At 41.3% G+C, this 57671-nt stretch carries 43 protein-coding genes (1 of these 43 running past the window's edge); 16 read left to right on the top strand and 27 right to left on the bottom strand.

From position 1 onward, the window contains the following. The first annotated feature begins 135 nt into the window (after window positions 1-135). The 5 genes from tssF (AAC854_RS04840) to AAC854_RS04860 are packed head-to-tail and all read left to right on the top strand — an operon-like array spanning window position 136 to window position 5495. A complete protein-coding gene (gene tssF / locus AAC854_RS04840; RefSeq protein ID WP_340616112.1) occupies window positions 136-1899 on the top strand; it encodes a type VI secretion system baseplate subunit TssF in 1764 nt (587 codons plus the stop codon). Next, entirely contained in the window at window positions 1863-3056 is a 1194-nt protein-coding gene (gene tssG / locus AAC854_RS04845; protein ID WP_340616113.1) for a type VI secretion system baseplate subunit TssG, read from the top strand. Before tssF (AAC854_RS04840) ends, tssG (AAC854_RS04845) begins: the two co-directional genes overlap by 37 nt. Before the next feature lie 19 nt (window positions 3057-3075). Further along, window positions 3076-3636, top strand: a complete 561-nt coding sequence (tssJ, locus tag AAC854_RS04850) for a type VI secretion system lipoprotein TssJ (protein WP_422824048.1) — start codon at window positions 3076-3078, stop codon at window positions 3634-3636. Window positions 3637-3640: 4 nt separating this feature from the next. Further along, on the top strand, window positions 3641-4084 hold the full coding sequence (tssE, locus tag AAC854_RS04855; RefSeq protein ID WP_340616114.1) for a type VI secretion system baseplate subunit TssE: 444 nt from the start codon (window positions 3641-3643) through the stop codon (window positions 4082-4084). Window positions 4085-4112: 28 nt separating this feature from the next. Continuing rightward, window positions 4113-5495: a VasL domain-containing protein gene (locus AAC854_RS04860; RefSeq protein WP_340616115.1), complete on the top strand. Its 1383-nt coding sequence runs from the start codon at window positions 4113-4115 to the stop codon at window positions 5493-5495. Window positions 5496-5617: 122 nt separating this feature from the next. On the opposite strand, the gene fabI is transcribed toward AAC854_RS04860, so the two are convergent. The 7 genes from fabI to pspF all read right to left on the bottom strand — a co-directional run bounded on the left by fabI (window position 5618) and on the right by pspF (window position 13299). After that, entirely contained in the window at window positions 5618-6406 is a 789-nt protein-coding gene (fabI, locus tag AAC854_RS04865; protein WP_340616116.1) for an enoyl-ACP reductase FabI, read from the bottom strand. 200 nt (window positions 6407-6606) lie between these two features. Next, on the bottom strand, window positions 6607-7416 hold the full coding sequence (gene sapF / locus AAC854_RS04870) for a putrescine export ABC transporter ATP-binding protein SapF (RefSeq protein WP_340616117.1): 810 nt from the start codon (window positions 7414-7416) through the stop codon (window positions 6607-6609). 3 nt (window positions 7417-7419) lie between these two features. Next, entirely contained in the window at window positions 7420-8409 is a 990-nt protein-coding gene (sapD, locus tag AAC854_RS04875) for a putrescine export ABC transporter ATP-binding protein SapD (protein WP_273547968.1), read from the bottom strand. Further along, the gene (gene sapC, locus AAC854_RS04880) at window positions 8409-9296 is read right to left on the bottom strand and encodes a putrescine export ABC transporter permease SapC (RefSeq protein ID WP_340616118.1); all 888 of its coding nucleotides are present in this window, start codon (window positions 9294-9296) and stop codon (window positions 8409-8411) included. The genes sapD and sapC overlap by 1 nt, the downstream gene beginning before the upstream one ends. Next, complete coding sequence (gene sapB, locus AAC854_RS04885; RefSeq protein ID WP_340616119.1) at window positions 9283-10248, bottom strand: putrescine export ABC transporter permease SapB; 966 nt, start codon at window positions 10246-10248, stop codon at window positions 9283-9285. Before sapB ends, sapC begins: the two co-directional genes overlap by 14 nt. After that, window positions 10245-11861, bottom strand: coding sequence for an ABC transporter substrate-binding protein SapA (gene sapA / locus AAC854_RS04890; protein WP_340616159.1), 1617 nt, complete (start codon window positions 11859-11861; stop codon window positions 10245-10247). The genes sapB and sapA overlap by 4 nt, the downstream gene beginning before the upstream one ends. Window positions 11862-12279: 418 nt before the next feature. Then, on the bottom strand, window positions 12280-13299 hold the full coding sequence (gene pspF, locus AAC854_RS04895) for a phage shock protein operon transcriptional activator (protein ID WP_340616120.1): 1020 nt from the start codon (window positions 13297-13299) through the stop codon (window positions 12280-12282). Window positions 13300-13573: 274 nt separating this feature from the next. Here pspF and pspA point away from each other — a divergent pair, with 274 nt between their 5' ends. The 6 genes from pspA to tyrR all read left to right on the top strand — a co-directional run bounded on the left by pspA (window position 13574) and on the right by tyrR (window position 19272). Next, the gene (gene pspA / locus AAC854_RS04900; RefSeq protein ID WP_340616160.1) at window positions 13574-14245 is read left to right on the top strand and encodes a phage shock protein PspA; all 672 of its coding nucleotides are present in this window, start codon (window positions 13574-13576) and stop codon (window positions 14243-14245) included. A 48-nt stretch (window positions 14246-14293) separates the two neighbouring features. Beyond that, window positions 14294-14515 carry an envelope stress response membrane protein PspB gene (pspB, locus tag AAC854_RS04905; RefSeq protein ID WP_099115198.1) on the top strand — a complete coding sequence of 74 codons (222 nt, stop codon included), beginning with the start codon at window positions 14294-14296 and terminating at the stop codon, window positions 14513-14515. Continuing rightward, entirely contained in the window at window positions 14515-14877 is a 363-nt protein-coding gene (gene pspC, locus AAC854_RS04910; RefSeq protein ID WP_340616121.1) for an envelope stress response membrane protein PspC, read from the top strand. The genes pspB and pspC overlap by 1 nt, the downstream gene beginning before the upstream one ends. Window positions 14878-15063: 186 nt before the next feature. Beyond that, window positions 15064-16461 (top strand): YcjX family GTP-binding protein, encoded by a 1398-nt coding sequence (locus AAC854_RS04915; protein ID WP_340616122.1) that lies wholly within the window; start codon window positions 15064-15066, stop codon window positions 16459-16461. Next, window positions 16458-17543, top strand: coding sequence for a YcjF family protein (locus AAC854_RS04920; RefSeq protein ID WP_340616123.1), 1086 nt, complete (start codon window positions 16458-16460; stop codon window positions 17541-17543). The genes AAC854_RS04915 and AAC854_RS04920 overlap by 4 nt, the downstream gene beginning before the upstream one ends. Before the next feature lie 136 nt (window positions 17544-17679). Beyond that, window positions 17680-19272 carry a transcriptional regulator TyrR gene (gene tyrR / locus AAC854_RS04925; protein WP_340616124.1) on the top strand — a complete coding sequence of 531 codons (1593 nt, stop codon included), beginning with the start codon at window positions 17680-17682 and terminating at the stop codon, window positions 19270-19272. A 68-nt stretch (window positions 19273-19340) separates the two neighbouring features. Here the strand turns inward: tyrR and AAC854_RS04930 are convergent, their stop codons facing one another. The 20 genes from AAC854_RS04930 to AAC854_RS05025 form a co-directional block, all read right to left on the bottom strand. Beyond that, window positions 19341-20300, bottom strand: coding sequence for a serine/threonine protein kinase (locus AAC854_RS04930; protein WP_340616125.1), 960 nt, complete (start codon window positions 20298-20300; stop codon window positions 19341-19343). Between the two features lie 25 nt (window positions 20301-20325). After that, complete coding sequence (gene tssH / locus AAC854_RS04935) at window positions 20326-22950, bottom strand: type VI secretion system ATPase TssH (protein WP_340616126.1); 2625 nt, start codon at window positions 22948-22950, stop codon at window positions 20326-20328. Between the two features lie 76 nt (window positions 22951-23026). Beyond that, window positions 23027-24121 (bottom strand): type VI secretion system baseplate subunit TssG, encoded by a 1095-nt coding sequence (gene tssG, locus AAC854_RS04940; RefSeq protein WP_340616162.1) that lies wholly within the window; start codon window positions 24119-24121, stop codon window positions 23027-23029. Between the two features lie 2 nt (window positions 24122-24123). Continuing rightward, a complete protein-coding gene (gene tssF, locus AAC854_RS04945; protein WP_340616127.1) occupies window positions 24124-25998 on the bottom strand; it encodes a type VI secretion system baseplate subunit TssF in 1875 nt (624 codons plus the stop codon). 3 nt (window positions 25999-26001) lie between these two features. Further along, window positions 26002-26553: a type VI secretion system baseplate subunit TssE gene (locus AAC854_RS04950; RefSeq protein ID WP_340616128.1), complete on the bottom strand. Its 552-nt coding sequence runs from the start codon at window positions 26551-26553 to the stop codon at window positions 26002-26004. A 103-nt stretch (window positions 26554-26656) separates the two neighbouring features. Then, window positions 26657-28309, bottom strand: coding sequence for a type VI secretion system-associated FHA domain protein (locus AAC854_RS04955; protein WP_340616129.1), 1653 nt, complete (start codon window positions 28307-28309; stop codon window positions 26657-26659). A gap of 55 nt (window positions 28310-28364) precedes the next feature. Next, the gene (locus tag AAC854_RS04960) at window positions 28365-28859 is read right to left on the bottom strand and encodes an Hcp family type VI secretion system effector (RefSeq protein ID WP_340616130.1); all 495 of its coding nucleotides are present in this window, start codon (window positions 28857-28859) and stop codon (window positions 28365-28367) included. Window positions 28860-28881: 22 nt separating this feature from the next. Beyond that, entirely contained in the window at window positions 28882-29367 is a 486-nt protein-coding gene (locus tag AAC854_RS04965; RefSeq protein ID WP_340616131.1) for a type VI secretion system tube protein Hcp, read from the bottom strand. A gap of 101 nt (window positions 29368-29468) precedes the next feature. Further along, entirely contained in the window at window positions 29469-30977 is a 1509-nt protein-coding gene (tssC, locus tag AAC854_RS04970; protein ID WP_340616132.1) for a type VI secretion system contractile sheath large subunit, read from the bottom strand. Then, on the bottom strand, window positions 30978-31529 hold the full coding sequence (gene tssB / locus AAC854_RS04975; RefSeq protein ID WP_340616133.1) for a type VI secretion system contractile sheath small subunit: 552 nt from the start codon (window positions 31527-31529) through the stop codon (window positions 30978-30980). An 84-nt stretch (window positions 31530-31613) separates the two neighbouring features. After that, a complete protein-coding gene (tssA, locus tag AAC854_RS04980; protein ID WP_340616134.1) occupies window positions 31614-32675 on the bottom strand; it encodes a type VI secretion system protein TssA in 1062 nt (353 codons plus the stop codon). A gap of 38 nt (window positions 32676-32713) precedes the next feature. Beyond that, window positions 32714-36355, bottom strand: coding sequence for a type VI secretion system membrane subunit TssM (gene tssM / locus AAC854_RS04985; RefSeq protein ID WP_340616135.1), 3642 nt, complete (start codon window positions 36353-36355; stop codon window positions 32714-32716). 12 nt (window positions 36356-36367) lie between these two features. After that, window positions 36368-37600: a DotU family type VI secretion system protein gene (locus AAC854_RS04990; protein WP_340616136.1), complete on the bottom strand. Its 1233-nt coding sequence runs from the start codon at window positions 37598-37600 to the stop codon at window positions 36368-36370. A 44-nt stretch (window positions 37601-37644) separates the two neighbouring features. Then, window positions 37645-38985 (bottom strand): type VI secretion system baseplate subunit TssK, encoded by a 1341-nt coding sequence (gene tssK, locus AAC854_RS04995; RefSeq protein ID WP_340616138.1) that lies wholly within the window; start codon window positions 38983-38985, stop codon window positions 37645-37647. A gap of 25 nt (window positions 38986-39010) precedes the next feature. Then, window positions 39011-39601: a type VI secretion system lipoprotein TssJ gene (gene tssJ, locus AAC854_RS05000; protein WP_340616139.1), complete on the bottom strand. Its 591-nt coding sequence runs from the start codon at window positions 39599-39601 to the stop codon at window positions 39011-39013. Between the two features lie 28 nt (window positions 39602-39629). Then, window positions 39630-40034, bottom strand: coding sequence for a DUF4150 domain-containing protein (locus tag AAC854_RS05005; RefSeq protein ID WP_340616140.1), 405 nt, complete (start codon window positions 40032-40034; stop codon window positions 39630-39632). A 27-nt stretch (window positions 40035-40061) separates the two neighbouring features. Continuing rightward, window positions 40062-40682, bottom strand: coding sequence for a DUF3540 domain-containing protein (locus AAC854_RS05010; protein ID WP_340616141.1), 621 nt, complete (start codon window positions 40680-40682; stop codon window positions 40062-40064). 14 nt (window positions 40683-40696) lie between these two features. Then, window positions 40697-41770: a pentapeptide repeat-containing protein gene (locus tag AAC854_RS05015; RefSeq protein ID WP_340616142.1), complete on the bottom strand. Its 1074-nt coding sequence runs from the start codon at window positions 41768-41770 to the stop codon at window positions 40697-40699. Next, on the bottom strand, window positions 41767-44328 hold the full coding sequence (locus tag AAC854_RS05020; protein ID WP_340616143.1) for a DUF2169 family type VI secretion system accessory protein: 2562 nt from the start codon (window positions 44326-44328) through the stop codon (window positions 41767-41769). Before AAC854_RS05020 ends, AAC854_RS05015 begins: the two co-directional genes overlap by 4 nt. A gap of 82 nt (window positions 44329-44410) precedes the next feature. After that, a complete protein-coding gene (locus AAC854_RS05025; RefSeq protein ID WP_340616144.1) occupies window positions 44411-46381 on the bottom strand; it encodes a type VI secretion system Vgr family protein in 1971 nt (656 codons plus the stop codon). A gap of 800 nt (window positions 46382-47181) precedes the next feature. Here AAC854_RS05025 and AAC854_RS05030 point away from each other — a divergent pair. From AAC854_RS05030 to AAC854_RS05050, 5 genes are all read left to right on the top strand, one after another. Then, window positions 47182-50775 (top strand): inverse autotransporter beta domain-containing protein, encoded by a 3594-nt coding sequence (locus AAC854_RS05030; protein WP_340616145.1) that lies wholly within the window; start codon window positions 47182-47184, stop codon window positions 50773-50775. A 266-nt stretch (window positions 50776-51041) separates the two neighbouring features. Then, window positions 51042-53678 (top strand): COG1361 family protein, encoded by a 2637-nt coding sequence (locus AAC854_RS05035; protein WP_340616147.1) that lies wholly within the window; start codon window positions 51042-51044, stop codon window positions 53676-53678. A gap of 100 nt (window positions 53679-53778) precedes the next feature. Then, window positions 53779-55347 (top strand): hypothetical protein, encoded by a 1569-nt coding sequence (locus AAC854_RS05040; protein WP_340616149.1) that lies wholly within the window; start codon window positions 53779-53781, stop codon window positions 55345-55347. A 523-nt stretch (window positions 55348-55870) separates the two neighbouring features. Continuing rightward, window positions 55871-57373, top strand: a complete 1503-nt coding sequence (locus AAC854_RS05045) for a hypothetical protein (protein WP_340616150.1) — start codon at window positions 55871-55873, stop codon at window positions 57371-57373. A 63-nt stretch (window positions 57374-57436) separates the two neighbouring features. Continuing rightward, on the top strand, window positions 57437-57671 hold the 5' end (the start) of the coding sequence (locus AAC854_RS05050) for a hypothetical protein (RefSeq protein ID WP_340616151.1). It continues 1136 nt past the right edge of the window; 235 of the gene's 1371 nt are visible here — the first part of the coding sequence; it begins with the start codon at window positions 57437-57439; its stop codon lies beyond the right edge, outside the window.

Raw genomic sequence — 57671 nt, forward strand, 5'->3', positions numbered from 1 at the left:
TCTTGCTGTGACATAGCCTTTTGTTCCTTTATTTCTCTATTTTTGACGACTTAAAGTTATAAAGGAGCGGCTATGTCATTTCAACTCATCATAAAAGTCGAGCATCGCGTTTATTTATGGTAAGGATTCCTCCTAATGGATGATTTAACACTCCGTTATTTCGATGCTGAAATGCGCTATTTGCGGGAAGCCGCACGAGAATTTGCTCAGGCTCACCCCGATCGCGCTGCCTTGTTAGATTTGGATAAGGCGGGTACTCCAGACCCTTTTGTAGAACGCCTGTTCGAAGGCTTTGCTTTCTCTATGGGACGGCTGCGTCAGAAAATAGATGATGATTTACCTGAATTGACCGAAGGGTTGGTCAGCTTATTGTGGCCGCATTATTTGCGCACGATCCCTTCTCTGGCGATCGCCGAGATTTCTCCAGATATCAGCCAGATGAAAATGGAAGAAATTGTACCTGAAGGGTTCGAAGTCCTGTCCCAACCCATTGGGCCAAAACAAACGGTTTGTCGCTACAGAACGACGCAAGAAGTGCGTTTACACCCTTTTACCATCTCTAAAATGCAAATGGCGACAGAACCGGATGGTCGATCCGTTCTCCGAATCCGCTTTAATTGTGGGGAACAGGCTGAATGGTCACAGGTGGATCTGTCCCGATTGCGTTTTTATCTGAGTGGAGATGCTCAAATCAGTGCAGCTCTGCATTTGGCGCTGACCAAACGTCAATCAGCCATTTATTTACGTTTGCCAGAGGTGATTGATCGGATTCGCTTTGATGGCTACTTTGCCCCCGGTGGTTTTACTGACAATGATCGGTTATGGCCGAAAGGGGATACCGCATTCAGCGGCTATCAGCTCTTACTGGAATATTTCACTTTCCGGGAAAAATTCATGTTTGTCGAACTAAATGGGTTGGAAGGTGTTAGGTTCCCTGACAAAACCCGATGGTTCGAATTGGATATTGTTCTGAATGAACTTTGGGATTCTGACTTATTGGTGAAGACAGAGCATATCCGGTTGCACTGCGTCTCTGTCATCAATTTATTCACTTTGGAGGCAGACCCTCTGACTGTGAATGGCCTGGAAAATGAATATCTACTGCGCCCACGTCGTTTGCAGGACGGCTATACGGAAATTTACTCTGTAGATGGCGTGAATAGTTCCCAAGATACTGAAGAGGGGGCTTATGTGCCATTTACCAGTTTCCGCCATCGGGGAGGAATGTTGCGTCGCACTGCACCAGAACGCTATTACCATACTCGCGTCAGGCGGGGTGTCACTGGCTTGCATGATACGTGGCTGATACTGGGCGGGCAGGTCTGGGAAGATGGCCGGCATATCACACCGGAAACGCTCTCTTTGCAAATTACTGGCACTAACGGCCAGCTACCTCGTAAGGCACTCCAGAGTTCTCTGCTGAATCGCTGTGAGCAAACCTTACAGCTTCCTGTTCAGGTGCAGAACTTATGCAAGCCAACTTTACCCGCTTATCCTCCGGCAGAAGATCGTTTCCACTGGCGGGTACTGAGCCACTTAGGATCGAGTTTTCTCAATATGATGGCAAATGCAGAAGTTTTGCGTGGCACATTGGCGCTATATAACTGGCAAGATAATGAAATGAACAATCGTAAATTGGATGCGATTGTGGCTGTCCGCCACGAACATTTACAACGATTTGAAAAAGGTTTCTTGTTACGCGGTATCGATATTGAAGTCATGCTGGACAGTAATGGCTTTACGGGAGAAGGCGATATTCATCTGTTTGGTGAGATGCTCAATCGATTTTTCTCTTTATATGCCGATATTCATCTTTTTAACCAACTGACTTTGATTGTTCAGCCGAGTGGAAAATGTATCCGATGGACAGAGAATCACAACCAGAGCTTGCCGCGCTGATTACGCAGCTCAAAGATAAGCTGCCATTGATCAACTTTTACCGTTTTTGTCAGTTGATTGAGGGTCTGAAGCCAGAGCAATCGGGCTTAGGTAGTACAACGCATCCTCATGATGATCCCGTGCGTTTTCGTCCTCATCCGGGTATGGGGTTTCCTGTCAGCGAACTGAAAGCGGTAGAAACTGTTCATGGGGACAAACCCAGTATCAGAACCACTTTTTTAGGGTTGTATGGGGTTGAATCGCCGCTGCCATCTGCTTATATCGATGACATTGCCCAGCAGCGGGAGGGAACGGAAGCTGTCACTGATTTTCTCGATTTGTTTAATCATCGCCTGACAACTCAGTTTTATCGCATCTGGCGTAAATATTCCTACCCTGCGACTTTTCAGGCCGGAGGGAATGATGAAACATCGCAATACCTGCTTGGCTTAATTGGATTAGGTATTCCGGGATGTGCGAGTCATATTGGTACGCCTGTCTCTCGTTTTTTGGCCTTGCTGGGGACTATGCGTTTACCTACCCGAACGGCAGAAGGTATCTGTTCTCTGATAAGGCTGTTGGCACCTAATACGGAAGTGACGGTTGTTCGCCATGATCGACGTCGGATACCGCTGGATAATCCGGTCAGGATGAGTTGCCGTTCACCTGTCAGCCTGTCTCATAAACCCGTGTTGGGCCGGAGGGGTATTGATGTAAATAGCCAGATACTACTGGTATTGAAAACTAAGGACCCAGAAGAGATCAGGCAATGGTTACCACCTGACGGACAGTTACATGCAGACTTGATGGCCTTGCTCCATGCGTATCTGGGGTCGAGAGTTCATGCCCGCCTGCAACTGCGTATACCGCGTGAATTGTTGCCTGAAGCCCGCTTGAGTGTCATAACCGGGCAGGGAATGAAACTGGGGCAAACTGCGGTGATGAGGCGGCAGTCACCCGTTGAAGTTAACGATACGATTATTGATAAGACAATAACCAATAGAATAATTGTGGGTAATGTAATAATCGGTAATGCAAGTACAGGCAAAACGGCGAACAATAAAGCAGTTGCTGATAAAAAAATAAATGAGATCACTATTGGATTGGGGCGCTATCAGGCCGCGCCCGAACAGCTTTATCGAAAGGAAACGGATGAATATGGCAACTATCGATTCTAAAAACTATGCCACTGAATGTATGGCTAAAAGCAATGAAGGCAACAAGACAAAAAGAGTTATATCAGGGATCACTCCGGCAGTAATGTTGTTTGCGGCGATGTGCATGACTGGATGTGGATTAACCCAGACCATCAGCGATGGCACAGTCGAAATGACGAAGTCAATTTTTTATAAGAAAGTCAAAAATGTTCATCTGGATCTTCAGGTTCGTGATGGCACTAACCTCAATGATAATGGTATCGCGTTGTCTACGATGGTTCGCATCTATCAATTAAAAGATCGCAAGGCTTTTGATGTTATTGAATATCAGAACATATTCACCGATGACATTAACGCTATTCAACCGGATGTATTGAGTGAAAAAGACTTGCAGCTTCGCCCGGGAGAAAGTTATTCCCTTGATATGCCTTTGGAAACCGAAGCCCAATACGTAGCGGTTGTTGCGATGTTCCATTCTCCTGATCTGACAAAAAATAACTGGCAGATTGTCATCCCTAAAACGGAACTCGAGCCGGATAAAGCCCGCCAAATTGAGTTGAAAGATCAAGCAATCCGTCTGTTGCCACTGAAAAAGGATTGAGGTGATGTCACAACCTTCACTTTATGAAATGTTGACAGGCAATTTTTCAGGGGGATTGGATATACATCAAGTCTCTGAAGAAAATCAGGTTATCCTTTCCGTACTGGACAATATCCAGCGGATTATCAATACCCGTGCCGGAACGCTGGCTCATTTGCCGGATTATGGCTTGCCGGATATGAGCCGGATCATGCAAGGCTTGCCGGGAACAGCCCATAGTCTGATGAATGTGCTTTCCTCGACACTATTGAAATATGAACCGCGTATTAAACGCATCTCGTTGACTTTGCTGCCGGAACATGAATTTGGAACACTTCGTTACGCATTGGAGGCGGAAGTGTATGAAATCGGCTTGGTTCGCTATGGTACTGAATTCATACCCGGAGGAAGGGTGCTGATTAGGCACTTGAAGAAACAAAATTTCCTCGAACAAAAATATCAATCGTAACCGCTTTAAGGAATGATAAAGGAATACCATGAATACAGGATCGGAAAAATATCTGAAGACAGGGGGGGACCCTCGTACCTTGCCAGATTTCGTTGCCTTGCGGGATGAATTGAATAAATTGCACCATCCAGCCCGCCCTGATGTGAATTGGGAACAGGCCGAACGTCTCTGTTTGTCACTGTTCAGCCAGAACGGTGTCGAACTACAGACTGCTGCATGGTATACGCTGATACGTACAACTCGAGCAGGATTGGCGGGATTGAATGAAGGGCTGGCGATTATTCATGGTTTAGTAACACATCAATGGCAATCTATTTGGCCTCAGCAGGTTCATGCCCGGGTAGAAATTCTGGCAGGGTTGAGCCAGCGTTTGATTAATGCCTTGCGTATCCAGACCTTCGTATATGCTGATCTATCCCAGCTTTACCAAACGGAACAATATCTCTCTCAGCTTTGCCAGACATTGCAACAGCTGGAGTTAAAACATGTCAGCCAGTTGGAAAGACTCGGGACATTTATTCACAATGCGGCGATCCGTCTGGAAAGTCTGGAAGGGGCAAATATGGATGTTTCCCTGAAACCGCATCCGCAAGCAACGATGGAATTTGAACAGCAACCGCTACCATCACCTAATACTCCTCAGCAAACATGGGTATATGTCGTAAAACCGGAAGGAGATCCTAAACCTAATATTGTGGTGATGCCGCCGGAAAAACCGGGCTTTCAATGGAAGGCGTTCATGATAGGTATGTTGGCAGCTTTGGTGCTCAGTGGTGGTGGATTTGGGGCATGGCAGTACGCAGCGCAGGATAAAATTGCTCCTCGCTTACAAGCAACAGTGACCCCGTTACCGAAAGTATTACCGGATGATGTGCTGTACTCTTTGGCTGCCCTGTCGGATAAAGAGCGTGAAGAAAATAGCGTGATACTGGATAAGGCCAAATTACAGTTAAAAATGTTGGGGACTTTATCACCTGTTTGGCAGCAGGACTATGGTTTTGCTTTAATTCATCAGGCGAAGACATTGTGGCCACAGGCTCCATTGACTGCGGCGTTGTCAGAGCAATGGCAGAAACAGATAACAATGAATGCGGCTCCGATTGATAGCTTAGGTCATTGGAATTCTGGTATGGATCAATTGGCGGATCTGACCCGCAGATTGAATTGGTTGGATGAAAAACGCGGGCGTTATATGACAGGATCTGAATTAAAATCCGCTGTATTTACTTTGACTCAGACTTTCAATAAGAATCCACCATTGGAAGAAAAGCTAAGACAACTTGAGGAAGCGACTGCAAAAGGTGAGTTACCGCCAGCACTGCTTCAGCAGACGGATACGCATTTTATCCAGTTACTTAATCGGTATGTATTGATTAAGCAGAGTGGGGATTATTCAGGGGCTGCTAAATAATAATGTCCCCCATTTCTGTGAATGGGGGGACACTTATTTAATATCCTTTTTATCTTTCAGGTTGCTGTTTTGTTGATGACAACTTGAAATCTATTGAGGATACGAACAATCAGTTATTGAGCTTATTTCAATTCCAATTCGTTCATAGCAGCGATGCTGAAACCACCGTCAACGTGCAGAATTTCACCTGTCACACCACCAGCCAGATCAGAACACAGGAATGCAGCAGCATTACCAACATCTTCTGTTGTTACAGTACGGCGAATCGGTGTAACTGCTTCACAATGAGCCAGCATTTTACGGAAATCTTTGATACCGGAAGCTGCCAGTGTACGGATTGGGCCAGCAGAGATGCCGTTAACACGAATGCCTTCAACACCCATTGCATTTGCCATATAACGTACGTTGGCTTCCAGAGAGGCTTTCGCCAGACCCATTACGTTATAGTTAGGAATTGCACGTTCTGCACCCAGATAGCTCAGGGTAAGCAGGGCTGAGTTAGGATTCAGCATTTCACGACATGCTTTCGCCATTGCAACGAAGCTGTATGCACTGATGTCATGTGCAATTTTGAAACCTTCACGGCTGACGGCATTAACATAGTCGCCATCAAGCTGGTCAGCCGGAGCATAACCGATAGAGTGAACGAATCCGTCGAATTTAGGCCATACTTTGCCTAATTCGGCGAACAATGTATCGATACTTTCGTCTTCAGCCACGTCACACGGCAGAACGATATTAGAATTCAGTGATGCAGCGAATTCTTCGACACGAGGTTTCAACTTGTCATTTTGGTAGGTAAAAGCCAGCTCTGCACCTTGTTCGTGCATTGCTTTAGCAATCCCATAAGCGATAGACAGTTTGCTGGCGACGCCAGTAATGAGAATGCGCTTGCCGGTCATGAAACCCATAGCAGTATCCTTATTGTTCTTTGTGATCAAAATAGTTCTTTGTGATCAAACACTAATAGTCATTAGTAACAAAATGATATACCAACATGACCATAGTGTTTATTGTTAATAAACGGGGACAATTCTATCACGCCGGAGAAAAATGTGGTGAGTTTCCCACGCTGTTCCGATCAGTGAATAAAATGCACCCAATTAAAATATTAGGTGAGATCCTGACGCCATGCTTCAGCAGACAAAGCTTCACCAAAATGACTGGCTATCAATTTGCGTGTAATATCATGCAATGGAGAAGCCAGTACCTCCGCTGTATTGCCACGCTCTACAACTTCACCTTGATGCATTACCAGTACTTGATCACTGATATGTTTCATCATACCGAGATGTTGAGTGACATAGATATAAGAAATACCGTGTTTCTCTTGTAATTCCAGCATCAGGTTGATGATTTGAGAACGCATCGACATATCAAGAGAAGCCAATGCTTCGTCTGCGACAATAATTTGTGGCTGCAATATCAAAGCCCGGGCCAGAGCCACACGCTGTTTCTGCCCTGATGCCAGCATATGTGGATAATAATTAGCGTGGTCTGGTAATAAACCCACTTGGCGCAATGTCTGATTGATTCGTTTCTCCCGTTCGGAAGGGGATAGCTCTGTATTCAGGATTAATGGCATATCCAGAATCTGGCCGATGCGCTGGCGGGGATTCAATGAAGTGCTGGGGTCCTGAAAAATCATGCGGATGCGCTGGCTACGGTAACTGTAATCACCATAAGCCAGCTTATGGTTGTTAATCAGAATTTCGCCTGAAGTCGGTTCAATAACCCCTGATAGCATTCTCGCTAAAGTGGATTTGCCAGAGCCATTTGCACCAATAATGGCCAGTGTTTTTTTAGACTGCAAAGTAAAGCTCACGGGTTTTACCGCATCAAGATGATGACGGCGAAATAGCCCGGTGCGATAACGGAATGTTTTAGCCAGGTTTTTGACTTCCAATAATGTGTCAACCACTTACTATTCTTCCATATTCAAAGGGAAATGGCAGGCGAACGCATGATTCTTAATTACCCGTAACCGAGGGGTTGCTATGCAGGTTTTCTGTGCATAGGGACAACGTGGCCCCAAACGGCATCCTATCGGCAGGTGTTCCAGTGACGGGATAGCTCCGGGTAATGTATTCAAGCGGCTCTTATGCGGTAGTGGGCTGCCAAAATCAGGAATTGAACGGATCAGCGCTTGTGTATAGGGATGATAAGGTCTTATCAGCAACTCATCCGGCGTGGCACTTTCTACTGTTTGACCGCAATAAAGTACATTGATGCGTTTCACCAGTTTGCTCATCATTTGCAGATCATGGCTGATTAACAGAATTGTCATGTTGTTATTCTGGTTTAAGCTCGATAGCAAACGGAATATCTGAGCCTGTGTGGTTGGTTCCATTGCATTGGTTGGCTCATCTGCAATCAGCAAGCGTGGTTGATTGGCAAGGGCAATGGCAATCATCACTTTTTGGCATTCACCTTCCGTTAATTCATAAGGATAACTGTGCATGATGTCATAGTGGTCTTTGATGCCAACGCGATGCAGCAGTTCAATTGCACGGCGTTTTCTCCAGTTAAATCTCTGCCACCAACGGCCCTTAAACGTCCATCCGGGAATAGCTTGAATAAGCTGCTTACCCACATTTTCTGATGGATCGAGACATGATTGCGGTTCTTGAAAAATCATTGAGATATTGTGACCAATCACTTTACGGCGCTGCCGTGGTGTCAGGCGTAACAAGTCAATATCATTGAAACGAAAGCGATCAGCGGTAACTTTAAGATTGTCTTTTGTAACGCCACATATCGCTTTGGCAATCAAACTCTTACCTGATCCTGATTCGCCAGCCAAACCGAGAATTTCACCTTCTGTCAGTGAAATACTCATGCGCTCAACCGCTTTGACGGGGCCTTCTGCCGTCATAAACTCGATGGTGAGGTTTCGAATATCAAGCAATGGCATTATTCGGCTCCTGCGTTAATGGCCCGGTGGAGTCCGTCACCCAGTAAGTTAACCAATAGAACGCTGAGCATAATTGCGCCTCCCGGCAACATCACAGTCCATGGCGCAGCATAGATCAACTCCAATGAATCTCCCAGCATCGCACCCCATTCAGGTGATGGCAGCTGTGCACCAAGATCGAGGAATCCCAAGGCTGCAATATCAAGGATAGCGATGGAAAGTGTACGCGTTAGCTCAGTGACTATTACCGCAGTGATATTAGGAAAAACGGCATAGCGTAAAATATGGTAGTTTGATGCGCCATCCAAACGTGCTGCAATAATATATTCCTTATCCAATTCGTCATGTACAGCCGTATAAATAGTGCGCACTATTCTTGGCAGTAACGCCAGCCAGACAGCTATCATGGCATGATGCAGACTGGCTCCAACGAAAGCAACAACAATAATTGCCAGCAATAAAGAAGGAATAGAAAGTAAGGTATCAAGGATATGGTTCAGGACCGCAGACTTAAATCCGTGGGTCATTCCTGCGAGGCTGCCGATGATTAGTCCCACAATGGCTGCCGCTGCGGTTACAACCAGTGCAGATCCGAATGTGGAAGATGTACCAATCAGCAGGCGGCTGAAAATATCACGACCGAGATCATCGGTTCCGAGAAAGAAGGCGACATTACCGTGATGCGACCATGAAGGCGGCATCAGTTGATCCAGAAATTGCTGATCAAGCCGATAAGGGGCGAGATGGTTTCCCAACAGGCTCAATACAATTAAAACCAGTACCCCATAGAAACCCGCCATCGCTAATATGTCAGCATAGAAAAACCGCCAAATAACTTTCAACGGCGACGGCATTTTCTTTTCTTGGTAAAAGTTATCTAAGGGCATACCATTCCTTATTCTTCAGAGGATTAGCCATCGCTCCGATGATATCTGTCAACACATTAACTGAAATAACCAACGTGCCTATCACCATAACTCCTGCTGAAATGACGGAATAATCCTGTTGGCGAATAGCACTGATAAGCCAGCGCCCTAAACCAGGCCAGTTAAATACCTGTTCTGTCACCATCGCCAATGTGAGCATGGTTGAAAATTGCAATCCCAGTTTGGGAATAATGGGTGGTAAAGCGTTATGCAGCAGATGGCGGCGAATAATGGTCAACCGTGATAAGCCACGTGTTGCTGCTGATTTAATATAGTTTGCGGTTGATACTTCCTCAGTGCTATTACGCATCAAACGAATGACTTCCGTTGTGGGGGCAACTGCCAGTGTGATAACGGGCAGAATCATGTGAAGGATAACACTCATGATCATCTCATTACGATGAGGTGATTCCGACAACCAGGCATCAATCAATGCAGAACCAGTCACGGGTTCCATCCGATAGAGCAAATCAAACCGCCCTGAAACGGGTAGCCATCCTAGGTAAAGTGAAAAGAGCAGAGTCAGCAAAAGCGCTAACCAGAAAACCGGGATGGAAAAACCACAGAGGGCAAATGTGCTGATAATGACATCGATTTTTTTATTGCGCCAGACACCCGCGATAATTCCCAGAGGAATACCGACTAACAACGCCATGGAAAAAGCAAGAATACACAGTTCCATTGTTGCGGGGAGAACATCATACAGTTGTTCAATAATTCGCTCCCCATTAATGCTGGAAATGCCAAAATTCCATTGGAACAATCCACTGAAATAGTGAATGAAAGCATCTGTCAGTGATGCACCGCTCAAGGGGCCATGCGGTGTGAAATACACCAGACTGAAACTGATTAATGAAAGAAAAAACAACGTCACAACCAGAAGCAGCAAACGACGTAAGATATAAATAATCATTTGCTTTCCTCTTTATTTTCATTAGTTGTGGTGGTTATTTGTTCGCGGTACACACTGCCAAAGGGGCTATTGCCGAACGGGCTTAGCACCAGCCCTTTGATGTTATGACGAAATATTTGCAGACGCATCGCATAAGCCAGTGGCAGTACAGGTAATTGCTGTGCCAGAATTTCTTGCGCCACATGATAATTTTTGATGCGTGAAGCAAGTTGTTGATTTAATAAGGCCTGATGAAGTGCATTATCGAAATCAGCATTACACCAACGGCTTAGGTTAGTCTGGGAGGCAATAGCCGCACAACTCAGTAAAGGACGGAAAAAACTATCGGGATCGTTGCTGTCCGTAGACCATCCAGCCAATGTCATATCATGGGTTTTGTCCATCAGTTGATTTTCTTGGTAACGTCCTTCGACGGGGCGGATGGACATTTTAATCCCGACCTGAGCTAAATCCGCCTGAATAAGCTCCGCCATTTTCAGGGGGCTTGGATTATAGGATTGTGACGCAGTTGGCACCCATAATGTTAACTCCAAGCCATGTAATCCCAATTCATCTAACATTTTGCGGGATTTTTCAGGATCGTATTCGGTAATCTCGGCACGATTATCATACGCCCAAGATGCACGTGGCAAGATCGACGCCGCTGTTTCAGCAGTACCGTAATAGATGGATTTCATCAGGCGTTGATTATTAATGGCATAAGCAATAGCTTGACGAACTTCTAATTTATCCAACGGGGGTTTGCTGGTATTAAATGCAAGATAGGCGATGTTCATGCCTGAACGTAATGTCTGGCGCAGGTTTGGGTCATCATGCAGAATATTCCACTGGTTGGCATCGGGATAGGCCAGTACATCGCATTCACCCGTGAGCAGTTTTGATATTCTGCCTGTACCACCGGCTCCGGTATCTATAACAACCTGTTCCATGTGTGGCTTACCTCTCCAATACTTATCATGACGAACAAGGCGGATAAATTGTTCCATCTGATAATCCTCCAGCATGAATGGCCCCGTTCCTACAGGTTTCCAGTCAATCTCTCCCTGTTGGTTTATGTGCTGCAATTTTTGAGCATATTCCTGAGACAGGATAGGAGCATAGTATGTTGCCAGATGCCAAATGAAGGAAGCATCGGGCGCTTTAAGGCGAAATTCGACGGTATACTTATCGATTTTCCGAATATCCTGTATTGAATCACCAAATTTCAGGCTGTCAAAATAGGGATAATGACCACCATTAACATTATGATAATAATGTGTTTTATCGAAGACGCGGCGAAAGCTGAATACCACATCATCAGCGTTCATTGTGCGGGTTGGTGTAAACCAATCCGTTGTTTGGAAAGCAACATTATGGCGCAGGTGAAAGCGATAAGTTGCTCCATTGTCGCTTACTTCCCAGTCAGAAGCCAGCTCAGGAATTAAACGATAGGTAAGGGGATCAACGCCCAGCAGGCGATTGTAGATTTGTGCTGCAAGAGTATCCACAGTCAAGCCACTGATGCTCAACTGTGGATTAAATGTATTCAGGTTGCCGTTAACACAATAGATAAAACCATTCTGTCTTAATCTGCCTGAAATGTAAGACAAATTTTCTGAGGTGTTGCTGGGCATGGAGACAGGGAATGATTTAATCGATTCTGAAATGGCTTGCACTGGTGTAGTTTGTACAGATATAGTTTTCACGGATTCTGGAATAGCGTTCTCGGCTGCAAGGGCAGGGGCCGCAAGCAATAATATAATCCAGTAAATCAAATAGCGCATATAAAACGTCATTCATAGAAAAGAGTGCGGCCATTGTAACTTAATTAACGCTTTTTGCTCAAAAACAACGATCAGATCACGTCAATGAGAAAAATTCTCAATAAAGTGCTTTACAAATAGAATTGAGACGTATTATCATTCGTATCGTACTTTCGGGAATACATCCTTGCAATACTCAGGATGTAATCTTCAGGAAAGGCACGACATTGCTCACATTGCTTCCAGTATTTTATTAGCCGGCTCGGGTGCCGGCTATTTTTTTATCCGGTTATTCACTGGTGTGAATATTGATATCGTGTTTTTTGATCAATCCACGTAGCTGGTGATAAGTCAGACTGAGCTTATCAGCCGCTTTTTTCTGATTGAATTGACTTTCTGCCAATGCCTGCATGATCAAAATCCTTTCACTATCATTTTGCCATTGTCTTAAATTAAGGGGTAATTGAGGAAGGGCGTAATTAGTCGGCTCACCGGCAATAGATTGCGCATTAACAGACTTTTCAACAACTCCTTGTGATGATGAAAATGGGTTGATAATGATAGTATTTAATTCATTCTGATTATCGCCGTGTCGGTAAATGGAGCGTTCTATCACGTTCTTTAATTCTCGGACGTTGCCGGGCCAATGATAAGAAAGTAGCTGCTGTTTGGCTTCGTCAGTAAATCCGGGGAAAAAGGTCAGGTTTAATTCCCGACACATCTGAATCGCAAAATTCTGTGCCAGTAACATAATATCCTGTTGTCGTTGACGTAGCGGTGGAATCTGAACCACATCGAACGCAAGCCTGTCAAGCAAATCAGCCCTGAACTTTCCACGGGCAGCCATGGCAGGTAAATCTTCGTTGGTTGCACAGATCAGACGTACATCGACTTGTAAGGATTTATTGCCACCTACGCGTTCCAAATGACCATATTCAATGACACGCAGCAATTTTTCCTGTACCTGCATGGGGGCGGTAGCCAGTTCGTCAAGAAACAGCGTTCCACCGTCTGCCCGTTCAAAGCGTCCCTGATGTTTTGCATGAGCGCCTGTAAATGCGCCGGCTTCATGACCGAAAAGCTCAGAATCAAGCAGGTTTTCATTGAGTGCAGCACAGTTCAGAGAAATGAAAGGGCCTTGCCAACGCGGAGAAAGATAATGCAAACGACGGGCGATTAACTCTTTGCCTGTTCCCCGTTCGCCGAGAACCAAAACAGGTTTATTCAACTTTGCCAGTGCAGAGACTTGCTCCAAAATTTCAATAAAACAGTTTGCTTCACCTAATAGGTTATCAATAAACTGAGACATGGTATTTTTCGCCACTAGTTAGTCAATTTAACCACATTAAATTATTGCAATAAAAAGTCAAAGAAAAATTATTTTATCTATTTCAATAAGATATCAAAGATATAAAGTTGGCATGTATCTTGTATTTATACCTAAGTAATCTGCACCTAAGTAATTTGCACCTAAGTAATTTGTATTCAAGTAATTAAATAAACGCCTTACCGTGTATCTTGTATCCGCTTTAACAGTACACAGGCATAACATACATACATTCTAATGAAAGAGGTTTATGACTATGGGTATTTTTTCTCGCTTTGCTGATATCGTTAATGCCAACATTTCTTCTCTGCTGGATAAAGCGGAAGATCCACAAAAAATGATCCGCTTGATGATTCAGGAAATGGAAGACACGCTGGTGGAAATTCGTTCAACTTCAGCGCGTACACTGGCAGAGAAAAAACAGCTTTTGCGCCGTATCAGCAATGGTGAAAACCAAATTGAGGGCTGGCAGGAAAAAGCCGAACTGGCGCTGAGTAAAGGTAAAGAAGATCTGGCTCGTGCAGCGTTGATTGAAAAACAGAAAGTTAGCAGCCTGGTTGAAGTATTAACAAACGAACTGTCTATTTTGGATGAAACGCTTGAACGCATTAAGGGTGAAGTGACGGAGCTGGAAAATAAATTGACAGAAGCGCGTGCAAGACAACAGTCATTAACTTTGCGTCATCAGGCAGCGGCATCTTCCCGCGAAGTACGCCGTCAGCTGGATAGTGGTAAAATAGATGAGGCAATGGCGCGATTCGAGCAGTTTGAGCGCCGGATAGATCACATGGAAGCCGAAGCGGAATCCGTTGGGTTGGGCAAACAAAAATCACTCGAACAGCAATTTGCAGAATTGAAAGCAGATGATGAAATCAGTGCGCAACTTGCGGCCCTGAAGGCTAAAATGAATCTCAAAGATCCACAATGATGACATATGTCATGCACAACTTATGTTATGCACAACTAAGGAAAGATAATGGGCTATATATTTCTGGGGATCCCACTGATCATCTTCGTGCTTTTTGTTTTACCCATTTGGTTGTGGCTGCATTATAGCAACCAGAATCGAGGTCAGTTAGGGAGCAGCGAGGTTCAGCGTTTAGAGCAATTGACAGAGAACGCCCGGCGTATGCAGGAGCGGATAAAAACGCTGGAAGATATCCTTGATGCCGAGCATCCAAACTGGAGACAGTCATAATGTCGAATACATATCGCCGGAAACTCTATCGCTTGCCAGATCAGGGGATGGTAAAAGGGGTTTGTGCCGGGCTGGCAGATTATTTTAACTTGCCTGCTCCGCTTATCCGTACCATCACAGTACTATCGCTGTTTTTTGGGTTATTTGGCATAACTGTATTGGCTTATATTATCTTAACCTTTGTAATGGATCCCGCGCCTGCGGGATATTCGGCGGAGGAAAAAGATAGGGGGCCATCAGCACAGAAAATGTTGGATGAAGTAGATTACCAACTGAGGGCAAGTGAATCTCGCTTGCGTCAGATGGAACGTTATATTACTTCAGATACTTACAGTGTACGCAGTCGTTTTCGCCAACTTTAGACCGTGAACAATGTTAGGCTATAAATTTAGAATACTAAATTTAAATACCCTAAAATTTTATATAGAAAAATATGGGTTCTGGTCAGTAACATCGGAAATAGTATCAATCTATTGATAATAATTGTCATTGTGCCGATGTTACTGACCGGATGAAACAGAATCACGGTACCCCCCATTAGGAGAAACATGAAACGGTTGCAAAACGAACTATCAGCGCTTGTTAATCGTGGAATGGACCGCCATTTGCGACTGGCGGTAACAGGATTAAGTCGCAGTGGAAAAACCGCCTTTATTACTTCTTTAGTAAACCAGTTACTGCATGTTCATAGCGGAGCCAGATTGCCGCTGTTTTCTGCTGTGCGTGACGGGCGTTTACTGGGAGTAAAGCGGGTACCACAGCGAGATTTTGGAATTCCCCGCTTTGCCTATGATGAAAACATTGCCGCATTACACGATACACCACCGTATTGGCCGATACCAACGCGTGGCGTGAGCGAAATTCGCTTGGCTCTGCGTTATCGCTCTGAAGATTCTCTCTTTCGTTATCTAAAGGAAACCTCCACCCTTTATCTGGAAATTGTCGATTATCCGGGAGAGTGGTTACTCGATTTACCCATGCTGGAACAAAATTATCTGGCATGGTCACGGCATATGAATGGATTGCTCAAAGGGGAAAGAGCGAATTGGGCTAAACCGTGGTTGGAATTATGCAAACAATGTGACCCATTGGCTCCGGCTGATGAAAATTTGCTCGCCAGAATCGCTCAGGTTTATACCGATTATCTTCATCAATGCAAACAACAGGGACTGCATTTTATCCAGCCCGGGCGGTTTATCTTACCGGGGGATTTAGCGGGAGCGCCAGCGCTGCAATTTTTCCCATGGCCGGATATCGACAGAATTGGAGAACCTCAATTAGCCAGGGCGGATAGGCATACTAACATTGGCATGTTGCGGGAACGCTTTGCTTATTATTGTGATCATATCGTCAAGGGTTTCTATAAAGAGCATTTCCTCCGCTTTGATCGGCAAATTGTTCTGGTGGATTGTTTACAGCCGTTGAACAGTGGCCCACAAGCCTTTAACGATATGCGGCTTGCATTGACACAGCTTATGCAGAGCTTCCATTATGGTAAACGAACCTTGTTTCGTCGCTTATTCTCCCCTTGTATCGATAAATTGATGTTTGCAGCCAGCAAAGCTGATCATATTACAGCGGATCAACATGCCAACCTTGTTTCTCTTTTACAGCAATTGGTTCAGGAAGCCTGGCAAAACGCGGCGTTTGAAGGGATCAGTATGGATTGTGTGGGGCTTGCATCCGTTCAGGCAACAGAAAGTGGTATTGTCATTCATGATGGTGAAAAAATTCCGGCCATTAAAGGCAACCGCTTGTCAGATGATAAACCAATGACATTCTTTCCGGGAGAAGTGCCACAGCGTTTGCCGACCAGCGATTTTTGGCAAAAACAGGGGTTCAATTTTGAATCATTCAGACCAAAACAAGTCAATGTTGATACGCCGTTACCCCATATTCGCATGGACAGCGCAATGGAATTTTTACTGGGAGACAAATTAACATGACCGAACCTTTGAAACCGAGAATGGATTTTGGCGATCTTGCACCAACGTCGTCAGAGCCGTCGCTGAAATCAAAAAAAGAATTCAACGGGCAGGAAAAGGAATTCTATCCGGTTATGCCTGAACTGGACGCAGAGGAACAAGAAGGGGAATTTGAAGGTGCAGTCAATCAGGCACTGAAACCAAAACGGAGTTTGTGGCGAAAAATTTTTTCCGGCGCAATATTGTTGTTAGGTGTCAGTGTGATTGCACAGTTTATTCAGTGGATATATCAATCATGGCAGCAGAATGATTGGATTGCACTGGGTGTTGCAGCAGCGGGCGGGCTGATTATTTTTGCGGGAATAGGCACAGTGATAAGAGAGTGGCGGCGTCTCTATCACTTACGCCTTCGTACCGAAGAGCGGGATACGGCGAAGGGGCTGTTGCAAAGTCATGGTATTGGCAAAGGGCGTCAGTTTTGCGAAAAACTGGCAGAGCAAGCCGGAATTGGGCAACAGCACCCGGCATTGCAGCGTTGGCAGGCGGCCGTACATGAAACACACAATGACCGTGAAATAGTCATGTTATACAGCAAATTGGTTCAGCCCGTTTTAGATGTGCAAGCAAAGAAAGAGATCAGTCGTTCGGCGGCAGAATCTGCCTTAATGATTGCTGTCAGCCCGTTGGCTATTGTTGATATGGCCTTTATTGCGTGGCGAAATATTCGTTTGATTAATCGCATAGCGGCGTTGTATGGGATCGAATTAGGTTACTTCAGCCGCATTCGTCTGTTCCGGTTAGTTTTGCTGAATATTGCCTTTGCGGGTGCGTCAGAATTAGTGAGAGAAGTGGGCATGGACTGGTTATCTCAAGACATTGCTGCCCGTCTTTCAGCGCGTGCTGCTCAGGGAATTGGCGCGGGGCTGCTGACTGCACGTCTGGGTATCAAAGCAATGGAACTGTGTCGTCCTTTGCCGTGGATTGATGGCGACAAGCCGAAACTGGGGGATTTTCGTCACCAATTACTGACCCAGCTTAAAAGTACATTACCGACGACAAAAACCAAAAAGACCGAAAACAATACAGTCACCAAAACACAGTAGCCAAATAGTGGCTACTGTTATTCCAGGTTGACAGCTTATTTTATCGTAAACTTTTGCTGACAAAGGCTTCATCTATTGCACAGTAACGGGTAACATTTCAGATGGTTATGAACATCGTGTAAATAAGGTCAGAATAATGCGATTAGAAGTTACTTGTCAGGATCGGATTGGGTTAACTCGTGAGTTACTTGATTTACTGGTTTTAAAAAATATTGACCTGAAAGGAATTGAGATTTCTCCTGCTCGTCGTATTTACCTTAATTTTACTCAGATTGATTTCAACACCTTTCGCTTATTGATGGCGGAAATTCGCCACATCAGCGGGGTCATTGATGTTCGGACGGTCGCCTTTATGCCGTCAGAAAAAGAGCATAGGGCAATGTGGACATTGTTGGAATCGGTTCCTGAACCTATCTTTTCTATTGATATGAAAGGAAACATCGAACTGGCTAACCCCGCTTCATTGGTATTATTTGGCCTCAGCAAAGAAAAGATAAGCCAGAAAAACATCAGTCATCTGATTAACAATTATAATTTCCTCCGCTGGCTCGAAAGTGAGCACCATCAACCTCATTCGGCACATCTATCCATCAAAGGGCAGAACTATGAGATGGATATTGTTCCTATGCAGTTAACAGATGAAAATCAGGTCGTCAGGTGTGTAGGCGCTGTAATTATGTTGCGTGCTGAAACACGTCACTCAGAAAGAAATATTGAATCATCGCTCAAACGATTAACGGTGAATGATGATTGTGCCTTTGAACAAATTATTGCCGTCAGTCCTAAAATGGTTCATGTCGTTGAGCAGGCACGTAAAATGGCAATGCTTGATGCCCCATTGTTGCTTATTGGAGAAACAGGAACCGGAAAAGATGAATTTGCTAAAGCCTGTCATTTGCGGAGTGCCAGAGGAAAACAGCCTTTTCTTGGGTTAAATTGTGCTTCCATGCCAGACGATGTTGTTGAAAGTGAGCTGTTTGGTTATGCGGCGGGAGCTTACCCAAATGCGATGGAAGGCAAAAAAGGTTTCTTTGAGCAGGCTAATGGCGGTACGGTTTTGTTGGATGAGATCGGTGAAATGTCGTCACAAATGCAGAATAAATTGCTGCGTTTCTTGAACGATGGCACATTCCGCCGTGTTGGTGAAGACAATGAAGTTAAAGTTAATGTTCGGATTATATGCGCGACTCAGAAGAATTTGGTTGAGTTAGTGCAAAAAGGGATGTTTCGTGAAGATCTCTATTACCGGCTGAATGTATTAACTATTACATTGCCCCCCTTACGGGAGCATCGGGCGGATATTATGCCGCTGACAGATTACTTTGTTACGCGTTTTGCACAAGAGCAGGGTTTAACCAAGCCTAAATTTTCTTCTGATCTAGAGCCATTTTTGTCTGGTTATCACTGGCCGGGGAACGTCAGGCAACTGCGGAATGTTATCTATCATGCGTTGACTCAGCTTGAGACGAATAAACTATGCCCGCAGGATATTCAGTTGCCCGAATTAGAATCAGAGATGGCATTTAATGAAGATGTGTTGGTGGGGTCTCTGGACGAAATCAGCAAGCGTTTCGAACGTTCCGTATTAACGCGCCTTTATCGTCATTATCCCAGTACGCGCAAATTGGCAAAACGGCTTGGCGTTTCTCATACTGCGATAGCGAATAAACTACGTGAATATGAATTGAGTGGAAAGAAACGTGCCTCTGAACATGAAGAAGATGAATAATTATTGATTTTAATACTCCGCCAGAGATAATCTCTGGCGGAGGTGTTTTTATATCTGCATATTGAAACCTATTGTAATGTCAGGGACAAGGATGGTTCTACAGCAGATGATTGTATCAGCGCGGTTAATTCAGACGTGGTCATTGGTCGTTCAGAAGGTTTAATGGCTAAAGCGCGATCGATAGCATGTAGAAATGAGAGTGAGTAGCCAGCAGGTTTCCGTTCGGCCAGAGGCTGATAATTATCTTCAAGATTACGCACAATACTGACTGGCGGGGGAGTTCCTACAATTAAAGTATGGAGTACTGCCCCTATCGCGTAGATATCTGTCCAGGGGCCTTGCTGTCCTTCTTCATTAGCTGTGTATTGTTCGACAGGCGTAAAACCTGATCTTATGGTGACTTCAAATTCATCAGACAGCCGTTCGTTTAGTTTTCTGGTTGAACCTAAATCAAGTAGCACCGGCTCCCCATTTTCTTGAATCAAGATATTATCCAAGGAGATATCACAGTGCAAATAACCCGTTTGGTGAAGCGTATTAAGTGCATCAAGCAAAGGGTATAACATGTTGCAGAGCCAGCGTTGGTTGATAATTTCTGGTTGTGTTGCCTGCAATGTCTTTAACGTCTTTCCATTGTAAAATGGCGTTGCAATGTAAGCGGTGTTGTTTTTTTGCCAGAAATGAAGAAACAATGGTAAGCATGAGTGGTTGAAGCAACTCATAAAATGCGCTTCACGCATAAAATTAGTCAGCCCAAATTGAAATCTTTTTCTGAGATCTCCTCTGCGTAGCTTTAACGTTAAATTTTGCTCACGTATTGCCAAAGAAGAAGGCATATATTCTTTGATTGCAATGCTTCGTTTTAGTCGGTGATCCCAGGCACGATACACAATCCCGAATCCGCCACTGCCAATAACTTTTTCGATCTCAAATTCGTTCAGGCAGTATCCAACAGGTAGTGCGTGTGAGGATGGATGATTACCACTGGGGTGGTTATTGTAAGGATAGTTATTATAAAAGTTCAGCATAGTAAATAGTCTCCTGCTCACAAGCCTAATTCGTGAATAGACATTGAAACTCACCTTGTTCGAGAGATACTTGTAGCTGATGATATTGTTGATCATTAGCAGTGGCAGAAAGAATATGCTGACTAATTTGTGGTAGCAAGGTGTTGGTCAGAATGGCATCCACCATGCGGCCTCCTGATTCGATTTCTGTACATCGTTCGACGATATGTTTAACCAGAGCATTGTCGAATGTGGCTATAATGCCGTGATTTTCCAGTAAGCGTTTTTTAATACGATTCAATTGCAGATGGACGATATCTGACATCACTTCATCACTCAATGGGTAGTAAGGTATAACCATTAAGCGTCCCAGCAAAGCGGCAGGAAATACTTGTAGTAGCGATTTTCGCAATGCTGTGCTGAGTTTTTCCGGGTCTGGAATGGTGACTGATTGTAAACACAGTGAGCTAACTAAATCAGCTCCCACATTGGATGTCAGGATAATGATGGTATTGCGAAAATCAATGTGGCGACCTTCACCATCCTCCATCCAACCTTTATCAAAGACCTGAAAGAAAATTTCGTGAACATCGGGGTGGGCTTTTTCAATCTCATCTAACAATACCACGCTGTAGGGACGGCGGCGAACTGCTTCGGTCAACACGCCACCTTCACCATAACCTACGTAACCGGGAGGAGCACCTTTCAATGTGGATACGGTGTGTGCCTCCTGAAATTCACTCATATTGATGGTGATTAGATTCTGCTCGCCACCATATAATGTTTCTGCCAGTGCCAACGCGGTTTCGGTCTTGCCGACTCCGGATGGGCCACATAACATGAATACACCAACCGGTTTATTGGGATCATCTAATCTGGCTCGTGAAGTACGCACCCGTTTTGCGATTAATTCTAAGGCGTGGTACTGACCAATGACACGTTGGTTGAGTGTATCAGCTAAATGTAATACAGCCTCGATTTCGTCTTTTACCATACGGCTGAGCGGGATGCCCGTCCAATCTGATACAACGGCAGAAACAACATTACTGTCTACGGTAGCGAAGATAAGCGGGATATCCCCTTGCAAAATTTTCAATTGCTGCTGTAGTTCCGTCAGCTCAGTATGGCGGATATCAATATCATCACTGTGCTGCTGTTCATGAAGCTGAATTTGTAGGTGAATGATTTTATCAATCAGGTCAAGTTCTTGTTGCCAGCGATTTTCCAACTGGCCCTGTTTTTCTTCCAGTACAGAGAGTTTTTCGCGGATAGTTTCTGACCGTTGTTGATCCCCGACGCCGACTTTTGATTCCCGTTCAGCGATTTCCCGTTCAATTTTCAAGGCATCAATTTGATGGCGGCAGTTTTCTAACTGAGGGGGTTCAGCATGCTGGCTGATTGCAACTCTGGCACAAGCGGTATCCAACAAAGCTATCGCTTTATCAGGCAACTGGCGGGCAGGAATATAGCGATGAGAGAGACGTACCGCTGCCTCAACAGCTTCATCCAATAAAAGGACATGATGATGTTTCTCCAGTGTATTCACCAGGCTGCGTAGCATCAGCAATGCTTTGGTTTCATCCGGCTCATGAACCTGGACAACTTGAAAACGGCGCGTAAGGGCGGGATCTTTTTCGATATATTTTTTATATTCTGACCATGTGGTCGCGCCGAGAGTCCGTAATTGTCCCCGTGCCAATGCGGGTTTTAACAAATTGGCAGCATCACCGGTTCCTTGTTGTCCGCCTGCACCGATCAGCGTATGAATTTCATCAATAAACAGAATAATGGGAACTGGGCTGGATTGTACTTCTTCAATCACTTTGCGCAAGCGGGACTCGAACTCACCTCTGACCCCTGCACCGGCCTGCAACATACCAATATCTAATAGCCAAAGTCGCACGTTTTGTAGAGGAGGGGGGACTTCATTTGTTGTAATCCGCAATGCCAATCCCTCAATGACAGCCGTCTTGCCAACACCTGCTTCTCCTGTCAGTAGGGGATTATTCTGACGTCGCCGCATCAGGATATCGATAATTTGACGGATCTCTTCATCGCGCCCTGATACAGGGTCAATATCACCGTTACGGGCGCGAGCAGTCAGTTCCTGCCCGTATTTTTGTAACGCGCTGTCAGGCGATGGCTGTACCGTTGCTTGCGTATTATTGGGGGATAATTCGGTACTCTCTTGTGCTTCATTACTGCTACCGCAGATAGCGTTGAAATTATCCACCAAAGTATCTGTATTAATACGATCGAACTGTGGGGAAATAGCTTTCAACGTATTGCGCAGATTGAACGTTTTTAACATACCAATGAGCCAATGCGCACTGCGGATTTTGTCAACACCAAATTTCAGTGAACCGTATACCCAAGCGCGTTCTACAGCGCTGTCAATGTGTTCGGAGAGATCAGAAATCGTGCTGGCACCGCGTGGCAAGCGATCCAGTGCCGCAATGATATCCTTTGTCAGGCTGGGTTCATCCAGTGCAAAGTAACGGATAATGAGTTGCAGGTCACTGTTTTGCAGTTGCATGAGTTGATGTAGCCAATGCACCAGTTCAACATAAGGATTACTGCGTAGTTTGCAAAATGTTGTGGCATTTTCCAGCGAAGTGAATAACAAACGATTAAGTTTACCAAAGAGAACAGAGCGACTGATTTCTGACATAAATATAACCCGCAGTAATAGTTGTTGCTTATGGAAGAAGTTAACCAGAGATAAAAGTTAACCAAAGGCAAATAAATTAGAATTCACTCTGGGGGGATTCTGGGTTATAGATTAAATCATCATAGTGAGCTGATTGGGTAACCTGTCCAACCCAGCTATTCAGGCCCAATTTTATTGTTTTTGACAGACGCATTTCTGTTATGGCTGATTTATCAAGTACTAGCCTGATATCCCATACATATTCAATACCCAGATATTGATATACCCAATTACGTAATTGCTGTGCTTTAGGTTGCCCGGGCAGAAACATGTCATATTCTGATTTGGTTAATGGCCCCAGCTCAATGCGGAATTTATGTTGAATATCGTATGCTGCGATGCCAAGGAAGGCAGATTTGCCTAAGCTGGGCATATGACGTCCCGCTTTCAATCGGGCCTGATCCTGAGTTTCTATTTTCAGCCATTGTGGAATATTTTGGATGATTCTGACGGGGACTTTGAAATAAAAAAGCAGAATTTTTTCCAACCCTTCCGCACTATGCCCTTGGCGGGAAAGATGACCCGCTAGCGAGTAACGAGCGTGGCTTTTGATGGTGTCATCGATAGTGTTACTACAGAGAGTATCAAGATCCTGCTGGGCGGGTAATCCCGTACCTATCAGGCAGGCCAGATAACGGCAGAATCTCTGATTGTCCTGCCTGTCCAGAGATGAAACCGGTTGTGCGTTAGCCCAGGCCCGGTAGAACAGGAGCGTTAGGCGATGATGGAATAAATTGGCAAAGGAGCTTAACGTTGAGTCGTGATAAGTATACTCCCGTGAATAGGCATATTCGGTTAAATGCAGGGGTAATGGCCCATTGGGGCCAAATAACCCGAAACTGTAAATGAGAATATCATACAATTTCGAATTTTCCCGTTGTTGAACTTCTGAAATCGTCGAAGGAGCGAATACCATTGAGGCTTTTTGCCCCAGGCGTAGAGGTTCATAGCGTGGTAACGGAGCCGTTCCCAGCCGATAATATTCCCCTGATTGGGCATCTATTCGACGCAGCGTCTGGAATAAATCGAATTTCCACGGTGCTTGAGTCAGTTGTAGCCAAAAAGTATTTGGTAAGCGACATATACGATGAATGGTAATGATATCCGTCTTCATGTTTTTTATATGTATCATGCTCATAACAATTTCTTGCTGCCTATACGGGCAGGCCAGAACCCGATCTGCCCGCGTTGCTGGCTATGCAGTGTCATTTCTATAAATGAGTTCATGGTTACCAGACGCGAAAATAATTTTTCCAGCACACTGGCCAGAAGCCATGGGCTGGTTCCGGCAAACTCCTGTTCATCCACTTCAAGCTTAATGCTGACACCCCGGGCAAAGGCAATGGAACCCGGCTCGGTCGTCCGACGATAAATTTCTTTTAGCGAACAATGGCGTATTCCACTGATTTGACGTGTTACTGCGGGTTCAGCAAGAGTGGAATATAGGCTTAATAATTGCTGTATTACCTGAGTACTTTCCTTTTTGTCCTTATCCATAAAATTGAAATAATTGATTTGAAGTTGGCTAATTAAACTCCATGATATAGAGCCTTCTGCCAGAGCGGGATGTGGAATGGTTGGCCTCTTAAGAAACACGATTTGATTAATAGGTATGGATTCCAGCATAGCAAAACTGCCGATATCTTGTTGTCGCAACATTGCAGGTAAATCACGGTTGGTGCACATAACATCAGCACTTAAATATTTTAGTGCGCTAGGCCATGGAGAATGGTGTTCATCGACAATTGAGATAAATGTTTCTGTACCGATATAACTGGTACGGGTTCCGTAGTGATGAGCCTGTTCAGACAAAATACGGGGATCGCGGCGCAGGGTGAAATAGGCACCATAATTACTTTTATCATCACTGTTCGTTGACCAAAAAGGGCGAAATATGCGTTCTTCGTTGTGGTTTTCATCAACGCCGTATAAACGTTGTACAGAAAAAATTTCGTAATCCAGTGGACGGATATTATCCACAACCAGATGATACTCATTGGTACTTTCATCGACAGTAACCCGTTCAGTCACTTTCGGAAAAAGATTAATCACGGGAGTACAGTTCAGTGCCAAATAAGAGGCATCGACCAGGCTTTCTAAGTCACTATCGATTTTGTCCAGAAGCAGAATGAGTTCAAATTCGCTTTCTTTCTCTGTTTGTCCCAGCAAAGATTGCATTCCACGGATACTGAAGAAACGGAAACGTGCAGGAAAAGCAAAATATTCCTGAACCTGACGATACCCACTAAAATTACGAGGGTCATTAGGCAACATTGCCTGATTATCTTCAAATCCTTCGTGATGCGGTGAAATGTCAGGTAATACCTGATACTGCGGCGTTTCACCCAGCGTCTGACATACCATGCCAATAGAGTGTTCCATAATCAATTCCAGCAATCTCTGGGACTGAATATCGGGTCCTGAAAGAAAAAAAGTCAGCGTATTTAGATCCAGTTCGTTAAGGAAAAATTTCCCCTGACAGGCCAAGCGGATACGCAGTGCACTGACAGCACTATACTGATGAAGATTTAATCCCATAAGAGGAATGTTGGCCGGGATCTTGCCAAGCTCCACTTTTTGTAAACTCAGTGGTTGTAAAACGACGTCTTGAGTCGTGACATATTGAAAAGTAATTCCCTCTTTCTTCAATGTCTGGCAGAGCATGATAGTTCCGCGGGGAACCGGGAATCCGTGGCTGACATCCCCTTTACTCATATCAGGTTTGAGTTCGGTGATAGCCATTGAGGGAGTGGGGGCCAAATAGTTGGGATACAGCATTTCCAATAAATGCTGGGAAAAATGTTGAAATTCCGCATCCATTTTCAACTGGATGCGGGCGGTGAGGAAAGCGAAGCCTTCTAACAAGCGCTCAACATAGGGATCAGCGATATCAATGCCATGCATTCCCAGGCGGTTAGCCACTTTGGGATAGCGTTCAGCAAATTCTTTTCCCATTTCACGCAAATACACCAGCTCTCGGTTATAATATTCCAGTAACTTGCTATCCATGATTTATCCTGTTTCTTTCATAATGAAATAACCATTTTCCAGATCGATATCACTGCGGAATAAAAACTCAAGTGGCCAGGGAATACACCACAAAAATCCTTTTATTTCGATGGATAATACATTGTATAGCGACAGTGAATTTATATCGGAAATGCAGTTTACCTGAAGATTATCGGGAATGATGCGTGGTTCAAAAATACGAATGGCATTAATAATCTTATTTTGAATATCGCACCATTCGATATCAGACATATTTCTACCGGCCAGTGGTCCCATGCCGAAGTTATAAACAGAGTGTTGTATTTCTGGGAAAAAGGAAAGATTTTGATTAGGTTCTCGATTGATGCTGTTGAGTAGCCACTGCAAATCCCGTAGGACATTTTGCCGCAGGGCTTTGTGTGATAATAGGTAATTGCTGACAGTTTCTTTTTTCTTGGCAGTGTCGTTATCTGTGAGCCTGTCAAGTAAAGAAGGCAGCATTTTATCTCTGGCTGTTATGCGCGGAGGTTTTCTCGCATGATAACCGCCATATAACAAAGTAATATTGTCATTCATTAGTCACCTATTAGGTATTATGGTTATGGATGATATTGATTGAGGTGACGAAAAAATTATAGAAGAGAAATATTAATTATTTTTTATTTATTTGTTTATTTATTTATTTATTTGATTTATTTTGAGAACATTTATATCGATGTATTTCTGCCCCATAGGCTTGCCGAAAATTTTTCCCTAATAAAGCATAATCCTGATCAAGCTTATGTGCTATTTCCTGATACTGTTTAGTGAAATAGTCCCATAAAGCGGCTTTATAAGTTGATGTTAATGATAAACGAGGAAATCCACCTTCTTTGTGTGCTTTTTGTTCAATAACGTTAGGGTCGAATAACTGTAAGATATCTGCTGTGATGGTACGTAACCCTGCGATCATACCTAATTGATGGGCTTGGAGTTCGAGTAAAATATCCCGCGTAGCTTGTTCTGGTGACAGAAAGCCGGGCATATAGTTACCAAACATCTGAACCAACACAGCCTGGCCTGAAGGTAAAAGTTTAAACGGGTTGTTGGCATCGGCCAAGACTTGGGTCATGTCTGCATCTGTCTTGTGTTTTAACAAGGTTCTTGAAGCGTTAAGAGCCATAATGCCTTGGGATAGCTGACTGACCAATTTCCCCAATTGATACATTTTATGTTCATCAAACTGGGGTTGTTGAATATGATTGAGTCCCATACCGTTTAATAAAGCTTCCAGAGACTTACCCTCTAATTTAACTTCATCCGTTTGGTGTGGATGTGGGGGATGGGGTTTATAGGTAACGGGATCAATATTAAGACGTTCGCCGACACTTTCGTCATACTTACTGTTATTTTCATGACGAAAAGAATGCTCTTGATAATTAACAGGTTCTTGATAATCGTTTTGATTATGAAGTTCAGTGTCTGCTGGGTTTTTTACTGAGTTCTGGGTTGTTTCTTCTGTTGCGTTATCCAAAGGCGCCAGTGGTTCGGCATTATTTATCATTAAGTTTAAGGGATCGTCATTTTTAATATTCCCCTGAGTATGCTTATTGGCAAATAGTACCAGAGGGTCAATTTCCTGTTTATTATTCTGATTACCATATTGATTATTTTGCTGTAATAACGTGCTGAGCGTGGTGTCGTTCAGAATATTTTCTTGTTGGAAATCGGTATCAGGATTAAACATTGTAATAGGATCAGTGGCACGGAATTGCAGGCTATCAAGGTCGATTCTTGTCTCCATTTGTTCCAGTGGATCAATAGGATTGCGTTCCTGATATTGTTGGGGCTTTATCAGCGGATTGTCATCACTCAATGGCGCCGTTTGCGTTAGTGCACTATCTGTTGGAGTAAAAACTGTTGGAGTGAAAATATTTTCCAATCCATCCCAGACCTCATTAGAAATATCCGCTGGTTTATTGTCGGAAGGTTCAGCCGTATTAAGAGTCCGCGTTGTAGCCGAAGGTGGCGCACTTTGTTTGATATTAACAACCTGAATTTGGTAATCACCAATATTCAGCATATCACCATCACAAACTTCAATCTGGCGATCGGGTGCCATTGGGATTGTGTTCAATGAAATCTCAGAAGCAACACCACGATTAATCATGCGGCATTCGCCATCGGAAGAAACAGAAACAATCGCCTGCAAACGGGCTATGGCCTGTTCTTCATCGGGTAAAACCCAGTTATTGTCCGTGCTACGACCAATAGTACCGCCAGGTGGTGTGAAATCATAACTGAATTGTGGCGGTCGGTTTGTACCGATGTTTTTAACAATGGTAAATCGCATAATTATGGATGCCTATTATTGAAATGACTGACAGACATTATTTACTATTTCTTTATTAAGAGATTTTCTTAGTAGCAATATTATAACCACAAGAAACAGCAGCGTCTGGAGTACCGTCGAATTTCTGCCCAATATAATTTTCTGTATACTCTTCAAAAGCTAACTTAATAAAAGTATCATTATTACTCCCATATGAATCGTAAGAGGTATTACATAATGTAATAAAAACTTTTTTCATATCGAATATATAGTATGCTTCTTCTTCATCTCCACTGGATGATCTTAACATCTCGATTTTAGCCGATTCAGCATGTTTTCCCTTAAATAAATAACCACGTAAAGTCGTACTGGATTTATCATACAATACTTGAGCTGTTAACTCACCGATAAAAGGTGTTCCTGCGCACAAACCTTTTTTCTGAGTAATACTAGCTTGATTGGTTATAGTATGTTCCATGGTTAAAACAGCTATCCAACCAATATATTTGGTGTGTTTAGATTCACCTTTAATACCCTTTATTTCTAAATATCCACCGATTAATTCGCTCATAATTAATTTCTCTTTAAATTAATCAAATAACTTTGTTAGCATAACGATCATAACCATGATGAGTTGCCGCATCAGCTGTACCATCCGGTTTTTGCCCTGTGTATGTTTCTTCATATTGCTGGTAGTCTATTCCAATCTGACAATAACCACTATTACGACTCAGGGACACAGTACTATGAACAATAAGAGATTGTGATAGCAGAATTTTTTGCCACACTATATCGATTGCTTCTCCCCTTTTCATTATTTCTATTGTCACTGTTTTTATATGCTTTCCCTGTAACAGATGCTTACGCATCGCAATATGCGCTTTCTCGAGTTCGAATGCGATAAAGATTAAATCTATTACTGGTGTACCGGCAGTAAGACCTGAAACACCATCGATACTAGCTGGATTTGCAGTTTGAATACCAATATTGCCAAAACCAGTCCAATTTTTATGTTTGTCATCTCCGGATTCACCATCAATACCTTCAAGCTTAATGTATCCATAATTAATCTCAGACATAATTTACTCCGATTAAATGGCTAATATATATTTTGCAATTATGCACGATTGATATTACAAAGAGTGTTTAAAACAAATATTACTATAGGATTTATTTGACTTTAACCTCCTTCCAATGAAGGAAGTTTTGATACTAAGCGCAGAGAAACCGTTAATCCTTCTAATTGATAATGAGGTCGCAAGAAGAACTTCGCATGATAATAGCCCGGGTTTCCCTCCACTTCTTCTACTTGTACCTCTGCATTAGCCAGCGGTTTTTTAGATTTAACGGTTTGTGAAGAATTAATAGGATCACCATCAACATAATTTATAATCCAGCGATTAAGCCAACGTTCCATATCTTCGCGCTTTTGAAAAGTCCCTATTTTATCGCGCACAATACATTTCAGATAATGGGCGAAACGACAACAGGCAAATAAATAAGGCAAACGAGCCGAAAGATTTGCATTGGCAGTCGCATCAGGATCGTAATATTCAGCAGGTTTTTGAAGTGATTGCGCACCAATAAATGCTGCCATGTCCGTGTTCTTACGATGTAATAGAGGAATAAAACCATTCTTTGCCAATTCTGCCTCACGGCGATCGCTAATTGCAATTTCGGTGGGGCATTTCATATCAATACCCCCATCATCAGATGGGAACGTATAACAAGGCAAATTTTCCACCAGTCCGCCGGATTCTACGCCACGGATAGAAGTACACCAGCCATACTGTTTAAATGAACGATTGATATTAACAGCCATGGCATAAGCAGAATTAGCCCAAGTGTAATTACCGTGTGTGGGGCCTTCCGTATCCTCTTCAAAATTAAAAGTATCTACGGGATTGGTCTTGTTGCCATAAGGCAGGCGAGCGAGGAAACGCGGCAACACCAATCCCAGATAACGAATATCCTCAGAATCACGCAAGCTGCTCCAAGGAGCATATTCCGTATTCTGGAAAACTTTGGTCAGATCTCGTGGATTAGAGAGCTCTTGCCAGGATTCCATTTGCAACACACTTGGCGCGGCACCGGCAATAAATGGGCAGTGGGCTGCTGCACTAATCTGTGCTATTTCACGCAAAAGCTCAACATCGGGTGCGGTATGGTCAAAATAGTAATCACCAACCAGACACCCGTATGGTTCACCACCAAACTGACCATACTCTGCTTCATAGATCTTTTTAAAGATAGGGCTTTGATCCCAACTGACACCTTTAAAACGTTTTAGCGTGCTACCCAACTCTTTTTTGGAAATGCACATCACACGGATTTTCAGCATTTCGTCAGTTTCAGTATTATTGACCAGATGATGCAGGCCGCGCCAGGCACCTTCCAGAGTCTGGAATTCGTCATGGTGAAGAATATGATTAATTTGTTGTGATAATTTATTATCGATTTCGGCAATGAGGGCCTGAATGGTACGGTAGGTATCACCGGAAACCGTGACAGTATTTTCCAGCGCCTGCTGAGCTAATGTTTTCACCGCATTTTCAACGGCATTGCGAGTCTGATCACTCTGGGGGCGAAATTCTTTATTCAGGAGTACACTCAGTTCATCAGGCGTATACTCTTTCGATACCTGTTCCTGCTCTTGCTGAAGTTCGGTTTCTTGTTCAGTTGTGCTCATTTATGACTCCTTATTTTCAGTATCTTCTTCAGGGGTATTTTCTGTTTCATTAGCACGTTCTGAAGGGTTTGGCGCTTCGGCCAGAGATTTCATCAGAGCGGGGTTTTGCAGAATTTCGGCGATCAGCTGTTCTGCGCCGTTTTTACCGTCCATATAGGATAATAAGTTTGCCAGTTGGGTTCGTGCCTCCAGCAGCTTAGCCAGCGGCTCCACTTTTTTAGCAATGGCATCAGGTTGAAAGTCTTCCATTTTTTCAAAATCTAGTACGACATTCAGCTTTCCGTCACTTGTCAATGTATTGTCCACTTGAAAAGCAACACGGGGTTTTATTGATTTCATGCGCTCATCAAAGTTATCAACATCAATTTCCAAAAAGCTGCGTTCACTGACCTCAGGCAAGGCTTCGATCGGTTTTCCGGCTAAATCGGCTATTACCCCCATAACAAAGGGTAATTGAATTGTCTGTTCTGAACCGTAAAGTTCAACATCATATTCAATCTGTACACGTGGGGGACGATTTCGCCCGATAAATTTTTGTCCACTGGATTTCATAGCAAATTCTCCATTACTGGCTAATTAATTTGACAGCTTAATAAGTTAATAAGAAATGAGTCGCTAATAATTTTAATCTGTGTCTCAGTTATCCGGACGACCAAAAATGATTTCGAGTTGATTTAGTCCATCTGGGGCAAGATCATGAACAATATCAATAAAATCACGATCAATTAACCGCTGAATGCGGGCAATCATTATCGGAGCAGGATGGCTGGGTTCATACTTAAGAAAATAGTGTTTGGCTTTCTCTAATAACATGCGTGCTTCATCACGGTTATTGGCTTCCACTTCGTTCCAATACGTTGATGTCTTATTTTCCGTATTTTCTGTTAATAGGGAATTTGTCTGTTCTGCAAAGGGGGATATTGGTGTCAGGGCATCCGGCGTTTTTCCTTTGTCAGAAATATTGGTTGCTGATTGAAGTACTGGTGAAGGACAAAATTCAATCACCTTATTTAAATTCTTTAAAAGACCAGATAATTCAGGTACATACATTGCTGATAATTTATTGCCAATAATATTCAGTATTGCGATAAGGTGATCGCGAATATTTATTACGGCTGTAATTTCGGGGCCATTACTTAGTTGTTTTAATTCTTCCACCAATCGCGTGCGCCCACCTGTATAGCCACTAATTTCAGTTATTGTTCCATCAAGTAATGAAAAGACTTCCTGTAATGACAATTCTTTTGAAATACTTCTCAGCAGAATGGAACGCTTCACCTGCAAGGTGAGAGGTGAATTATCCTCAATCGCTGCGAGTATATTAAGGCGAAACAATGGATCATATTCTCCCTCAAATTCCAGTGTCGGCCAGACCTCTTCCCAATAGCACTCCAGTGTTTGCCTGAGCAAATCCATACCATCGGCATAACCACATAATCCCCGCATTTCTAACCATGATTGTGCCAGCGCTATGATGACACGCAAATCTTTAGTACGGCTCAATAATTTTATAGATTGCTTTTCTACTTCTGCCCAGTTGGGCTGTTCTGCGGGAATAGTAATATCACCGAATTGCTGTTCTACTTTTCCGAACAAGGATTGTTCTAACTCCATAAATTCGGCATCGTATTCCAAATCTTCTCCACAGGGCGATTCGGTGCTGACTGGCTTAAGTAAGGCATCAATATTCATAGTCATTTTCTGCTTATTCTGATGATTAAATACGCTACCGATTTTTATGAATTTGTTAAGTTGGGGCAGGTGAAATGGGGTAGCTTAAATGGGCTAAAAATACTGTTTGGGATAAATTTCAATGAAATATGATGACCATTGATATTGAATGTTGCTGACAGGCTCATATCACTACTGGTGCTTTTTTGTTGTGGAAAAGGTTTGGCATAATCGAGCAGGCGGTTTAAAGCCCACGGACCAGAAGTCATTAAGCTGGCTGTTGTTCCATCTGCTAAATTCAATTGGATGCGAACCTGATTTGTTTTACCGGGGCCGGGCCAGTTGAACTGCTGTAAAACGGGAGGGCCGTGACTATATTGTAATTGCTTACCGTCTACATCCAATATCATGCTCAATATGTTGTAATCCATATCAACCGTGCGCACGATGATTTGGAATGAAGGCGCGGTGGCTTCACCGGTAAAAAAGGTATTGCGGATAATCTCGGCTTGTTTAAATGGCTTAAGTAATTCTTTATTTTCCGGCGATACCTTACCATCCACTACTGAGATAAAACGCCAGTCTGGTTGGCTGGTATCCACTTTTCCCACCAGATTCTTCTGGAAAAAGCTGTCCATGATGCCTGAGCCGGGAGCAAACATTCGCGCCATATCATCGGGCTTTATATCATTACGGGCGCTATGTGACAGCGGGTAGCGGTTGGCAATCGCCTGATTGCAGAAACTGCTGACTTCTGCATTAAGATGCTTACCGATATTCTTTATATCACTGAGCTGCGTATCACTGTTGGCACCCATCGCCAATGAAGAAATCATATTTCTGAACGGGATGGGCAGAAGTTCAGCCGTTGCCTGTAGCTGCATAATGATTTTATTTGATGGTGCAGGCATACCTATATTCGCTGCATCTTGTACAGAATTTAGGTATTCATATAATTCATTGATTTTTTTCAGTATGTTATCAAAAGGAATTTTTTTGGTTTTGCCGTCAGAGATTTTTGCCAATGCAGTGATTTGTGCAAAATGCTCTCTTAGTGTTTGTTCTGGCGTAGGTTGTTCGTCTTCTGTTCGCAGTTGATTGGGGACGAGTTTTGTTAATGATTTAGCGTTATTGTTGACGAGATTACCTATTTTATCTGCCTTGCCATTGCTCAGCCCTTCATCCAAGGTGACATTTTTACTGATATTAATCAGAAGATGGCGCATGGGAGAAAGATTTGAAGCTAATAAGCGGGCCATATTGGCGCGTTGTTCCATATTGGTGATATTGTTCAGGCGAATATCAGACAGAAATTGATCCCACTGATAAATATAATCATTGATATAAAACTGGCGGACAAAAAATGCGATCTCTTTAGGAGGTTGTTTTCTTTCATACTTTTCCAGTATCCAGCTATCCTGGCTGTACAGCGTATCGATAAGCGCGTTGAGATCCTTGCCAAAACCTGTTTTATAACCTGCTGGAGTAAACATTCCGGGTATACCCTGAGTTATCGGTGTACCACTGATACGTGAAAAAACAAGTTCAGTTTGAGGGCCGGCAAGAGTTATCAGGCTTACTGGCAGTAAGTTAGCGTTATTCAACAAGTTATACTTCAAGTGAGTATAAATGCGTTGTGCTGGTGGAATGCTGCTGAGCTGGGCCTGTTTTTGTTCTACCAGTTGGTTATCACGGACATAGGGCGATGTGACAATTTGATTGTCCGGCAATTGTTTAAGGTGTTCGTCAATTTGAGACAACTGTTCCCGGGGAATATTGGGTTGCAAATGTGTTTGCAAATATTGCATTACCCAATTACGTGAGAACTTACTGTCATAATACTTGGGCTGATATAACATTTGATACGCTTTCAGCGTATTGTATGTGCTATCTACATCCACATTATTGCCTTTGTCCTGACGCATCTCAGAGATTATTAACTGTGCAATCTGTGGCAACAATAATGAGTTTAATGTCTTTGTGTACAGAGTCCTGCTTGCATCACTAATCTGTTCACCACAATACAATCCCATCCGGTAGGATAAAGGGGGATCATCAAGTGAAAATTTCTCACTCTTCGCCAAATTAGCCAGATTATTCAAAACAGGTAGCAGGGAATAAATATCGGTATTATTGTTTTCTTTTTTTAATTCAGCACACTGGCGAAGAATAGGGGGGATCTTAGCCTGTACTTCCATGAGGTAATTTTTGTTGTTGCTATAACTGGTAAAAAATAAGGTGATAATAAACACCAAAGTTGTCACCAGAATCGTATAACCCAGTCCATTCAGCAGATAACTGCGGTATACCCACCAGCGGTTGTAACTGGCTAATCCCGCTTCCTGAAAAATACTGACCAATAAGTTTTTCAGAAAATAAGGCTGATGCAAAAAGTCCTCATTATTCTGCCATGCCTGATGATTGTTCCATGATAGTGAACTGCTATTATTATCTGTTGGTAATTGGAGATGACGGTTAAGTCTTTCCATGATGTTATCAAATGGCACGTCTTTTTGTATTCCACTGGTGAAATAAAGCCCCCGTGGAGAATAAGGAATTTCGAATCCAGATTCAGCGAATACAAGTTCAAGGTATTGCCCAATTAATGGACGTAACGCGGCGAATTCTTGTGGAAATAAATAACTTTCGGCACAGTGCCGGGGCGTATTCTGTTGCAGTAAAATATTGGGTAATTCTGCATCTAATCTTTTTTGTAACAGATCATATTGCTGTTCAAATAAATCGCTTATATTCCAGTCAGTTTTATTCCACGGGAAAGTAAACCCCCAGATTTGATTATGTTGCGTCTTGTCAAAATGAGCAAAGTAAGCATTAAATCCTTTCAATAAATCTGTTTTCGTGACGATGACATAAATCGGAAACCGGATTTTAAGCTGTTCATGTAATTCTGCTAAGCGCCTGTGTAACATATAAGCTTGCTGTTCGCGGGCTTCCTTGGGTAAATTCAGCAAATCTTCTACACTAACAGTAATAATGACGCCATTAAGAGGCTGGCGTGTGCGATATTGTTTTAACAGCTTAATGAAACACTTCCACTCACTGGCGTCTTGTATTGGCTGGGTATCCTGTGTGGTATATCGTCCCGCCGTATCCAGCAGGACTGCGTCACTAGTGAACCACCAGTTACAGTCATTAATTCCTTTCATGCTGTACAGTGCCGGTTTTTCAAAATGGTCTGATAATGGAAAATGCAGACCGGAATTTGCCAGTGCGGTAGATTTCCCTGAATGAGGTGCTCCGATAACGACATACCATGGTAATTGATATAAGTATTGTCGATTGAAGAAATGCCTCCAATTTGGTTTGTATTTGGTATTCAGGCCATAAAAATAGGCATTTTTCAGGAGCCGTGAAGCATGAGAAAAGCGTTCTGACAGTGTTGTTGTATATTGAACCTGTTCACTTTCGTCATTCTCCTTGTTTTCCTTACCGTCTTTATTTAATTGACTGGATGCTTTTTTTTTATCTAACCATGCCCGATAAAGGCGGGGCACTAACTGAATTAAAATCCAAATAAGGAATAATGAGGTGATGGTAATTATGCGTACCAAATTTGATTCAAAAGGTACCATGCTGCCAATGGAAATAATCGGCCCAATAAACCAGATAATGGAAGAGATGGCGGTTATTCCAAATAAACTCCACATTAACCGGCTGGTAATGATGGAAAGAATGGCGTTCAACATGTTTCAGTTTTCTCACTCCGTCTGATTTACAGGAGAAACTAACAAGATGATTTCTACTCGTCTGTTTTTAGCTCGATGACTTGGCGTATCATTTGGAACTAAAGGGTTACTGTCTCCTCTTCCTTCTGTCTTGACACGTGCGGGTTGATCCAGATATTTCTGAAGCTCTCTTTTTACTGCCTTGGCTCTGGCGAGTGATAGTGCATAGTTGGATGAAAAACTCGCGCTATACATGGGAACGTCATCGGTATAACCAATAACCAGAATCTCACCTTTGAAACGGTTTATTGTCTCAGCAATGTTCTTGATAATATTCAAGTAATGGCTGTTAATGTGTGTGGAACCCGTTTTGAACAATCCATCACCTTGCAAGGTGATGATACTTCTATCAAACGAATCGACCACATTCAGTAATCTTGTGGGATTTTCATTCCTTAGCATCTCTTGCAGATTCAACGTCGGTGGTACGGCTGGTACAGCAGGTGTAGCAGGTAATATCCGATCATCAACTGACACATTAGGCAAATTGGTTTGATAGATTGTGGCTAATACAGGACTGGCGAGACCACCTAATTGCCAGTTCAACCCAATATACAAAATACAAACGAAAAAACTGACCACCGCGACACCAGCCCATATCGGGAAAGGGGATTGCCAGAGTTTGTTCGGTGCTGTGGTGTTCCTGAGCGTCGGTGATAATTCAGGGGGATGTTTTCCACGGACTGAATAAATTAACTGGAATAGGCGTTGTTTCACGGTTTCCAATTGGGAGCGCCCATTATCCATAATGCGGTAACGTCCCTCAAATCCAAGTTGTAGGCAAAAATTAATGAGTTCCAGCAGAAACAAATTTTCTTTTGGTTTCTGTGATAATGTCGCTAATAGCTGGAAAAACTTTTCACCTCCCCACGTTTCATTGTGAAAGGTAACCAGTAGCCCACTGCCGGACCAGACACTACTAACTCCCCAGGGTGTTAATGCAGCCGCTTCATCCAGTGCGGTACACAGGCAATAACGTGCTCCGATGATCACTTCGTAAGGAAGTTTGGCTTGTTGGCATTTCACTTCAAAGCTCCGGATTTCATCGATCAACTTTTGCCGTAAACCTATTGGGTCTGGATGCTCTGTGGAGTGGCGGATCTGCGGGATACTATTCAACAGAGGGTTTGCGGCATGAACGAGGGGATTATCACGAGAGTCACCAGAAGGCACGGTATAATCGTGTGTATTTTTGCTTTGCATCATATGAAACGTTCCCTCTATTTATTCTTATTTTCAGACTGATTACGTTATTTGGACTGATTACGAATAGCCCAGAATTCCATGTTCAGGCCAGGAAATTCACCCGCCAGATGTAACGCAAAACCGCCGGATTTCTCCATTTGGTTCCATAATTCCCCTTCTTTTTCTAATTCGAAGTATAAATAGCCTGAATGCCAGGGGATTTGTCTGGGGACTGATGGCATTGCACATACTGAAATACCGGGTAATTGCAACTGAACCAGTTCACGTATACGACCAACAGGGGCAATTTTCATCTGGGAGGGAAAACGGTTCATCAACGTTTCTTTGGGAACATCAGCACAAACGGCCAATACAAAACTGAATGTGTTCAGCATGTTGACGTTTGGTAAGGTAGCCACATTCAATCCATGAGAATATTCGGTCAGAGGTAACAGGATCGCATGTTCTTCTAAAATGATTGACAACCCTTGACGCAATTCAAACATCAGATGATCGAAACACATTGCCAAATTGTCATGATCATAAATCGGGAGCTTTTCTTCCGGCATTCGTGTTTGAGAAAAACTGGCTAATTCGGTAGCAAATTGTAGCCACTCACTGAACAGGCGTTCTGGGTGCAGTAATGGCAAATTTCGTATGTGGCTCACTTGGCCGCTATAACGGTTTATCAATGACAGCAGAAGAAAGTCCATGACTTCTGAATCATTGCGTCGCCCCAATTGTAACAAACGCTGGCTTATTTGCTGTCGGCGCTGTTCCAGCAAACCCTGCAAATCTGCAATGAAACTGACCACTTGCGGGTGTGCATGACAATTGAGTAGGGGAGGAATAAATTGTGGATTGATAAGTAGCTTATTATCGCGGCTTCTGTTCATGACATGCACAATACTCAATGAAGTCCATTCTGGTGTCAGGTCTGATTTCAGCATTAACCGCAGACGCATTTTCCCAAATTGCACTGTGGCACTTCCGACTGACATCGCATTAAAGTCATTGACTTCAGACTCAATACTGACAAAACGTGCCATGGAATCGTTTCTCTCACGAAAAATGATCTCTTCTTTTCCTCCCCGGAAAATTGGCAATGCCAATACAACATTTTCTCCTGTTTGATTTTCTGCAAGTTGCAAGGGCGTCGGTGCCTGGGCTTCAGTAAAACGAAATGGCGTTCCATCAGGAAAAATGCCGCTGGCTGATGAAACCATCACCTTGCCTTGCTCAAGAAATGACTGATCCAATTCCAGAGTCAAAAAGCCCCAATAATATGAATTTTGTGCCATTCCCCAATCTCGGACATAAGCTTCCAGATAATTTTCAGATTGTTGAAAGTGATGGGGACGTAAAAACATGCCTTCTGTCCAGATAACTTTTTCTGATCTATTCATCCAGTTCCTTCCCTTGCGGCATACATTAATTGTCTTTATTGATAAGATTCAAACCGTTGTCTGTGACTTGAATGTATATGTCTAATTCGTCTGGCGATGAGGCCCAAAATTGGTAAAAAGCAGGTTTTTCAGGTTCGGGGACGGGGAATGAGATACGCCATCTTTTCCCATTCAATTGCTTATATTCAGCGAAAATTCCTATGTAGCTGGCTTCAGGCATATTTTTTTCAAACCAGAATCTTTTTTTTTGGGCTGGCAGTAAAAAAAACTGATCGGCATTCACCAGTTTATTGCCCAATACAGCTTCTGCTTTTTCTTGTAGTGAAAAGAAATCAGCAGACATAAGCTCTACATTTGATTTCAACAAGATAGCGTGTATTTTCAGTGGGGCTGAGCTATTTGCATTAATTGGGATATCGAAAATCAGTTTATAGGCCGGCAATTTTTTCTGTTCTGGTGATGAAGAACATCCTGTTAATGTCATCAAAATAAGAGAGAATAATATCATCCTTATCCATTTGATATTTAAACTTAATCTATTCGCCAAAACTCTTCTTGTTTTATCATTATCAGAAAAAGGTCGTTTTTCATGGGTAATATTCCCTGCATTGTCCATGACTTCCCCCATTTTCCATTTAGGTGAATCAGACACCGGAAATATCGACTTTTATCTGGCTGGGGATGGTACGTGATCCTGTGGTATTGGTTGAGTTCTGCATGGTCAGGCTTGATAAGCGGGTTGCCGGTGAACCTTTGATCAACACACTATTAGCGCCCATCGTATGACGGGATGGTCCCATTACCGTACCTGAAGCAACTCCAAGATTGATCCCCGCATTATCTCCATTCGTCATAGCAATGGTTGTTGCCATGTTATGGGCAGGACTCCCCATAAAAAGAATATTGGTGGTACTGGCACTGATACCAGTCGTACCTTGCGCAAAATTAGGATAAGTCACCGGCGCTGGTGGTCCCGGGGGTACTGGTGTCAGGCAAACATCGGGTATTGTTGCCACATCGGTGCCACCAGCCTGGGTATTAGCGTACATCGCTTTTCCTCCTTAAGTTAATGTGGATCAGCCAATGTGGATCTGTTCAGCATCTATTTTGGTAATTGCTTTGGCGGAAACAACCGTATTTTGGGCATGTAATCGCATATAGTTTTCAGCCTGCATATCCAATTGCCCTGCGTGCACTTGCTCTGTTTGTGTTGTATGGCGGAATAGCCGGTTACTCAACTGTGTTACGACCTGCCAAACGGATTCAAGTTGATTGCCTATGATTCTGGTGACAGAAACCCAGGCGGACAGAGACTCGCCACTGTATTGCATTTTATTGATATGGCAGTTCCCGCTATCTGCTGTGATATTCAGCCCATTGCTGTATAAGCTCAAATTCCCCTGAGAAGTTATGGATAAGTCACCCGGAATGTTTATTTCAGCCGGGTTCTGTTGTTCAATCCGCTCCAATATAGCCAGTATCCATAACTGTTCATGGACCTTTGTGACCAATACGGTATCGCCCATTCTCGGGGTTAAAAGACAACTGGCAGCCTGTCGGCAACGCCAACCCCGATTTTTGCTTTCGACCATCAAACTGCCGTCTTGAAGAATATTCACGACCTGACCCGCAATCTGTTGTAGTGGTTCCGTAGCAAGAGAAGAATATGAAGAGAGAGTATAAGAGGATTCCGTCATTTCGATTCTCCAAATTAAATCTTACGTTGGCGTTGTTGCGTACTCCACTCTTCCGCAGCAAATAGCTCAGGATCATTTTCCAATATGCCCTGACGGTCAGAAAACAATGTCCCAACTTGTTGAGTACGGTGAAAAAGAGTTCTCATAAACCGTGCTGCGCGAAAATCACTTTTGCTGATATTGGCATAGGAAAGATCTGCGTAGGTCATATTGCAGCCAGTAAACTGTGTATTAACCGCATGGACTTTATGCATGATGGCCTGTTGCAATTGGCTGTGTCGGAAATCAGCGAGCTTAAGACAAGAGCCGATGAAAATAGCCTCATTAAACAAACTGTTACAACAACGTGCATTTGTCAAATCAGCGTCAATGAATAGCGCTTGAGTAGCATTGGCATTTGATAATTGGGCGTTTTGTAATCCGGCTCCTTTGAAATTGCAATTAGTCAATTCTGCATGGTTGAAATTAACTGCTTCGAGTTGATTGTCTGTAAACAGGCATCCTTGAAATTGTTGTCCCTGATAATTTTGACCACATTGGTCACATGCAAAGAAAATGGTTTTGATGAATTCACAGCTATAAAAATCTGTTTTTCGTAAATCCTGACGAAAAAAAGTAACCACAAAAAGATAACAATTATGTAACATTGTGTAATCCAATGAGGAGTCGGTAAATGTTACTCGATCAAGCTGACTACCATTAAAATCAGCATATTGCAGATCACAGGATGAAAACTGGCTACTATTTTGTTTGGTTGTTTTAAACTGTGTTTTTTTCAAAGCACATTGAGTGAATGAACAATTGTTCAGTATGCTCTTGCTGAATATGGCGCGAATCATATCACACTGTTCAAATAGACTTTGGTCACATATAACTGAATTAAAGTGGGTTTCTTCAAGCTGGCACTCAGTAAAGACGGATTCTTTTAGAATGGAATGGGAGAAATCGGCTTCTGAAAAATCGACTGACCTGAATCTGCCGCCTGATAAATTTTGGCCAATTAATGAGATTCCCTGCAAATTGACTTTTTCAATGACATCACCCTGCCTGATTTTAGTAATGAGTTCATCCGCTGTCAGTGTACTCATATTATTTCCTGATCGCGTTTGGGCAAGGTTTTAGTACGTTGTGTATATGCCTGATCAATCAACGTTGAATTGTCAATGACTGATTGGGACATATCAGTGCGGAACAGATTGGTTTCCCGTAAATCAGTTCCATCGAAGCTGCATTTTTGCATAAGGGCGCCTATCAGATTGGCGTTGTTTAATTGGGCACCCCGAAAATCTGTTCTGATGAATATGCTCTGAGCCGTATTTAAATACTGCATATTGGTTAATTGGCAGTTTGCTTCACTAAAGTCACTATTATTCAGTGTTGCCGAATGGAATGTAGACTGAACCAGAAGAAGCTGCCGCAAATTACACTCTGTAAGTGTGGCACTGCTGAAATCGGCCTGATTAAAATTACTGCCCATCACAAATGAGCAGGTCAGTAATTTGGCAGAACGAAAATGGATTGATTCTGCTTTTGTCTCCGCCCATGAACAGCCGTCAAGCGTGGCATGATCAAAAACGGCTTTCTCCAACTGGCACTTGATAAAGGAAACTTTGTTAAGGCTGGCATAGTTGAACTTGAGTGAAGGCAGCATCATTTCCAGAAAGGTACAGTTTTGCCATTGTGAATGTTGAAAACGACATTGAGTGATAAAAGCCCCTTGCAGGAATAAATCGGCGAAGAGGGTATTATTAAACCGACAATGATCAAGCAGCGTTTCCTGCAATTGAGTTTCTTTAAAACTGGCGGCAGAAAAATCACTCTGCTTACACTTTGCTTGTGACAAATTGGTATTATCCAGTTTTACGCCATACAGAGAGGCATTGCATATTTCTGTTCTGACCAGTATTGCTTCACTGAAATCCGCATCATCCAACTGACAGTTATTGAAACAGGTGCTTTCTAATAAGGTGCGGGAAAAATTGGCACCGCGCAGATCCATGCCGGAAAAATCGACGCCTGTGAAATCCATCCCACAGAAATTACCGCCTTTCTGCATGATTCGCTGAACACGTTTGCGAATAATTTGTGACAGATCACCCGATAAACGCAGGGCAGGGCCTTGTGACTGCACTGAGGCCAGATACATTTTATACAACGCCAGTTCAGCCTGCGTTAGCTTTTCACTGTTAAGTCCGGGCTGTTGTTGGCACAATATATCCCGTACCTGAAAGTAATTTTGTGGCCCCCTGAGTTGATTTTCCATAGCACTCTGATCGACATTAATGCCCCGTATTATGGCTCTTGCACGGATTTTTTCTCGTTGTTGTTCAGCTTCCGCGTATTTTTGAGCGGCATCTTGCTCTGTCTGGTTCACAAACTCTGGCAATTCATCAGGTTTGGGATTAGAAACTGGTTCAGAAAGGGGAATTAACATATTGATATCTCTGCCATATCTCTTCATCCGCTCTCGTTGTTGCTCACGCAGGCGTTTTTCCCGATTTTGCAGATTTTCTCTCAAAGGGCTGCCACCATCCGGTTGTTCTGTGTCCACCCATGGGCCAATAATTTCTTCAGGAATCAGGTCCTTTTCCCGAAAGGCGTACAGTGCTCCTTTCTCTTTATCCATTCGTTGATTAAGGATTTGAAGGTAGTGACTTTCAGCCCGAGATTCCCCGCGGAGTTCCATTGTGGCAAGCATTTGTAAGACATCAGCGGCATCATCTTCATTAATGTGTGCACAGCCATGCCAGATCAGGATCATTTGTTCCAGGTGAGGAAAAAACCATACTGTTGTATTGCGCATGATAATTTCTTCGAAAACCTCTTCATCAACACGCAATCGCTTGATAAAACAACGAGCCTGCCATGGCGGAAGAATCCCTTCCTGTACCGGTTTTTCAGGGTGCATATTCCAAATCCGCCACGCTGCCTTTTCAGGTAACGCTTCATATTGTTCCCACCACTGATCACGGGGAGCTGCATTGAACAGTCGCCAGTCAATATCACTGGAAAAACCGGGAAATTCATTTTCGAGCCACTGTTTGTCATATTTTTTACCTATGCGGGTAAAACGGCGGGGACATATTAAATCCAATGGACAAAAGCTGGCGGGGTTGGGTTTATCCCGTGGCGATAATAATTGCCTGTGCAGAGTTTCAATGTTAGGCAGACGATGGATCTCTACACCATTCTCCTGCATTTCGGGCGTGAAACCGATACCGTGTGGGTTTTCTTCATAATCTTTTCCGCCGAAAGCCCGGCTCCAGTCCAGCCGCATTTGTTCAAATTCCTGAGGCTTTGATGGGGTATTGTTAACCCAATTGCGGTTGCCGAAAACAACTAATGTTTTATCTAATTGCTCCATTTGGATACGTACAGAACAAGATGTTTTATCTGTCTGATGGTGCGTATAGGCATAACCCGTAGCGAGGAATTCTGAGTAGGATTTGGGCATGGCAAGATCGATAACCCCATTGCAGGTTTTCAATTCAGCCTCTGCAAGTTGCCAAAGTTCCGGCTCTGGTCGTAGGCGGGGGGATGTACTCATATCGGTCAGAGCCATGATGGATACCCCGAGATAATTCTTTTGCTGCCAGCGATAAGGGCGATAAAGCATACTTAAACGCAGAGGTTTAATGATTTTCATTGAAACGCCCCAAATGAGTCTTTTTGTATTAAATATTCATTCCCGCCAATGCTGAGAATGTATGAGGAAAATGTTCAGCAGATTAACCCAATTTGATCAGTGCAGCGCTTATAGTACATATGGATATCCCTTTAATATCGCATGATGTACCTTTAATATCGCAGGTGGAACTGGATTGTATTTTCATGCTACTCCCCTTGATTTCGACAGACCCTGTTACGGAGTCTTTTTTACTGCCGGTAACCTTGAGTTCGTAGTTTCCGCTCACCTTTTGTGTAAAATTGCCGCCGACCTTTGATTGATAATTTTCACTAATTTTTTCTGATTTATCGCCAGTGATATCTGCTTTATACCCATCAGAAACAGTATATTTAATCCCGCCACCCGTGACTTCGATTTCTTTGCCTTTGGCAACCGTGGTCTTTTGTTTATCCTTGAAGTTGGCAGTTTCTGCTTTTTCCACCGTTGTTTCGCGCGTCCCATCAATTTTTACGGTTTGGTTCTTCTCTATAGTGACTTTCATATCCTTCTCAGCGTGTATTTCGAAGGATTCTTTACCTTGGGCATCATCAATAAATAAATAGCTGGCATTATCTTTTCCTCCCTCAAGACTGCGCGACATTATGCCTATTTTTGTAGCTTCTTTAGGTAACGTCCAGGGAGGCATATTATTTTTGTTAAAACTACGTCCCACTATAAGAGGTTCGTCCGGATTGCCGTGAATAAAACTGACGATGACTTCTTCTCCAACCCGGGGAATTTGTATCATGCCAAATTTAGCGCCTGCCCAATTATTAGAAACGCGCACCCAGCAGGAACTTTTATCGTCTTTTGTATCGCTCCGATCCCAGTGAAACTTCAATTTGACGCGACCATGTTCATCTGTCCAAATAGTTTTGCCACTGGCACCCACAACAGTAGCCCGTTCTGTATTTGCTACTGGCCATGGCGTGGTGCGGGGAGCGCGCCAATTTACTTTGGATGGAATGGCTGTAAAATCAGTAATTATAATATGTTCGATCTTATTTGAATCCGGATCAAAGTGACTCACTCCCATAATGTATGGGTCTTCGTGGAATTCATAATTTGCACTGACAATAAGATATTCACCGTTATCTTTATCCCGTAATGCTTTTGATAACGTGAAGGTATAACCCGGAGCAATACCGGGCTCTTGACTTTTTGCCTTTATATATTGGCTATGTGCGGTACTGGATTGTTGCAGAACACGAACATAGAACTGTCCTTGTGAACTTTCGCCATAATTTCCCGGCCATTCAAACAGTTCTGTTTTTGGTACAGTGGAGTCCGGATTTTGCTGTGTTTCTTTTAGCTGTGCATTTGGTTTCAGAAAATTATAATCACTCATCGTATAAAGTTTGGGCGTAATTGAATAACTTACCGTCCAATCATATAAATAATGTTTGTCTTTTGTCCGGGGAGGATAATGGTTAGGATAATATTCGATGGAGGAATATTCAGGCAGAGCAGAGTGAGATTGAGGTGAATCAGCTAATATAAGCGTATGCTCATTCTTACTGTGTTGAAAATAATAATAAATTCCTTCGCGCTCCATTATCCGGCTCAGAAAATCGAAATCAGTTTCTTTGTATTGAGTGCAATATTCTAATGATTGATATTTTGCATTGAGGCTATTCTTGAATTTTATTTTATGTTTATCAAGAATATCTTTAATAATCTCAGGAGCCGTTTTCTTTTGCCAGATTTTGAAATCTTTGTTCAGGGTTAACGTAAACAGAGCGGGTTGAATGATGAGTTTATACAAATAAAAATTGTTATCATAATAATCACAAATAATAGCTTCACGAACCAGCCCGCTCAAATAGCGTGGTTTTGCTGAAGTGTTTGCCGGATTCTTTATCTCAACAGAGAACGGCTTGTTTCGTAATGCTTTGATATCAATGTCTTTATTATCACTAAAGAGTTCCACTTCAAAACTATAAATAGTCGACAGTTTCTCTTCTCCTTTTAATGACTTAAAAAGAAAAGTGCCATCACCTAGCGAAGAGTGAGCAATAATGAATCTTCCCATCGAACGCTCCTTTTAGAACCAAAGCTACCGCATGAACCTTTATATAGAGGGCCTGAATATAAATAGAGATACATAATATTCGTTGGTTACTTATACTAAGAAAACTATTTCTATTATAATTGATTCATCGACTAATATTTCACACGATAAACTGTATTGCAACAAAATTATAACCATTGTTTCTTTTTTGTGACGGAATGTTAAATTTTGAATAATGCGATACGTCGGATGATGTTGTATTTGGAGGAAAAATACGTGGTGTATGAAGTCCAATTGTACGGAAACGCACATCAAGTGCGTTTTTTGAACAATTCACTGAGTTACTGTCTTATCTCCTCATGATCTTCATGATTATCCTGCCTGTTCTTCTGGTGGTTTCAACAATCTACTTGAGTTCTGGGTGAGTATGCACATCACCAGTTATTGAGCAAGCTAACGGTTTGGGTTGAATTTTCCTCACAAACACACCAGGGCAACCGCATGAATGCTCAAATATCACCCCGATTAGCAAGTCCCGCTTGTAATACTTGTTCCAGAAATTGCGTTTTCATCCAGACTCGCATGCGTTTCTTTCTTGTACTTAATTTGCCCTTCGGTATAGTTATCAAGGCACATGGTCTGGTTTTTTTACTCTCAAACATTCGTGATCTTTCCCTGATATGCCCTGCTGATGATGTGATAACTATTTTGAATGATGCTAATTTGAATTTTCTTGACTAGAGTTAATAGCGGGAAGTTGTAGGATTATTTAAGAGATAGTGAAAATATCATCTGATATAAAATTTTTGAGGTACTTATCTATGTCATCATATGCTAGAAAGATTATTGGCTTTTTTATTTTTTTCTATGCATTATTTATGCCTTCTACAGTTATTAACGCTTTAGCGGAAGCTAATGTAAAGGCTGATGATAAGTTGTATGCTCATTTACAAAAAACGAATGATACCTCAGTGCTTAGCGCCCCACATAATATTGTTAGTAATGCCCAAACAATCAGCCATATCTTATCTTCTTCCCCTTCAGAACTCGCGGAACAAGCAACATCCTATGCTTTGGGTAAAATTAATAACACCTTATCCTCAGAAACTCAAAAATGGTTATCTCAGTTTGGTACTGCCAGAATTAACTTTGGGTTAGATAGAAAATGGACGCTGAAAAATAACTCACTCGATATACTATTACCGCTTTATGATAACAAAGCAGATTGGCTGTTCTTTTCCCAATTAGGTTATCGTAACCAAGATAGTCGAAATACCATGAATCTGGGTTTAGGTGGCCGCTATTTTTATCAGAACTGGATGTATGGCTTAAATACTTTTTATGATCATGACTTTACTGGAAAAAACCAACGTTTGGGACTAGGGGGAGAAATTTGGGGTGACTATATTAAATTTTCCGCTAATACCTATTATCGTTTAAGTGACTGGCAAAAATCACGAAACTTTCAGGATTATTATGAACGCCCTGCTAACGGTTATGACATTAATGGGGAGTTTTTCTTGCCTGCTTACCCTAACTTGGGAATGAAACTGACATATGAACAATATTTTGGTGATAAAGTCACTTTATTTAATCGTGATACTAAACAGAAAAATCCCAGCTTGGCTAAGTTAGGCCTGACATATACTCCAATCCCACTAGTTACCATGGGCGTGGACTATAAGCAGGGGGAAAGTGGTCATACTGAAACGCAGTTTTTGGCAAACTTAATTTATAGATTTGGGGTTCCCTTTACTACTCAATTTTCACCGGCTAATGTGGCTTCAATGCGGACATTGGCAGGTAGCCGTTATGATTTGGTGGAAAGAAATAATCATATTGTTTTGGATCACTTAAAAAGAGAACAAGAGATACTGATCGCGTTAGAGCCTATTGTTGGATATGGTCATCAAGAGATACCCGTTAATCTACCCATCCCCTCTAATATTGATATTAAAAAAATTAGCTGGACTGTTCCAGATAACGCATTTTTACCTAATAAAGGTAAACTTTCTTCTGATTCAGACCAAAGCATTGTTATTACCCTCCCCAGTTATCAAGAAACACATAAAAATGATTACCTGCTTGATATATTGTTAGAATATAAAACAGACGGTCAGGAAAAGGTAAAACCTATTCAAGTTCCCATGAAGGTTTTACCTTTTATGATAGAAGGAAAAGTGAATATCACTCCACCTGAATCACCGGTAGCAACCGGCAAAAAAGAAAATGGGTATACGTTTAACGCGCCCATTATTACTTATGAAGGTGCACCATCTGGAAAATTTGTTAAGAACGCCAGAATCGATAAAGTTACCTGGACAACTGAGCCGGCTTTAGGCACTGACTCTGGTTTAACGTTTTTATGGAATAATAAGCCTGCTCAAACGAATGAAAAAGGGGAGTTAATTCCTAACATTTTAACCAGTACAAAACCACATGAAAATATCATTGTTTACATACAATTGGATGGTGCTCCAAAGCAAAAAATAGGTTCAATAACATTTGGCAAAAATGGGCATAAACCCAAAATAAATTTTGATATTTCCAGTGTTGAAGTAACCGATTTTAATAAAGATAACCCTCTTCCGGCCGATGGGACATCGGAATATCACTACAAAGCATTAATTGTAGAAAAAGACAAAAAAGAAAAAAGCATTACCCGCCAGACGTTAAAAAATGTGAAATGGACACACGATCATGGCGATATTGATAAAACAAAATTCCCTCCACCCGAACCCTATTCCCCCACTGGTGGAGATAAATTTAAACCTGATGAAAATGGGTACATATACGCAAAATTGAAGAGTTCTGTTGTTGTGAGAAATGTGAAGGTAACATTGACAATACCTAAGTCAAACAGTGACGATACAACGGATTTTGTCAGTAAAGATGCAAATAAAAACGTGGATTTCAGCCCTATTTCTCAACCTAAAATAAATTTTGATATTTCCAGTGTTGAAGTAACCGATTTTAATAAAGATAACCCTCTTCCGGCCGATGGGACATCGGAATATCACTACAAAGCATTAATTGTAGAAAAAGACAAAAAAGAAAAAAGCATTACCCGCCAGACGTTAAAAAATGTGAAATGGACACACGATCATGGCGATATTGATAAAACAAAATTCCCTCCACCCGAACCCTATTCCCCCACTGGTGGAGATAAATTTAAACCTGATGAAAATGGGTACATATACGCAAAATTGAAGAGTTCTGTTGTTGTGAGAAATGTGAAGGTAACATTGACAATACCTAAGTCAAACAGTGACGATACAACGGATTTTGTCAGTAAAGATGCAAATAAAAATGTGGATTTCAGCCCTATTTCTCAGCCTAAAATAAATTTTGATATTTCCAGTGTTGAAGTAACCGATTTCGATAAGGACAACCCACTACTGGGTAATGGGCAAAAGGCATATCACTACAAAGCATTAATTGTGGAAAAAGACAAAAAAGAAAAAAGCATTACCCACCAGACGTTAAAAAATGTGCAATGGACACACGATCATGGCGGTATCGATAAAACGAAATTCCCTCCACCCGAACCCTATTCCCCCACAGGCGGAGATAAATTTAAACCTGATGAGAAGGGGTACATATACGCAAAATTGAAGAGTTTTGTTGGTGTGAAAAATGTTAAGGTAACTTTGACAATACCTGACTCAAATAGTGACGATACAAAGGGTTTTGTCAGTAAAGATGAAAATAAAAACGTGGATTTTAGACCCATTATTCAAGATGCGGTATTGTACTTTTATAACACCGTTACCAATGAATATAAATACTTTGATAATATCGGAGGTAAACTTCACCCGAATCACATTGCGGAAATTTTTCGAGGAGAATTAAGAAAATCCACAGATTCTGGTCCCTTTGATAAAAATAAAAATGAAATCGTTTATGGTATAAAAGATGCTAATTCACCGGTCTTTGAAGATGGAATGTTATCATTTGGTCCTGGAAATAGTGGCCCCATACAATTTAGGGTGCCAGGCTCTGCCACCATAACCGTCACAATAACAAACAAACAAACGGGAGAAATTCAATTATATGAATACAAAATGTCTGCTACAAAGTTGCTACCCTTGCCTAATCAGGTATATCAAAATGTAGCTGACACTGTTCATTGTGTTACTGATCCAAATATGCCAGGTGCAAAAGCCCAACTTTTTTCAGATAAACAGGTTACTGATCCCACTAATATTTATAGTTTATATAATGAATTTGGTAATTTATATAAATGGGGCATATTCGGTAATACATCAGGAATGGATAAAAATAAAGCCACTATTGTAGTAAAAGACACCCGTTCTGCTAGTCAAGGTAATAACAGAATTTATGATTTTAACAACAATACTTTTGATCAGAAGTTAGAAGGGATGATTTTATGCTACATTGAGAACATAATATAAAATGAAAAAAGACTTATAAAATATAATAAAACCTTGCTAATGAAAAAAAGTTATCAACTGATAACTTTTTTTCATTGGTTTTTTTATAATTATTTATTTAGTTTAAAATACAATCTCAATCATTAAAAATCGTACCGTTTAGTTTATATTTTGTTCGTCTTAAGTTTATTCAAAACCATTAACTCATAAAAACAGTTTCAACTGAAAATGGATATTATATCCGTTATTATAGATAACTATAATTAATTAAAAAATAAGGTGATAAAATGACAACCCCAACAAATAAAATAACACTTTCAAATATCGATCAAAATAATTTAGTCATAGGTAAAAAGGTTGATTTTACTGTAACATTAACGTCAGATCAGCCTATTACAACGGGGAAAAAAGTAACAATAAAAAACAATCACAGTAAAAATATACAATTCGATACAGATTCTGTTAATCTTGTTTACTCAAATCAAGACCGTACAGCGACTGCAAAGTTTACGTTTAAAATCCTCCCCGGTGCACAAGTTAATTCTGACATTACATTTGACGTAGATACCGATGCCGATGTTGGTGGCGTTAAATTTACATCGCCACCACCAGTTACGGCGGGCAAAGTTAAAGCCAAACCAGTTCCAAACAATACAATGGATATTTCAAAAATCGATCCAAATGATTTAGTCATAGGTCAAAAGGTTAATTTTACTGTAACATTAACGTCAGATCAGCCTATTACAAAAGGAAAAAAAGTAACAATAGAAAATAATCACAGTAAAAATATACAATTCGATGCAGATTCTGTTAATCTTGTTTACGCCAATCAAGACCAGACAGCAACTGCAAAATTTACGTTTCAAATTCTTCCCGGTGCACAAGTTAATTCTGACATTACATTTGACGTAGATACCGATGCCGATGTTGGTGGCGTTAAATTTACATCGCCACCACCAGTTACGGCGGGCAAAGTTAAAGTCAAACCAGTTCCAAACAATACAATGGATATTTCAAAAATCGATCCAGATGATTTAGTCATAGGTCAAAAGGTTAATTTTACTGTAACATTAACGTCAGATCAGCCTATTACAAAAGGAAAAAAAGTAACAATAGAAAATAATCACAGTAAAAATATACAATTCGATGCAGATTCTGTTAATCTTGTTTACGCCAATCAAGACCAGACAGCAACTGCAAAGTTTACGTTTCAAATTCTTCCCGGTGCACAAGTTAATTCTGACATTACATTTGACGTAGATACCGATGCCGATGTTGGTGGCGTTAAATTTACATCGCCACCACCAGTTACGGCGGGCAAAGTTAAAGCCAAACCAGTTCCAAACAAAACAATGACTATTTCAATTAACACAGCAGCTGATTTAGTTATAGGTCAGCATGTTAGTTTTCTTGTCACGTTAAGTTCGGATACGCCTATTTACCCATCATCTTCGATAACTATTAAAAAAAGCAGTATCAGTAACAATATACAATTCGATCCGACTCCTAATTCTTCTCCGGTGTTCGCCTCTGATTACAAAACAGCCACTATGAAGTTAGGGTTTACAGTACTTTCGAGTGCACAAGATGATTCATACATTACATTTGACGTAGAGACTGATGCTACAACGACCGATAAGGCGACTTTCCAAACTATACAATTTAAAGGAAAAGCTAATGAAATTGATACAAACTCATTGGCACTTTTTGTTGAAAACCCTGTTTTGAAAACAATAATAGAGGGTGATCAACCACCATCAGAAACAGGTAATTTCACACCAATATATACAACATTGAGAAGCAAATCAGGAAAAACTCTGGCTTATACGCCCGTATTAATCACATCAATGATTTTACATAAAATGAAAGATTTTGATTTCAAGAAAGCTGATAACCAAACTGATATTATTCCTGAAAAAATAGGACCAAATGAAAGTATTATGTTGGCTTCAGATCGTAACGGATTAGTTAAGTTTTATCTCCATCCTAAACTGGCAGAAATTGTCACACTTACACTCAAGACTATTATCCTTGATGGTGTGGCTGATGCCCCTGCTAAACAAGAAATTTATGCTGTCAATTATACAAATCCAGGCTACATGAATTCTATAGGTCAACCAATTATCGCTGGATTTTCTATAGGGAATTTATATTCCACGGGAATGAAAGATTTTGCAACAATAGTAAATAGTTACGACCATGCAGCCGTTGGTGATACCATATTATTTTTTGTTAATGGTAACTATACAGGTCATTCTGTAACTATTATTAAATTAGCTGACCAGTTAAATACCCCTATGCTCCTTCCCTATTCTATATTTAAAGAAAATGAACCTTCTGAATTTTCTTATGCTGTAATTCAAATCGGTGGGCACGCATTATATTCTGAAGTATTAAAATTAAATTATATAGGTGGTGTTCCTTATGAACCTATTACAGGTGTTAAAAGAGAATTTGAACCTTGTATAGTTCATGCCAGCATTGGTGTTGGGCCAGATGACATATTACAACCTGGTTGGGGTAATTATATTAATTATGACGCCATAATGAAATATCCTGGATATAAATACAATGGATTATTTATTGAGATTATACGTTCTAATAATATTAGTTCGAATGCAGAGACGAATCCCGTCCCATTAGATATAACAGATATTACTCTGACAATGTATATAAATTCAGACAATAAAAGTTTTCAAAAAACTTACACTAAACAAATACCTCTAGCTCAAATCGGTGGTGCTGGCAATGGTAATCCAAACTCTATTTTTTTCCATATTAATTATGATGATATCTCTGGTATAGAAGGTCATGGTTATATATATTTTGACTATCATTTCTATCAAGATCAATTATTGAAATATAGTGTAGAATGGACTTCAAATATTGAAACAACCGCAGGCCCTGGTGAAACAGGCGATTAATTAATAAAAATAAATATGAGCGCTGATTGTAGCCGCGCTCTTATACTTCATTCACCAGTCATTAACTATAAACAATATTGATAAAATATGAGGTAGTAAAATGAAAAATAATAAAATGGACATTTCAATTCAACCTAACGCGGATTTAGTCATTGGTCAGTATGTTCATTTTGTTGTTACATTAAGTTCGGATAAACCGATTATCTCACTAAAAAATATAATTATAAAAAATTCCAGTAATAATATACATTTTCATAAAGAAACTATTCCACTTACTTATGAAAAGGATTTCCTCGCAGCTTCTGCGCAGTTGGAGTTTACCGTGCTTAAGGAGGTCGGTGGTAACCCCATAAAAGAGGGTTCTCCTATTAAATTTGAGGTACATACAGATGCGGCTGATTTTAGTTTTGTGCTTTTCAGTGGTATTGCTAATGAAATTGATATCAATTCACTGACACTTTTTATTGAAAAACCTTATTTGAAAACACCACCTACAGGTGATGAAAAACCATTGGGGAAAGATAACTTTACCGCAATATATACAACGTTGAAAAGTACATCAGGGAAAGTACTGGCGGGTACACCTGTATTTATTACATCAGTGCAAAAAAATAAAATGAAAGAATTTAGCCTTAAGGATTCTGATAATCAAACAGAGCTTATTCCTGAGAAGATTGGACCTAATGAAGGAATAACGATAACTTCAGATAAGTATGGAGTAATGAAGTTTTATCTTTATCCTAAATTATCACAGATGAACACACTTCTGTTAAATACAGTTATTCTGAATGTAGCTAACATTATAGCTAGAAAAAGCATTTATGTGGTTAATTATAAAGCACCGGGTTATCTTAATTCTATAGGTATGCCAAGTATTGAAGGGAATACCCCCGAAGGATTAACAGCACATACTACAGATCCCTATTTCCTGGTATCTGTAAGTAGCTATGATGGAGTAGAAAATGGTGATGTTATTTTATTTTTTGTCAATAGTGAATTTACTGGACAGGTCGTAACTATCGAGGATAAAGAGAAGCAGTTAGATCAATACAGTATCAGGCTTCCTTATGCTATTTTTAAACAAGGTGAAAAATCCGAATTTTCTTATACCGCAGTCAAATTAAATGGCAAATCCCTTTATTCTGAACCAATACCGGTCACTTATTTAGGTGGTATTCCTTACGAAGCTAATCCGAATGTTGATAGGAGTTATGAACATTGCCTAGTTCATACCAGTATTGGTGTTGACTCTGATAATATTATCCCAACTCATAATGGTGTTGCTTATGCCAGCATTATGCAATATCCCGATCGTAAACAGAATGGATTATTTGTTGAAATTGCTCGTTCTAATGCTCATGATCCTAAATTAACAGTAAATCCGGTTCCATTAAGTGTAACAGATTTTACTTTAAATATGTATATAGATTCACCGAATAGAAATGTAATTTTCACTTATCACACACCAATTACATTAGATGACATTGGTGGTGATGGTAATAAAAATTCTATTTTCTTCCATGTTCCTTATATGGATTTAGCTGGTATAGAATATGGAGGGCTTAGTTTTGATTATCAATTTTACTTAGATGAAAAATTACAATATAGCGTAGTTTGGAATGGATATATTGATACCTATGCAGCTCCAGGTGGTGTGAAAGACCTCTGATATTTCAAGCTATATAATAATACACTTATTTTAATTCTTATTATTTATAAAGTATATATCCAGCATCTATATGTGAATTTTAATTTATTTTAAGTGTGATTTTTAAATTGAAAAATAAGCTATAAATAAGATGCTGGGCACCAGATTAAAAACCTTGTATTTTTACTGTGTAAATGACTATAAAAGAAAATGAAATGGCATATTTACCTTATGTTATTAACATTAATTGACATTTAATCTAAATTAAAATGTTAGGTGATGAAATGATAAATAATAAAATTGAAATTTCGATTAATAAGAAAGAAAATTTAGTGATAGGCCAAAGCGTGAATTTTACGGTAGCATTAAGTTCAGAACAACCATATACAAATTCAGGACTATCATATTTCATGGCGTCTATAAGTAATTATGATCAAGTCTCACTAGGTAACACAGGTAATTAATTAACAAAAATAAATATGAGCGCTGATTATAGCCGTGATCTTAAACCTAATTTTCATAAGATAAAAAAGGAAATAAAAATATGGCTGGTACAATTGAGCTTTCCCTACCTGATAATGGCGATTTAATTATAGGACAAAAATTTTTATTTACAGTAATGCTATCATCTGGTGAAAATATTGATGACCTTTCTACTATTTCATTTTTTAATAACAAAAACATTACTGTACCACTTGATCCTATCCCCTTAATACTCGATCACAGTAAAAAAAAGGCGACAGCAACAGTCACTCTTACTGTACTTAACTCTATATCAGAAAATGAAAAAATTTATTTTAGTGTAAAAACATCGTTAACCGGTTTTCCACCTAAAACGTTACAATCCACAGCAAGAACCATTGATTCGGATTCAGTGAGATTACATATTGATAATCCATGTTTAGTTATTCCAATATCATTTACCGATGCTCAAATTGACTCTCTATCAACTAAAATTCATACAATTCTAAGAGATAAAAATGGAAAAACATTATCAGGAGTACCTGTATTTATAAAAGCTAATATCATTAATGAGTTAAAAGAAATAAATATTTATCATAATGATAAAACCACAAAAATAGATGTTCATGAATTTGATAACCATCAGGGTATTTTCGTAAATTCAGATGAAAAAGGAAAGTTGGAATTTTATATTTCTCCGAAAAAAGCAGCATCACCAATTATTCAATTATCTTCTACCATACCAAATTCAACCGACTTTAAATTTGCTAATGATCCTATATTTATATTTGTTGATAGTGTTAAAGATTATCGGCAACCCTTAAATATAGTAACCGCTATTAACGATAATTTAAAGTCAGAAGGAGAAAGTAAATTCTGGGTAGATATGTCACCGTGTAATGATTATAAGCTAGGTGATTTTTTGTTATTTTTTGTTAACGATGAATATAAGCACTACATCAGAATCTTTAGTAATAAGGAACGTGAACCCTGTTTAAAAGCGTTACCTTATTTTATTTTAAAAAAAGATGATCCATCAAAACTATCTTATTTTTTAATTAAACCAAGTGACAATATAATCGCTAAATCCAGTCCTACTGATGTTATTTATAGAGGAAGGCCAAATAAACCATGGACAGATGTTGATAGAATATATGAATCCTGTAAGGTTTACACTAGCTTTAATGACGTTATAGAGCAGGATAGTGGTATAAACAATCAAAAAATATCTAACCATGCAAAAAACCCAGATGATGCTGGCTTGTTCGTTACAATAACAGGAACCAATGATAATAGTGATAATACTAAAGTAAAACTTGGATCAAAAGTTACTTTAAATTTATATATTAATTCTAGTAACAACACAGTCACACAATCTTTTAATTGCATAATGCCATATCATCCAGATAATGAAGGTGGGGAAACGGCGGTATTGAAATTTAATATACCTTATAATTTATTAAATGGTAATTTGGCATTTCCTTTCCATGACGGAGAGATCTATTTTGATTATCAGGTTGGTGATGATAATGATAGGGATGTAACGTATGGTGGTATTTGGTCTGGTCATATCGTTACAGGTTAGAATAAGTCATCAGGCATATATATAATTGAAGTTACATTAAAAGTATGTTTAAAATGGTGATGTATGAATATAAAAAATAACATCGTTTTATCTAAACCTGAATTCCCTCAAGGTAATTCGCATAACGTCATTAATATCCTTGAAGTTAAAGCGATGGGAATTAAATATTTAGTCATGAAAGTGAAGAAATATGATGGGGTAGAGCTATTGGATAGTATAGATGGTGAACTCTATCTAAAAAATAATTCAACGGCTAAAATAAAAAGCATTACCTACTGTGTAATGCCAGATGTTCTCG

It is taken from the genome of Xenorhabdus entomophaga, assembly GCF_037996725.1.
Classification (GTDB): Bacteria; Pseudomonadota; Gammaproteobacteria; order Enterobacterales; family Enterobacteriaceae; genus Xenorhabdus; species Xenorhabdus khoisanae.

What these genes read in the sequence shown, in the direction of transcription:
- tssA (WP_340616134.1), bottom strand. Translation starts at nt 32,675, where the DNA reads ATGACTATGAATATTGATGCCTTACTTAAGCCAGTCAGCACCGAATCG.
- tssJ (WP_422824048.1), top strand. Translation starts at nt 3,076, where the DNA reads ATGGCTAAAAGCAATGAAGGCAACAAGACAAAAAGAGTTATATCAGGG.
- sapB (WP_340616119.1), bottom strand. Translation starts at nt 10,248, where the DNA reads ATGATTATTTATATCTTACGTCGTTTGCTGCTTCTGGTTGTGACGTTG.
- AAC854_RS04990 (WP_340616136.1), bottom strand. Translation starts at nt 37,600, where the DNA reads ATGATGCAAAGCAAAAATACACACGATTATACCGTGCCTTCTGGTGAC.
- sapD (WP_273547968.1), bottom strand. Translation starts at nt 8,409, where the DNA reads ATGCCATTGCTTGATATTCGAAACCTCACCATCGAGTTTATGACGGCA.
- tyrR (WP_340616124.1), top strand. Translation starts at nt 17,680, where the DNA reads ATGCGATTAGAAGTTACTTGTCAGGATCGGATTGGGTTAACTCGTGAG.
- AAC854_RS05020 (WP_340616143.1), bottom strand. Translation starts at nt 44,328, where the DNA reads ATGAAAATCATTAAACCTCTGCGTTTAAGTATGCTTTATCGCCCTTAT.
- tssF (WP_340616127.1), bottom strand. Translation starts at nt 25,998, where the DNA reads ATGGATAGCAAGTTACTGGAATATTATAACCGAGAGCTGGTGTATTTG.
- AAC854_RS05030 (WP_340616145.1), top strand. Translation starts at nt 47,182, where the DNA reads ATGTCATCATATGCTAGAAAGATTATTGGCTTTTTTATTTTTTTCTAT.
- AAC854_RS05040 (WP_340616149.1), top strand. Translation starts at nt 53,779, where the DNA reads ATGAAAAATAATAAAATGGACATTTCAATTCAACCTAACGCGGATTTA.
- AAC854_RS04920 (WP_340616123.1), top strand. Translation starts at nt 16,458, where the DNA reads ATGACCGAACCTTTGAAACCGAGAATGGATTTTGGCGATCTTGCACCA.
- AAC854_RS05015 (WP_340616142.1), bottom strand. Translation starts at nt 41,770, where the DNA reads ATGAGTACACTGACAGCGGATGAACTCATTACTAAAATCAGGCAGGGT.
- AAC854_RS04915 (WP_340616122.1), top strand. Translation starts at nt 15,064, where the DNA reads ATGAAACGGTTGCAAAACGAACTATCAGCGCTTGTTAATCGTGGAATG.
- tssJ (WP_340616139.1), bottom strand. Translation starts at nt 39,601, where the DNA reads ATGGACAATGCAGGGAATATTACCCATGAAAAACGACCTTTTTCTGAT.
- tssG (WP_340616162.1), bottom strand. Translation starts at nt 24,121, where the DNA reads ATGATACATATAAAAAACATGAAGACGGATATCATTACCATTCATCGT.
- sapA (WP_340616159.1), bottom strand. Translation starts at nt 11,861, where the DNA reads ATGCCCAGCAACACCTCAGAAAATTTGTCTTACATTTCAGGCAGATTA.
- AAC854_RS04960 (WP_340616130.1), bottom strand. Translation starts at nt 28,859, where the DNA reads ATGAGCGAATTAATCGGTGGATATTTAGAAATAAAGGGTATTAAAGGT.
- AAC854_RS05045 (WP_340616150.1), top strand. Translation starts at nt 55,871, where the DNA reads ATGGCTGGTACAATTGAGCTTTCCCTACCTGATAATGGCGATTTAATT.
- AAC854_RS05005 (WP_340616140.1), bottom strand. Translation starts at nt 40,034, where the DNA reads ATGTACGCTAATACCCAGGCTGGTGGCACCGATGTGGCAACAATACCC.
- tssH (WP_340616126.1), bottom strand. Translation starts at nt 22,950, where the DNA reads ATGTCAGAAATCAGTCGCTCTGTTCTCTTTGGTAAACTTAATCGTTTG.
- tssC (WP_340616132.1), bottom strand. Translation starts at nt 30,977, where the DNA reads ATGAGCACAACTGAACAAGAAACCGAACTTCAGCAAGAGCAGGAACAG.
- tssK (WP_340616138.1), bottom strand. Translation starts at nt 38,985, where the DNA reads ATGAATAGATCAGAAAAAGTTATCTGGACAGAAGGCATGTTTTTACGT.
- AAC854_RS04930 (WP_340616125.1), bottom strand. Translation starts at nt 20,300, where the DNA reads ATGCTGAACTTTTATAATAACTATCCTTACAATAACCACCCCAGTGGT.
- pspC (WP_340616121.1), top strand. Translation starts at nt 14,515, where the DNA reads ATGTCGAATACATATCGCCGGAAACTCTATCGCTTGCCAGATCAGGGG.
- pspA (WP_340616160.1), top strand. Translation starts at nt 13,574, where the DNA reads ATGGGTATTTTTTCTCGCTTTGCTGATATCGTTAATGCCAACATTTCT.
- tssG (WP_340616113.1), top strand. Translation starts at nt 1,863, where the DNA reads ATGGACAGAGAATCACAACCAGAGCTTGCCGCGCTGATTACGCAGCTC.
- AAC854_RS04950 (WP_340616128.1), bottom strand. Translation starts at nt 26,553, where the DNA reads ATGAATGACAATATTACTTTGTTATATGGCGGTTATCATGCGAGAAAA.
- AAC854_RS05025 (WP_340616144.1), bottom strand. Translation starts at nt 46,381, where the DNA reads ATGGGAAGATTCATTATTGCTCACTCTTCGCTAGGTGATGGCACTTTT.
- tssF (WP_340616112.1), top strand. Translation starts at nt 136, where the DNA reads ATGGATGATTTAACACTCCGTTATTTCGATGCTGAAATGCGCTATTTG.
- pspF (WP_340616120.1), bottom strand. Translation starts at nt 13,299, where the DNA reads ATGTCTCAGTTTATTGATAACCTATTAGGTGAAGCAAACTGTTTTATT.
- sapC (WP_340616118.1), bottom strand. Translation starts at nt 9,296, where the DNA reads ATGCCCTTAGATAACTTTTACCAAGAAAAGAAAATGCCGTCGCCGTTG.
- AAC854_RS04860 (WP_340616115.1), top strand. Translation starts at nt 4,113, where the DNA reads ATGAATACAGGATCGGAAAAATATCTGAAGACAGGGGGGGACCCTCGT.
- tssE (WP_340616114.1), top strand. Translation starts at nt 3,641, where the DNA reads ATGTCACAACCTTCACTTTATGAAATGTTGACAGGCAATTTTTCAGGG.
- AAC854_RS04965 (WP_340616131.1), bottom strand. Translation starts at nt 29,367, where the DNA reads ATGTCTGAGATTAATTATGGATACATTAAGCTTGAAGGTATTGATGGT.
- AAC854_RS04955 (WP_340616129.1), bottom strand. Translation starts at nt 28,309, where the DNA reads ATGCGATTTACCATTGTTAAAAACATCGGTACAAACCGACCGCCACAA.
- fabI (WP_340616116.1), bottom strand. Translation starts at nt 6,406, where the DNA reads ATGGGTTTCATGACCGGCAAGCGCATTCTCATTACTGGCGTCGCCAGC.
- tssB (WP_340616133.1), bottom strand. Translation starts at nt 31,529, where the DNA reads ATGAAATCCAGTGGACAAAAATTTATCGGGCGAAATCGTCCCCCACGT.
- AAC854_RS05010 (WP_340616141.1), bottom strand. Translation starts at nt 40,682, where the DNA reads ATGACGGAATCCTCTTATACTCTCTCTTCATATTCTTCTCTTGCTACG.
- pspB (WP_099115198.1), top strand. Translation starts at nt 14,294, where the DNA reads ATGGGCTATATATTTCTGGGGATCCCACTGATCATCTTCGTGCTTTTT.
- AAC854_RS05035 (WP_340616147.1), top strand. Translation starts at nt 51,042, where the DNA reads ATGACAACCCCAACAAATAAAATAACACTTTCAAATATCGATCAAAAT.
- tssM (WP_340616135.1), bottom strand. Translation starts at nt 36,355, where the DNA reads ATGTTGAACGCCATTCTTTCCATCATTACCAGCCGGTTAATGTGGAGT.